This window comes from Candidatus Vallotiella sp. (ex Adelges kitamiensis) (assembly GCF_020342435.1).
In the GTDB taxonomy this organism is placed as follows: Bacteria; Pseudomonadota; Gammaproteobacteria; order Burkholderiales; family Burkholderiaceae; genus Mycetohabitans.
In genome coordinates this window covers 203,040-260,710 of sequence record NZ_CP080504.1, presented here as the reverse complement: position 1 = coordinate 260,710, position 57,671 = coordinate 203,040, and the positions used below count along the sequence as shown (strand labels likewise).

The window sequence follows — 57,671 nt, the reverse complement described above, 5'->3', positions numbered from 1 at the left end:
GCCGGATCCATCTGTCCGATTTAATCGTCATATATACAATTGAAAGGCGGCAAGGCCGCGGGTTAAAAGATTGGATAGAGTTTAGAGCTGCATTGCTTTCTCTTCCTTGAACATTATTTTCAATAATGCTGCAGCCTAAATATAGGCCTACATTACGTCGCAGAAACATACCTATGAATTCGGATGCAATGCTATTCTTTTCTATATGCAGGTCTCCAGATCGACCTCGAGATGATACCTCCATAACTTATAAGATGCCCCCTTAGAGCTAACTCTCTTCCTATGGAAGATGACATTATAACTTCAGCGTTTATAGATCTAGAGAACATGATCGCCATCCAGTAGCATTTGGGCTATAGCTTATTCGAATTTTCTTAGTATGATCACTCAATGTGAGCATACTGTATAGTAAGCAAAATATGCGATCTAGATATTGACGCGTTTTAGTAATTTTTGAAAATTGATACATAAACAACTAACTAGAATATCTCTAGTTATAAACGACGATTGCAGTGTTCAAAAAATTTTATCTCCGTCGCAGTTCTATTAAATTTTAGGATACAAACAAACGGCAATAATATTGCATATAACACATTTATTAAGGATGCTCCTTAATGGGATAAGCATGCGATAAAAGCACATCAAGTGTTCTGAACTATAATGGCCGGGAATTTAGAACTCATATCACGCGATAGCGCCTCAATCCGTATTGCAATCTGTCGAGCAATATCGCGATATAGATTAGAAATACGGCCATGCGGATCAGAGACTACGGTAGGATACCCTGCGTCGGCATGCTCTCGGATATTAAGATCTAGCGGAAGGCTGCCTAGAAACGGAACACTATACTGCTCACAGAGACGCTTCCCCCCGCCGTCACCGAATATTGATTCGGCATAACCGCACTGTGAGCAGATATAGGCACTCATATTTTCAATAATACCTAAGACAGGCACGCCAATATTTGTAAACATTTTTAGGCTTCTTCGTGCATCTATTAAAGCAATGTCCTGCGGTGTTGTAACGATCACCGCACCGGTTAGCGGAATCCGTTTCGATAGCGTGATCTGGATATCACCGGTACCAGGTGGCATATCAATAATTAAATAGTCTAGGTCGCGCCAATTTGTCTGCCGTAGCAACTGTTCTAGGGCAGACGTAGCCATAGGGCCGCGCCACATTATCGGTTGATCCTGTTCAACTAGGAATCCAATTGAATTAGTCTGTACACCATGGCCTTCGAGTGGAATCATTGTCTTTCCATCCTCGGATACTGGACGACCGACAATACCGAGTATTGCTGGCTGAGACGGACCATAGATATCTGCATCTAGTATTCCAACAGACGCACCTTCATCGGTTAGCGCAAGCGCGAGGTTTGCGGCCGTTGTGCTCTTGCCGACCCCGCCTTTTCCTGAGGCGACTGCGATAATATTACGCACATTTGGTAGCAAATGTAGGCCACTTTGTACTACATGCGCTCTAATTTGATGGGATACCTCTACACGTAGGTGTGCCACTCCCTGTACAGCACGCAGAGCTTGTTCGACATGTGCTATAATTGAAGAGTACTGGCTTTGGGCTGGATAGCCCAACACAATCTTGATTGATATGGTATCTCCGTCAATCTCAACATTGCACACCCCTTTACCCACTGTTACCGGCTTTCCTGTGTTCGGGTCGATAACGCTGCTCAGAACAGCATCAACCTGAGCCCTATCGATTATCATCGTTTCCTCATTATTTATAGGTATATTAACGAACACTAAACATCTTCTTTAGGCCTTGAGCACAGAGCTGTGTTCGGGCCGACCAAAGTGAGTATTTCAAATTATTATGTAGTATCGCTATCCAGATTTTCGTGCTACGCGCTATAGTTATCATCTAGCTACAATACTAGTATTGTAGGGGTATGTTACTGTCGCGCTATAGGTGTATTTGTTAGAAAACAATACTTCGATTCTTCGATGTAACCTGTAAACAATGCTCTAGTTAGTAGCTGTACGCGTCACTTAATTTCCCCTTTTCCCCTCTATTGCAATGGTCTGTTTTAGCCCTAGTAAAATCGGGTGCTGTTTAGACGTTAGTAAGTAGGTATTACTAGCGGCGATTCAAATAAACTTTTAGGACTACTACAGTGCCGGGTATCCTAACAGCTTCATCATGTATAACGATAATTGCAGCTTACCAATTTGTCGTCCAGAACGATATTTAGAGCCAATCTAACTGCTATTAATTAAATTTTCGTCTATAGGCAATTAGAAACTATTGCGATGCTTTCCTTAAAAAGGGTTGATCTTAGGTTTAAATTTAAGATTTAATCCTTACATAATAACGGACGCACTTTGCCCATCCGCTAGCGCAAGTCTGTTATCAGAATCATACCCACTAAAATCGGTACTCCACCCCGTTTTTGTCAAATTATGTCATCTTCTGTCCTAGCTAGAATGCCGCGTCGTATGCTTGTTACATCCGCACTACCGTACGCAAACGGCCCGATTCATATTGGCCATCTTGTTGAATATATCCAGACAGATATCTGGGTACGCACAATGCGAATGCATGGTCATGAAGTGTACTATGTCTGTGCGGACGATACACACGGCACACCAATTATGCTACGCGCTCAGCTTGAGGGGATTAATCCACGTCAATTAATCCAGCGTGTCTGGCATGAACATAAGCGCGATTTTGATTATTTTGGTATCTCATTCGACAACTACTATTCGACGGACTCGGATGAAAACCGAGTGTTGTCCGAGAGTATCTTCAACTCACTCCATTCTTGCGGATTGATCGCGGTGCGTGATATTGAGCAAGCGTATGATCCAACTAAGAAAATGTTTCTACCGGACCGCTTTATCAAGGGAAATTGCCCGAGATGCAATGCGAAAGACCAGTATGGCGACAATTGCGAGGTATGTGGATCAACATATCAGACAACTGAACTAGTTAAACCGTATTCAGTATTATCAGGTGTCACACCAGTTAAAAAAGCATCGACACACTATTTTTTTAAGCTGTCTGACCCACGCTGCGAAACTTTTCTACGCGGCTGGGTTAGACGGCTGGCACAACGGGAGGCCACTAATAAGATGCGTGAGTGGCTAGGCGAGGATGATAATACAAAGCTTTCAGACTGGGATATCTCGCGTGATGCACCATACTTTGGCTTCGAAATACCAGGTGCGGCTGGTAAGTACTTCTACGTATGGCTTGACGCGCCGGTCGGCTACTATGCAAGTTTTAAAAATCTATGTGATCAACGCGGCCTAGATTTTGATGAATGGGTTCGCCCTGGATCGACCACTGAGCAATATCACTTCATCGGTAAGGATATTCTATATTTTCATACGCTATTCTGGCTTGCTATGCTGAAATTTTCAGGCTACCGCACACCGACGAATATCTTTGCGCATGGCTTCTTGACTGTAGACGGTAAGAAAATGTCTAAGTCACGTGGCACTTTCATCAATACGAACAGCTATATCACAACCGGGTTAGACCCGCAATGGCTGCGATACTACTTCGCTACGAAGCTCAACAGCACGATGGAGGACATCGATCTGAACTTCGATGACTTCCAAGCGCGCGTTAATAGTGACTTGCTTGGCAAATACGTAAATATTGCGAGCCGTACCGCCTCTTTCTTGGTTAAGAGGTTTAATGCATGCGTGCTAGATAGTGCAATGAACCATCAACTTTTAGTTCAGTTACGCGTTGCGCTCCCAACGATTGCAGCGCATTACGAAAGTCGAGAATATAGCCACGCACTTCGTCAGGTAATGGTGTTAGCGGATGCTATTAACGTATACATAGATGAGGCTAAACCTTGGATACAAGCTAAAGATCCTAATAATTCAGCAGCGTTACATAAGACGTGTAGCATTAGTCTTGAGGGATTCCGGTTACTCACGCTAGCACTCAAACCTGTGTTACCAAAACTTGCTGAATCGGTTGAGACATTTCTCTCTATTGAACCGCTCAAATGGTCTGACATCACTGTGTCTTTGTCATCAATGAAGCCGATTCGGCCATACCAGAATCTAATGCAGCGTGTGAACCAGGGGCAAATTGATACGCTTCTTTCTATTAATCAACAGTCAACATAGGCAAACAAGACTACAGTTACCATCGTAACGAGAACAAGCAAGTTATTTGCTATATCCACATAGTAGAAAGTAATGCGACTTTTATCGCGATTAATAATTTTACAAGGATCAACTGCGCAATGCGCGCATCGTTTACTGTAAAGCTATAGAAGAATCTAATACAACTGATGCTAGACGTGGGCGTGGTGAACCGCACAAATATTCTTAAGAATACAAAGTAACATACACTTAAAAGAATTAATCGAGAAGCTAATCATAATAGTTAAGAACCTGGCGCCATAAGAAATAAGGTTTGGCATGTTTAAAAGTACGCGATTAATCGCGTCAGCGGGCAGGTGAATTATAGATACATACTGTTTAAAATAGCCCAATAGCCCGTTAGAGCCGGCTACATCTCATGCAATCTAGACTTTATCCCATTCGATGAATTGCGTGCTTTATACAGATATCATGGTTCTAAGCAACTATGATATTTTCTATGGTTGTTTATACTGCGTACTCACATCATATTACGCAACCCCACAGCTTCGATTACTTACACGTCAGTCTCAATTTATAATTGAATCACATTTCAAAAAGTTGATCTCTTATATTCTTATCTCTTATCGAAAGTTACGGCGAGAAAATATTTTTTACTTTTTTTACTGACTGAGTAGGATATGTACCCCTGTCCCCTAGTATATCAAATACACCCACTACATGATCTATGCCATACCCTCGATGGTAAGTTTCGGCTAGGATTCTTCTGCAGCTTCTCTTCAATTGTAATAAAACTAATATCATGCGTTCGGCTGCGTGTCATAGTATTTTCTGCTGAAACTGTGCGCAACACAAAAGGGCTTGTTCTATCGTCGCATAATGTGATGTGTATCTAATATCATTAGAGCGTTCTGAAGCGCCAAACCTGAATCTCATACTACAACACATGCGCGATAATGTTCTTACGGGTCACGGAGATTTTTCTAAGCTCGAGCTTACAGCATTTAAGACTTTGATCAAGAGTGGCTGGTAACCTGCCTATATTGCTATTCTAAACGCGTCAATCTGTGCCGGCTACAGCTTATAAAGAGTAACAAACCCCCCTTATTGGGCTTATTGCATCACATCTTAGAGCAGCTCGGCTTATTGATAACATAGAAATTTAATCGTCCATAGCAATCTATTAGTTCCCCCCCGATTTTATACTTCGCCCCGTCTATCACGCATAGCGCAAGGTGAGGTGTATTCAAGGGAGGACGGATAGCGAGGCACGGGAGCTAATATGTGTATGATGCTTAAATCTAAGATGTAGCATGTTATTATGACGTAGGTTATTTATTGAACTGTCTAGTAATAAATAAAATTTTCGAAGCTACTGATTTTAAAAAAATCTACATGCACTGTACCGCGGCTCGAAAATCTGAACATAATATTGTCACTACTATTTTCAGCTAGTAAACGTAGTACCCCTGTGCCTCGGTACAGTCATCTCGGAATATCGTATCTACTTATCATACTGGCGCGCACTCTTAGTGCGCTAAGCATAATAATCTGAAAGCGGATTGCACAGAAACACTAAGAAATACTACCTTTTAGTAAAGGTAATACACTATGTGTATGCTTTATAAGCATGCAAATCAGAAAAAGTACACATACTATAATCCGAGCCTACTCGTAAAGATTAATGAGCGGGTAGTTAGCATTCTGTATATGATCAGGAGCGTATTTTACATGGTTACTTAGGTTCTATTGATAGATCTCAAAATTATTACAAATAGCAGGCATTAGGGCCCCCCTAGTGCAGAATAAAGCCACGCTTTAATAGCGCACTTATGTAGTCTCGTTAAGCCAATTGTTTACATTCGGATGCTTCACTCGAAGCTTATGTGTATCAATCGATGAGAAATTATCGTTTCATGTCTGATGTATTAATACCGAAGGTTAGTGCCTTCTCCAAGTCTAATGTTTTCTTTTAAGCCTACATTTCTGGGCCGGACTAATAGTTTAAATTTCGCTATCTAGCTTAAAGTGTATTGTGCGATTACCGCTATCATGCGTAAATAACTGGGCGCAGTTGCTAACCAGCGTAGGCTACGTATAACATTAATATATTACCGTTGATACCTCGAAAAACTATTGCATGCGCACCACAAGTGTCATAAATGGAGATATTACTATGTGGGAAGCTAATGACTAGTAACACACACTGTTGTATTAAACACGGGTTAGGGTGTCGATTGCCGATAGAGGCGCTCTAAAATGCCTCTTCTGAAGAGAACGCTATAATGCTTACCGAACTTCACAAGTTATCCCAGAACATAGATCTACTTATTGAGATCAGCAATCGGAATCGTCAATCACACTTAGCCGTAGAAGAGCAACTCGAAGATATATGCATACAACGCGACGCGCTTCGGGCGCACCTCGAACAGGTGCAACGCGAGCGTGATGCGTTATCCGCAAAGATCATCAATGCTCAGGTCCGCCTGAATGCGATCCTGGAGAAACTATTACATACAGGACTTTCAGAAACGCCGCCTGACGTAGAACGATCACAAGGTCATAACATACTGTCTCATATCTAGAACAGACACCCCAGGAGAAAAGGCATGACGACGAAACAAATCGAAGTGTCAATACTCGGCCAATCGTATCGACTGGTTACCTCGCCTGAAAACGAGCCTGCGTTACGTGAAGCGGCTGAGCGAGTGGACCGGGAAATGAATAAGGTCCGAGCTACAAGCAGTGTGCGTGGTCATGAGAGAATCGCTGTAATGGCCGCGCTGTCGATTGCTTCCGAACTGCTGCAGTTGCATAAAAGCATGCGACACAGTGAAGCGTGTCCTACAGAGGAAATCCAGCGTACAATAGCTAAAATAAACAATCGACTCGCAATAGTGATTCGTCAGAATAATCTCGTAGCACCGCTTTCGAAGGCATAGATGTGTATCATATCGTGCAACCTACGGCTTAAAAAGCATACAGCTTACATATTCTTTTTGCTTTCTTATCTGGTTCTCTAAAATTTTTTAGTAAAATAAAGCACCCTGTTTATCATACTCCTAGCTCTATATTGTTATGAAGAGTTTCTATGCACCCACAAGGTGCGCAGTATAATGCGTAATAATGTACGGCTTTAAAAGAACTTTTTAAAAACACCACGATCTTAATCGTTTCTGGCCCAGATTATTGTTGCGTTGATTCTAACTTTTATCTAAAGTTTCAATGCTATTTTCTCATCAAACGCATACATAGACAGGAGGTATGTTAATTAAGTTAATACACTATACATAGTGTATTACCCTTATAAATATAAGGGTATTAGCCTGTAACAATATTCCTTTATTAAGCTTGCTCTATAATAAAATGGCTAAGTTTATTTGTAAAACTTTATGTATGCTAAAACAATAAACGGCATCTTCGTGTATCACTATAGAGCCACTGACTTTATTGGGCATTAGGGCACATGCGCATTTAAGTGCACGCTAGTTTTGCTACCATCCAATCATCCAGTCTTTTATAACCAAGTGCAGAGGAAAATTTTAAATCCAAAGAAGATGTCGCGTATATTATGTCTTCTTATAAGAAGAAAAGCTTAGATGCTATTATCCCGACCAGTTTTCTGAATAAACGCGCCGACTATGCACTCCAGAAAGTATAGATAGACGTTCAGATAACTTTAAAAACTCGCCTATGCGAAAGTTACGTGACTTAAGTACGTAGAAAGAATCTGACTAGAGATTCCATCTAAGTCTTCCATGAGAAAGCTCCAACTCAGCCCTAGAGATTAAGGCGGAAAATCATTACAATAGCTAATATATCTAGATTAATACTAGTAACTAACGTTAAACATAGACTACTTATTTTTCTGTACATTAAATATACTTTCCCGTAAGACCCTCCCTAAAGATCACAGGTGCGCGTCAGCCGCACAAGTGGAGACTGCTAGATGTTTTTTAAAAATAGATGAGACAAGCATTAGTAAGCCGACAAAAATCATCGGCAGGGAAAGCCACTGTCCCATCGATAGATGGAAAGCAAGTAATCCGAGAAAGTCATCTGGCTCGCGAGTGAACTCGACTATAAAACGTACTATGCCATAGCCAAGCAGAAAGACTGCAGAGGCAGTGCCAACCGGCCGCTGTTTGCGTGTGAAAAACCAGAGTACGATAAATAGTACACCACCCTCTAAAGTACCCTCGTAAAGCTGTGACGGGTGGCGCGGTAGCATATGATAGCGCTGAAATACTTCAAGCAAGTGCCATTGAACGGCTTCCATAGGATGAGATTTGAGCCACATTAGATCTTCATTTATTGCTCCCTGAAATCCCATGGACCAGGGTATATCTGGCACTGTAACTCTCCCCCACAGCTCGCCATTAATAAAATTTCCAAACCGACCGGCGGCTAGTCCAGCTGGAACTATTGGTGCTATAAAATCAGTGGCTTGAAGCCACATGCGGTTGCGCTGGTACGCAAACGCAATCACTACAAACATTACGCCCAAGAAACCACCGTGAAAGGACATCCCACCTTCCCAAAGCTTAAAGATATCAGCTGGATGGACAAGGTAAAAGTCAGGCCTGTAAAATAACACGTAGCCAAATCGGCCGCCGAAGATTGCGCCTAGCAGGCCATAAGACAGCATATCGTTAATGTCATGCAATTTCCAATCTTGCGCCGCAACATGTGGAAATTGTAATCGTAATCGACTAAAAATAAGTGCTGTAATAAATGCGATCAGGTACATTAGCCCGTACCAGCGCACTGCGACTGCGCCGAATCGAATTGCAATAGGGTCAAAATTTGGATGAATTAGCATACTAGGAGTTTTAGACCAAGTGGTGTTAGAAAAGTGCCGGTAGCACCGTGAAGCACTAGGCAGATAACGGGCATGCTATATAAGTTGTGATGAATAATTTCTGGCTACAATGCAGCGCTTATACCATCATCAACATAATTCTGGCACTCGTCTAAATTTAGACGAGTCTTAGCTGATTCGTGAGAGAATACCCCTGGTTTTATCGAAACCTCTCATAGTGTCGAGAAATCAAACATCGGCATGCTACGAAAATCATCTATAGAACGTTAGAAAACTAAGCCCACTTGATTTCAGGCCTAATCGTATACCGGCTTTAGTAGCCAAACTAGTGTAGACGAAATAATGACAACGAATAAAAAACTTGCGTGGAAGCGGAAGATATATAACAACAGTGCAACCGTATGAGGGCGTGGAATTAGCTGGATCGTGATAATAGAGTTTATAAATCCGAATAGCGTTAGCTGCCTTTGTCATTTGGAACTGACGCTTAGAAAAATCTGAAAATTTTAATTCTTTCTTAAAAATACCATAATTAATGTTAATCCTGGACGGAATATAAAAGGGTACTAATGCATTAGATACAAATCACGGGACATGCGAACGTCGAAATCAGAAACCGATAAAGTTTATAGCTTTATTTTTTACCAAATATATTGGACATTTTATTCATGCCGCCGCATGCTGTTGTCCAAATTAATAGGAGCTTCCCCACTATGCCATACAATCGTCGTTCGAAGAACATCACCCAAGGTGTCGCCCGTGCGCCGAATCGCGCAATGTATTACGCGCTTGGATATAAAAAAGAAGACTTTGATAAGCCAATGATCGGCATTGCCAACGGTCATTCAACAATCACGCCATGCAACGCAGGCTTGCAACGTCTCGCTGATGCAGCAGTCGGCGCTATAACAAACTCCGGCGCTAATGCACAGACGTTTGGAACACCAACCATTTCGGATGGTATGTCAATGGGTACAGAAGGTATGAAATACTCTCTGGTGTCGCGAGAAGTGATATCAGATTGTATCGAGACCTGTGTACAGGGGCAGTGGATGGATGGCGTAGTAGTTATTGGTGGTTGCGATAAAAATATGCCCGGTGGAATAATGGCATTGGCTCGGATGAACGTGCCGGGCATCTATGTCTATGGCGGCACGATTCAGCCTGGTAACTGGAAAGGCAAGGATTTGACGATCGTATCGTCGTTTGAGGCAGTTGGAGAATTTACAGCGGGACGCATGACGCAGGAGGACTTTGATGGGGTCGAGCGTAATGCGTGTCCAAGTACCGGTTCGTGCGGCGGCATGTACACTGCGAACACGATGAGCTCCTCGTTTGAAGCACTGGGCATGTCTCTTCTATACTCGTCGACTATGGCTAATCCAGATGACGAGAAGATTATATCCGCCGCTGATTCGGCGCGCGTACTCGTTGAGGCGGTCAAAAACGACCTGAAACCGCGCGATATTATCACGCGTGAATCTATTGAGAATGCAATATCGCTCATTATGGCAACTGGCGGCTCAACAAATGCGGTTCTGCACTATCTAGCCATCGCGTATGCCGCCGAGGTTGAGTGGACGATTAATGATTTCGAGTGTATCCGAAAACGTGTGCCGGTGATCTGCAATCTAAAACCATCCGGCCAATACGTAGCTACTGATCTGCATCGGTCAGGTGGTGTTCCACAAGTGCTGAAGATACTGCTAGAAGCAGATCTTCTACATGGTAACTGTGTAACAATTACGGGGAAAACAATCGCAGAGGAACTAAAAGACGTACCGAGCAAGCCTTGTTCTCATCAGAAAGTAATTTTCCCGATCGATAAGGCACTGTACAGTGAGGGGCACCTAGCGATTCTAAAAGGTAATTTAGCTAAGTCTGGTGCAGTCGCGAAGATCACTGGCCTTAAAAACCCTATTATCACAGGGCCAGCCCGTGTATTTGATGACGAGCAGAGTGCACTAGAAGCAATTTTATCAGATTGGATAAAGGCTGGTGATATCATAGTTCTGCGCTATCTAGGCCCTAAGGGTGGTCCCGGTATGCCAGAAATGCTCGCTCCAACTTCCGCCCTTATCGGTAAAGGACTCGGTGAAACGGTTGGGCTGATTACTGACGGACGTTTCTCTGGAGGCACCTGGGGTATGGTAGTTGGCCACGTATCGCCAGAGGCCTTCGTGGGCGGCACGATTGCTCTGGTGAAGGAATGTGATTCAATTACTATTGATGCGCGTAAGCTGCTACTTCAATTAAACGTTGATGAGGCCGAGCTGGAACGACGACGCGTTGCATGGATTCAGCCTAAACCCCGCTATAGCCGCGGGGTGCTTGCTAAGTATGCCGAGCTTACAAGCTCAGCCGACAAAGGAGCAAGTACCGATTAGATAGCCACAGAGGGCTCTAGTGGTGCTATGAATAAAATTCATACAACTAGCACACTATCAACTATGGATGCAATAGAAAATAAATGTATTGAGCTGCCTATGTTATTTCTACACGAGCGCATCCAGAATATCGGTGACATATAAAATTCCAGCACAGTCGCTCTTATACAAGTGTTTACCCCACCGGATATCTTATCTGCAGAATAAGATCGCTGACCTCTAATAGAAAACATTAGGTCATACGCAAATGCTTATCTATGATATAGAAATAACTAAAATGAGAGAGATAGTTAAATTTGCCAGATTAATCTTTGAATTTAGGTAATTTAAGACATCTGCTAAGTATAAGTTTATATATTTCTTATATCAGGGTAAAAGATCACGCCGTTCTGTAAAACAGAGCAAGTAGCTATTGATCTCTAACTTAAGTAGCTATTAAAGAAGCTGCAGACTATTTCGGAGCAACTTTACTAACTAGTATATCTAATTATAAAATTATAGTAGAACTATGATAGCGTCAATTACGATTCGTCCTCGGTTATTAATACAAATTTCGATACCGCACGACTGTTACTCAGTTTTCTTGTACATGTTCAACGTATAGCCTCGAGATCGGTAGAAACCGTATCGCTTGCGCCCAGCTTCGAGCTCATGCTTCTTATTACCAATAATCTCGATTAACCGATCTAAATGCATCAATTGCTGTGGCACTTCTCTTCCTAGATTAATCATGATTGGGTAGTATGGCGCTTGATCTAAGTTAGTAGTTAGCACTACTGGTGTCTCGTCGGCTAGTGCCGAACTAGCCATGCAGTGTGGGATAAAATCCAGCGGAGAAAATATCCATAGCCTTTTATCTAAAGCGTGCAGTATAGCGGGTTCGCCTAGCACGATGAGCTGGCGCTCGGCTTGATAAGCCTTGCGCACCAGCCGGCAGGTATAGTCCAGTGGATTTTGAAGACAGGTATGAAAGTCCACGCGAGTCATTAATAGTCCCAGCTATACTGGTTCATTTATACGGCGAGATATTTAGAGGCATCACTTCGCGCGATCGATCAAGAATTGCGTAAGCAGCGGAACAGGGCGTCCGGTGGCACCCTTTTCTCGACCACCCTTCCATGCGGTTCCAGCAATGTCCAGATGCGCCCATGGGTAAGCCTGCGCAAAACGGGAGAGAAAACAAGCAGCTGTTATACTGCCAGCCGAACGCCCACCAGTGTTAGATATATCCGCAAAATTCGACTTTAATTGATCCTGGTACTCCTCATCTAAAGGCAACCGCCACACGGGATCAGACGCATAGAGGCCGGCTGTAAGTAACATGTTGGCTAATGCATCATTCCTCGAGAATAATCCACTATTATGGTGTCCAAGGGCGATCACGCAGGCGCCAGTCAACGATGCAATATCAATTACAGCAGCCGGCTTAAAACGCTCTGCGTATGTTAGCGCATCGCACAAGACTAACCGCCCCTCTGCGTCGGTGTTTAAAACTTCAATCGTCTGACCAGATAGGCTAGTTACAACGTCACCAGGTTTATTCGCGTTGCCGCTTGGCATATTCTCGCAAGTTGGTATCAGCCCTACGACATTAAGCTTTAGGTGCATCTCAACAATCGCTCGGAACGTGCCAAGGACAGCGCTAGCACCACACATGTCGTACTTCATCTCATCCATGTGTTCACTTAGTTTGATTGAGATGCCACCCGAGTCAAATGTAATGCCCTTTCCGACGAGCACCACCGGCGCCTGATTTGAGGAAGTGCCTTGATACTCCAGCACAATAAATTTTGGTGCCTGCGCTGAACCTTTAGCGACCGACAAAAACGACCCCATTTTTAATGTCTCAATTTGCTTTTGATCAAGAACCTCAACTTTCAACTGCCAGTCATTTTCTAGCTGTTTTGCGATACTAGCCAGGTAGGTTGGCGTGCAGATATTGCTGGGCAGATTACCTAGTTCTCGGGTTAAATCTATACCATTAGCAATCGCAACACCCTCACCTAATGCGGTGTTACACGCCTGATTGTATTCGTGATCTACGGCTATAAGCACTTTCTTTATTGCGTTATCATTATCTGCATCAGCTGCTGCTTTAGTCTTAGTTTGTGTATACTGATAGTTTAGTTCACGCAGCGTTAACACGCTTATACGCACATTCCAGCTAATATCGCGGTTGTTAACAGCCACCTGTGCGAGCATCCAAGTCGCACTAGTTGCGCGCGTAGCCGATACAGCGCGCCATGCCGCGCTAGATGCATCGATAAATGTTTTTGGACTTAGAACATTATGCTTTCCAAGACTGACTAGCAGTACACGCGGTGCATTAACACCAGCTACCTCATGCAGCATCAGGGTCGAACCGGCTTTAGCGTTAAGGTCACCGCTCTTAACTAGACGACTAATAAGTCCTTTGGTAGCCACATTCAGCATTTGTGCAACACCGGAGAGCGTCTTCTCATGCAATATGCCGACTACGATGCAATCCGATTTTATATTAAATAAAACACTATCTGCGGCTTTGTTTAAATCAAAGGCTTCTATATTAAATATCATTTTGATATCCTTATTTAGAATATTGGTCTATTGGTTAAAAACAAACTGCAATTATCTGACATTTTTTCTACTACAACATTACTGTTGCTTGATGTTCCACCTTGATATGTTGGTCTACGTATATCATCCATGTCCCTATCGTGAAAGAGCTATTAATCAAGGGACAATCCGCAGTTAATCCAGTAAGCGCAACACAACTATATAATCGAGATGATTCTTGAACGCTCTTTGCAGCGCGAACTCGCTTATACAGGCGCTACGGTTTTTTTTGTGCTGCTTACTCTCGTCCTGACAACGATGATGATTCGTATCGTTGGCTTTGCCGCCTTAGGCGAAATTGATCCTAGTGATGTTATCGTTCTAATTAGCTTGACGATGATTAGCTATGTCGCGGTAATGCTAATTGCATCCTTATTTGCATCGATTCTATTCGTGCTCACGCGCTGGTACCGCGACTCTGAGATGCTTGTTTGGTTTTCATGCGGCGTCAGTCTGACCCGCCTGATTAAGCCAATTTTGACGTTTTCTATACCGATTGTCGCGCTCATTTCTTTTTTTGCATTTGTTGGTTGGCCGTGGGCAAATGCGCAAAGTAAGCTGATTCGAGAACGCTTCCAACAGCGCGACGAGATATCATTACTGGCCCCGGGTCAGTTTCGTGAATCTGCTTCGAAGCATCGGGTATTTTTTATTGAAAAAGCGAGCCCTGATCAAAAGCGTATCGAGAATATATTCGTGACGAGTACAGAAAACGGAAGGGTCAATGTTCTTGTATCTAAGATTGGTTATATGGAGACACACCCAAACGGCGACCGCTTCGTCGTGTTGAAGAATGGACGCCGCTATGATGGCAACTTAGGGCAGATCGATTTCCGAATAATGGAATTCTCTTACTATGGTATAAAAATACAAAGCGAACAACTAGTTAATAGGCCGATGACTACCAGTCTACCCACGACTACACTGCTAAGTGAGCAGAATAATACTAATCTAGCTGAGTTTGTATGGCGCGCTAGTCTACCGTTAACTGCGATAAACCTGATGCTGCTAGCAATTCCACTTGCGTATCAGAACCCGAGGCATGGCTATACGATTAATCTAGTGCTGGCGGTACTTATCTATCTGACGTATTCAAACCTGATGAATCTAGTACAAGCCTGGGTCGAACAAGGTGTAATTTCGTTTGTGCCTGGGCTACTAGGGCTGCACTTGATCATGTTAGCTATTGTTATTTTCGCATTTTGGTTGCGCGTACGAAACCGTTTACCGCTATGGCACTTACTTCTTCGAATCAGGTCTAGAGGCTAACTAATGAGCCTTTACGAGAAGTATATCGCTAAGCAGGTCTATCTGACACTTTCTTTTATCCTATTCGCGTTTTCAGGGTTATTTTTTTTCTTTGATCTAATTAACGAACTAAACTCCATCGGCCACGGAAACTATAAGTTTCTCTATGCGGTTTTTCGCGTGATACTGCAAATACCATCTCGATTCTATGAGACTATTCCTGTCGCTACGCTTATTAGCTCGATCTATGTATTTTCTCAGATGGCAGCTACTTCTGAGTTTACGATTTTTCGCGTCTCCGGATTATCTGTATATTGCGCACTGAGTTCGCTGATAAAAATTAGTTGGCCAATTGTTGTATTGACTTTTATTGTAGGTGAAGTTGTCGGCCCTTATGCTAACCAATTATCTGAACATATGCGACTGGAGGCACTAGGATCCTCAATATCGAGCAATTTTCAATCAGGTGTGTGGGCTAAAGATACGTTGTTATATAATGGTACTATCGCACAAGTCACTCGTTTTATTAACGTAGGAGAGCTAAAACCAGATGAAACTATTGCGAATGTGCGAATCTATGAGTTTGATTCAAAATTTCGTCTTGCTAACGTACGTACAGCTGATAGTGGACTTTATGTTCGACCGGGCCAGTGGCTGCTTAAGGGCGTAACCGAAGTACAGCTACATGAGCTGGTACCTACTGCTACGACAAGTCAGGACCCTCTTAATCCCGTATATAAGTCGGTAAAAATATCAAGGCCGGTGTATCAGATGCGATCTGATCTGACACCACAGATTCTGTCTGTACTACTTATCTCGCCAGAGCGAATGTCAATAACATACTTATTTTCGTATGTTCAACATTTACGTGATAACCATCAAAATGCACAGCGATATATGATCGTACTATGGAGAAAGTTATTTTATCCGTTTGCAGTACTAATAATGCTAGTGCTATCACTCCCTTTTGCCTATTTGCATACGCGCGCTAGCGTTGTTGGCGTAAAGATGTTTGGCGGTATCATGCTTGGTATGAGCTTCCAGCTATTTAACACCCTATTCTCGCACATCGGTACGCTCAACGCATGGCCGGCGCCTTTAACGGCTGTAACACCTAGCGTAATCTACCTTATATTAGGATTATTTGCGCTGCACCGGGTCAATCAACACTGACATTTACATGCTTGCTATCTCAATAATATACTCATGTTGGTTCCATATGTAACCGACTAAAAGAGTGTTGTTATTTCAATATCATCTTCAAGATGAATTATTTGTGGGTAGGACACGTATAAGCTCGAATTTTTAATGCAGATATTGTCAGTTAGCATAGCCGCAAAATATAGAGTCATTCGTATTCTCGGAATAAATACTACTTTTATTTAGAAACTGCTTATAGACTAGTTCATGATAAACTTGATTAGTCACTTGACTAAATACATAGAAAACTATATACAAAATATTATGGTGTTATTTAGCATAAAGATAGCCATTGTAGACTAGTTCTTATCTGCATTGATGCTAGAATTTATGTTAAATACTTATCGTATCATATTGAGTATAATCGCACCCGTGAGCTGCCTAAACACTTTACATAGAGAACGTATCTCTCATAAGATATAAGGTAAGCCCGGATGGTGAAATTGGTAGACGCAGGGGACTCAAAAAATTTGAGCCCTTCGGGAGAAATCCTGGGGGTGAAGCCCGTCAAACTCGGTAAAAGCCCTGAATAAAAGTTCGAGCTAATGCCGATCCAAGCTAAGATATTAAAAGTATCTTAGAAGGTGTAGAGAGCAGACGGCGGGTACCTAAAGCTGAAAAGCTAAGGTAAAGGCGTGCTCCAGACCACGAACGCCCACTCTCGGTAGGGCGGCGGCGAAAGCCGAGGTGGGAAGAAAATCCCCCGCCGAAAGGCATGCCGGTTCGATCCCGGCTCCGGGCACCAATGGATAATAGATCATAGTGCTAGAAAAATTAATATCCTTATTTGATATGCGATATTGCTGTATAAAGACTATTCCTATAGAGTATTTTGAGGCTACGCTAGTTGCTATATAACGGTATAGACATTAGTAAGCTTATGCAAACAAGAAAACAATGCTTCTAAGCTGTTGCGGCTTACGGTATTTTTAACCAGACCTTGACTGTCACAATTCTCGGACCGACTCGTTCGTTTACGGTGATTAAACATGGCCCAAAATCTACACTCTGCCCTTGCTGGGGCAGTTCGCCTAGCTTATCTAAGATCATACCCCCAACCGACTCGGACGATTGCTCACCAAAATCTATACCCAGTAAGTGCTCAAGCGAAACAATCGATAGGCTGCCACGACCGATCACGCTACCATCTAGCTGCCGCTGCCATTCAACGTCAGTCGCGCGGGTATCATCTTGGATTTGGCCAACTAGCGCTGCGAGCAGATCTGGTAATGTAACAAAACCAACTGGCTTCAGCCCAGGACGTCCAATTACCGCAAAGTGAGGCGAACCCGAACGAAAGCGACGCAATAGTTCAGGCGCAGGCATCTCTGGTAATGCTTCAAGTAAAGGACGGGCGAGTTTGCGCAGATTATTAGTTATATGTCCTCCAAGACGACAGAATAGTAAATCTTTCACATCAATCATACCAAGTACTTTATCTCCGCTTTCATCAAATAGCGGATACCGACTATATCGGCTATTTGCTGCCAACGCCAAATTTTCATCAAATGATAGACTCACATTGAGGCTTATTGCCTCACGAAGTGGTCGCATTAAGTCCGATGCGGTTAGTTCGCTAAACTCTAGTGAGTGAGATAGCGTACTTAGTTCGTCGTTTGAAAATTGCCGGTGGCATCGACTTGCACGTACAATTAATTTTAATTCGTCGCGACCATACGGAGCTTCAGCCTGCCCGCCATCCTCTAGTAGTCCAAACCACGCGAGCATACGGTTCGAACTATCATTTAGTAGTGCAATAGCTGGATACATAATCCAGTAGAATAGATACAGAGGAATAGCAGTTAGCAGGCCAGCTCGTTCTGGCATCCGGATGGCAAGCGATTTCGGCGCAAGCTCACCCGCAACAATATGTAGAAATGAAATAATTAAGAACGCTAACGCTAGCGCGATTGCATCTGCAAGCGGTGGCAAGATGTGCAGCATGCCAAACAAAAGGGCTAGTAAATGAGCAAACGCTGGCTCTCCTAACCAGCCTAGGCCTAAGGACGCCAAGGTAATACCGAGTTGGCAGGCTGATAGGTAAGTCTCTAAGTTAGCGTGCACACGTGATAATACACGCCCCCGCCAGCCATATTGGTGCGAAATAGCCGCGATCCGTGTGCCACGGAGCTTAACTAGCGAGAACTCTGAAGCAACAAAAAAACCATTCAGAATAACCAGAAGCAGGACAGCAACAAACGTTAGAAATGTCTGCATCAGAAAAATCGAACTAGTTCTCACCGATGTACGGGAACAAAGCACTGTTATATGTCTACATAGTAGAGTACTGATGCCCGCCGTGTTTAGAATACAAGTGTTACTTAATTGTTCAGTTAATATATGATAGTCCCAGACTGGGACGTACTAGTACATTGTCATATAATACAAAGCGTAGTCCACACTAATTTTGGTATAACGAGCGTATTGTTGGGGTATCTAGGGCATAGCACTCTTTTTATCGGGCCTCAGATCTTAGTAAAAACTCGAAATGCTAATAATTCGAGGTGCAATCATAATTGACGATTATGCCTCGATAATCTAAGCTCTATTTTAATACAGTAGACGATTATTTATATGCGGAGCATACGCTAGTTGTATAGCCCTCAGGGCTTATCCTGTTCTGTAGAATTATTAGGTTCGAGTCTCTGGCCTGCCAATCAAATTATCCTAATGGGCTTTAGTGCAAATCTGTTAAAACATTTATGCTATCTAAAGTACTCGAGCCGAAGCATTAGTGAGTCAAAATCATAGAACGATCTATATTATAAACGGTGCCAGCAAGAAGCATAGAGAATCTCCGCAGCAACAAACTGCGTTATCCATGTATTCATAAGCCTAGACGTACGGATCATTATAAGAGGCATACTTCCCAAGTATATCTTACATTGATAAATAAAAACTTTGACAAGCACTCTCCTAGAAATATCGCTATGCTTAGCGGCGATAGCTGCACGATTGTGTTCATCACGCTTAGCGAATACTTATTGATGTATTTCTCATCTCCTCTTTTTCAAGAAAAGCACTCCTTAAATTGCGCGTGATGAAACGCCCCAGAATTTTTGGGCAATCTTATTTCTCGCGAACCCAAGTAAGCTAAACTTAAATAATTGAACCGCAGTTAATCTTGTTTAAGCTAGCGTAGCTAATCAGAAAAATTTAGTTTAAACACTGAAATAGTGTTTTCAGCATATCGTCAGTCTATTATCAAGAATATAATGCACAATATAAAAGCGTAAACATATAAATAATGTATGGGAAATCTGCACTCGGTTATTAATACAGCGTGTCGACCAACATAAACAAAGCTCCATGAGTGGCTATAATTGAGATATAACATTTAGAGTAATGCTCAGACAGAGCAAAAGCAAATCTAAGTAAAAGCTAGCAAATTACTTTTATCTACCGCATTGTGTCAGGATATCAATCTTTCATACGGCCGCAAGAAAGATGTATGTGGTTCAATAAAGATCGATTAGTAAATAGCCGTGTTGATCAGTGTTAACATTCATTATCGGTTCTATCAAAAGATAGAAAACCGGTGGCATGGTGCTGTTATTCATCATTACTACACAATCGATCTAGATAAGTAAGGTTGGCGATTATAATACAAAGACTAGCGCGTAGAACACGACGCAATAGCGCTCCAGCTGCAACTACTTAAAAATAAAAGACTGTAATATTTAGCGGGTTAGTATATCAGACTCGTCCTTAACGATGGCAAGCGCTGAAGCCATTCAATAGCAAGCGCGCTAGAAGACTATAAGGGACCGCTCAAGGTGTATATTAAGGATATACCGATACCGGGTGTATCTTACTTACAGACTATGTTTTAGTGTTATAAAAGAATATGACATTCTCTCGCTTCGAGAGCCCCGCTGTGCGGCGTTCTGTCTACGTGAGAATTAAATAAGCTAATTGTACTGCTTGCTTCTAGAACAGAAGCCCTACTAAAGCGATTATTGAATAATATTTTAAAGGCGAAAATCGCCCTATGATACCGTGCTGGAGCAGACGACAGAGTCAACATAGATGTTGACCTTTGAACCTGATCTAGCTAATAGTTATAGAAGACGTATAGGTTTCCTACATCGCTCGGGGATCGATAGACTTGTTTAAGTATTAGGTATGTAATATCTAAGGTGCCAGTAATAGATGAGGTTAAGAGACACGATTTTACTATACGTCACGGTTTGCCGGTTGATAAGTTCTATATAGATTCATTCGAAGTGTAGCAGATTTGGGAACCAGTTTTGATTGACTCTTATGTCGAAATATCTATATTTCGCGACACTGTTAAATAAGTACATCGTAACTTCAAGTTTGCACCCGATCTTCACAGCGCGTATTCTTCGGAATAATTTGCGATCAGTGATCACCTCTTATTTCGCGCTAAAATACTATCACATAACTTATAAAGCTAGAGATTCCTATAACTTTTTGCAGATCCCGAGTAATAATTTATTGTAATAATCAGTATTATTAATAATTTTTTATAAACTCTCAGGATTACTTATTTCAGTCTGTGATGTATACAACTAATCGTCCCGCTATTGTTTTCACGTGGAGCGCGGGATTATAGTTATATAACAACTATGGAAAGCGCTATTTAGATTTCATCTAGAGTTCGGTAGTCAATGCGTTCGGGCACTGCAATACTGCAGTAATTGACGCGCTTAATCGACAAGCATAACTATTAATTAATCTTGGTCCGACGTTCTATAATAAACCGATGAGACGGCTGGCGGAGTTGCTTACAGAAAATAGTTGCTTTCATAAAGTGTTTTTCGCTAACAGCGGAGCTGATGCAAACGAGAGCACGATTAAGCTCGCACGTAAATAGAGTCGTAAGTTCAAGAGCGGCGCATATAAAATTATTATGTTTAATCACAGCTTTCACGGCCGTACACTAGAAATGATGCCGGCTAGCGGTAAACCTGGCCGGACACTCTATACGCATCCGCAGACGATTAGCTTTCTAAAAGCCATATTCAACAATATTAGCTCCGTCAAGAGGATTTTAACCGACTTAAGCCGATTCAAGGTGAGGCTAGCGTTATTTCCACATCGTTCGAGTTTATGCAGAAATTACAAGCTCTCACGCGAGAACATGATATACCATTAATCATCGACGAAGTGTAAAGTGGGTGCGGCCGTACCGGTATACTGTTCAGCTATCAACTCAGCGATACTAGGCTAAACATAAGCTGCTGCGTTGCTTGTCGTGACGAAATTGCTTGTTTCGAAGGCTAGTGATCAAGGTGATACATATAACAGCAACTCACTAATTAGTCGCATAAAATACAAAGCATCGTTTAAATCTAAAAACACGGCGCTGCTAGCTTAGTCTTACTAATTCTTTAGGCAATGGGAAAGAAACGTTTTCTCGTACACCATCTAGTGCTCGAATATAGCAAGCGCCTAATTGGTACAGTCGTTCGACGACAGCCTGTGCAAGAGCCTCAGGCGCCGAAGCACCCGCTGTTACCCCAATACGTTGTTTATCAGTTAGCCAGGCTGGATTAATTTGCTCTGGCGCATCTACCATATAGGCTGTCACGCCACGTTTTCTAGCCATCTCACATAGGCGATTCGAGTTGGAACTATTTGGACTTCCAACGACGATTACAACATCGCACTGCGGCGTCATAAATTTTACTGCATCTTGACGATTCTGGGTTGCGTAGCAGATATCTTGCTTTTTAGGCTCGCGAATGGCAGGAAAACGAGCCTTTAGAGCACTAATCACCTCTATTACATCATCAATAGATAATGTAGTCTGTGTTACGTATCCAAGTTGATCTGGATTAATAATATTTAATGCAGCAATATCTGCCGCAGTCTCAACTAGATGCATACCTGCACTAGCTTGTCCCATTGTACCTTGAACCTCTGGGTGGCCGCGATGGCCGATCATCACGATCTCAAAACCCTTGGCATGAAGCCTGGCCACCTCCATATGTACTTTAGTAACTAGTGGACAGGTAGCGTCGAAAACTCGCAATCCTCTATTAAATGCTCTAGTACGTACTGTTTTTGATACCCCATGGGCGCTAAATATTAGCGTTGCACCGCTTGGGACATCGTCAAGTGATTCAACAAAGACCGCGCCTTTACGACGTAATTTATCCACAACATAGACGTTATGTACAATCTCATGATGTACATAAATCTGTGAACCGAACAGCGTTAATGCACGCTCAACAATCTCGATTGCTCGATCCACTCCCGCGCAGAATCCACGAGGTTGTGCTAGCAATACTTCGATTGGATATTTTATTATTGTATTCATAGCGTTTCTTCCTGCAGAAACTCATAGTTGAAATATCAAGAGCTAAAACTAGACCTCCAAGGGAGAAGTCTTCATCTAACATCGATATTTTTCATATAGCTTAACCAAAAAGAACTTTCTTCACTAGTTTTGCATTAGACAAGCCGCGTACTTGATTTAGTACTACATAGTTAGGTGGTATCTAATTTTATATAGGAGAGGATACCCTAAAAAAATTCTATACTCTATTCTATGTTCTGGAATAGCATCCTAGACCTGTCATGCATGTGTTGATGATATTCATTCTAGCCAATCCTATCACGTACATAAGAAGTGGGCTTAACCTCAGAGGCATTAATATATGTATATGTAGTTTTAAACTAATGCATACTGACGAGTGATTATAATTAATCTTCATCAATACACTGCAAAACTAATAATGTGACCGCCGTGCCGATATATACCAATCTAAACATGCTGATAGTCAAAGTACACTCAGCCGCTAAAGCTAGAATTTATTTCTAGCGTTAACAACTAAATTCTCTTGGAACTAGTTAATCAGACTGTACCTGATAGTTCTAAATTAGAAATTACCTATGCGCGTTAGGGCTCCGAACAGAGTTATGCTTCTTATCTAAAAATAAGGCTAATTTAGACATTTAGTATCTGAATTTGAAAAATTTGGATAATCAATCGTTAGAAGAGATTGCACTAACAAATACGTGGGATATCAAAATCTACCAAATAATCTGTGCTACACAATTAACAACTGCCTTTATAAGGCCTTTATAAGCCTATGCTTTAAACACTTTTAATTACATATTCTGCATTTAGGATAAGATATCCTCCACTTATTACCAAATGCCTAATCTACTATATTTAAGTGAAGTAGGTTAGCGTGATAAAGACTAAGATCGCCGTGCTAATTAGATTGTTTAATAAGTAATCTACAATGTTTTTCTGTTACACTAAAAACCTTTTTAAATCGCTCCTTTCAGATCATCTGAATTTTGATGCATACTAGGAATGCTTTAATGACACGTAAATGTCAAGTCACCAAGAAGTTGCCTATGGTCGGCAACAATGTTTCTCACGCAAACAATAAAACTAAGCGCCGTTTCCTTCCAAACTTACAAAGCCGTCGGCTTTGGGTAGAAAGCAAAAATCAGTGGGTGCGGCTGCGTGTTTCTAATGCTGGCTTGCGCCTCATCGATAAGAATGGTATTGACACTGTACTAGAATCTTTACGTTATTAGAAAAGCTTAAGGGAAAGGAGTTGTAATATGTCTAAAAGTGGTCGCGATAAAATCAAGCTAGAATCAACACTCGGAACAGGTCACTTCTACACTACAACAAAGAACAAACGCACGATGCCCGAAAAAATGGCAATCATGAAATTTGACCCACTGGCGCGTAAGCACGGAGAATACAAGGAAACAAAGATTAAGTAATATAACGACGGGGTCGTCACTTAGATGTTAAATCCTAGCGTCTGATTATCTGATCGCCGTCGTAATAAATAGCTGTTTAGACTTAAACTATATACACGTTATTTAAAAAATAAGTCATCTAATTATTTTATCTACACGTAAGCTGCGTACAACTTTTACAGTTAGACTGCTATGCACTAATACACTAAACGTTTCTCTCATCTTAATTAGATAAAATCTATCTATACAAATATAGATTCAACGTCCAGTAATTAGAGTGTCTAATTTTAATTAGACTTTAATTACCTTATTTGAACATAAATTCAACAATTTTTTACTACTTAATATAAGTATACATGCTAATGCCTAAGATTACTTAGGCTTCTGTCTTTATGCATAACGACGCAGGTGATATGCGAACTCTCGAAATGCTTGAATGCCGCTTTGTTCAGCGTGATAGCACCAGCTCTGTAAGAGTGATAGTAACTGCTCACGTGATGCATGTGATCGATCCCATATCTGCATAAGTTCTGTATGCAATTGATAGTAAGTTTTCAGACTTTGGCTACTAGAAAAAATCTGTATTAATTTCTGTTTTTGTGGTTTATCTAGACCTGACTCATCTTTATGAATCCATTTATGTGCGGCTTTAATTAGCGTGTACTTCTCGTATATATTTAATTCCTTTAATTGTGCTATCTCCTGTCGATACGCTCGCTTAACTGTCTTTGCATACCGTGCCATTACCTCGTAACGGTTAGCAAGTACGGCCTGTAATGTATCTAAGTCTGGTACAGATTTACGCGTTAATAGAGTTAGCGTTGGCGCAGTTCTCTTGACTTTCGCAAGTCGGAATACAGACATAATTTGGATATACATCCAGCCAATATCAAACTCATACCACTTATTTGAGAGCTTAGCTGATGTCGCGTAGGTGTGATGATTATTATGTAATTCTTCGCCGCCAATCAAAACGCCCCATGGAAATAGATTTGTGCTTGCATCTATACAATTAAAATTACGGTAACCCCAGAAATGACCTAAACCATTTACCATACCAGCGGCCCAGAATGGAATCCATAACATTTGAATAGACCATACCGAAATTCCGATAATTCCAAATAGTGCTAGGTCGATTAACGCCATAATTGTCACACCAAGTAACGCATACCTCGCATAAATATAACGCTCGAGCCAATCAGATGGAGTACCCTGCCCATACTTTTTTAAAGTATGTTGGTTCTTTGCCTCAGCCCGGTATAGTTCAGCGCCCTCAAGCAGTACCTTCCATATTCCGCGTGTCTGGGGACTATGCGGATCTTCATCAGTCTCACATTTTGCATGATGCTTACGATGGATAGCCGTCCACTGACCAGTAATCATACCGGTGGTTAGCCACAGCCACAATCGGAAGAAATGGCTTGCAATTGGATGCAAGTCCAGCGCGCGATGAGCTTGGTGCCGATGTAGATAGACGGTAACACCAACAATCGTGATATGCGTCATCACGAGCGTATAAAGCATAATCTGACACCAAGACCAGTTTAGCAGGCCATGAGCAACAAAGTTAAGCGCGGAATTCACAAATTATACCCAGAAAATACATTTCGAAAAACAGCCTAGCCTTCACAACTTCACAATAGATGTGACGTACTATAGCAGTAAGCTGTAGTCTAGTTGAAAACTGCATCTTATTACAAAGAAGCGCATGTTATAAAAATATTTTTATATTATCTAGCGCATAATTATAACGTTCTCAGTAATACATTAACTAATATATCTCAACAAAAAGTTAAGCTAGTTTTTCGGCTCTAGCCGTGGTAGCGAGCATCGGTTCAATTATGGAAGGATTCAGGATTCGCACCTCATGTTGTGTAGATGGAATACGAATACCGTTCGCGGCGAAACCTATCCAGATGTTGTAGTTAACAGCCGATCGTACTGAAGCGTTACCGAGTGCTGCTTCGGCGATCCAGAATCCAAGCTCTAAGTTAATTCCATTAGCACCAAACCCGGAAAAATAGGGGCAGGGAGCCGGATCCTGCAACACACGATCTACACCTTGCGTCGCCTGTACAAGCACGCGCATTGCAAGCTGGACGTCAGCACTATACTCTACTTGGACTGACAGTTTAGTCAGGCCACGCGTCAGGAAAGATGACTGGTTTTGTACAATGTCGGTAATTAGCTTCTCATTCGGCACGAGGGTCTCAACGCCATCTAGTCCACGAACTACTGTATAGCGAGTGCGAATCTGCGTGACCCGGCCTTGCAAACCACCTACACAGATTGCATCACCGAGCCGTAGCGAGCGATCTAAAAGAATAATGAACCCAGACACGTAGTTGCTTGCAATTTTCTGCAATCCAAAACCTAGTCCGACACCAAGCGCACCCCCGAATACGCCAAGTACAGTAATATCGATTCCAACGATTGATAGACTTACAAGCACCGCAGATAGGATTAACGATACACGACCGATGCGGGACAATACGACCTGTAAGTTCGCATCAAGTAAGCTGGCTCGTAGCAACCTCTCCTCTAGAGAGCGGCCAGCCCACAACGCTACGATTAACGTGATCATGACCCATAGTAGGCCGCTACACAACGATAGCAGGCTCAAGTGTACAGTAGCTATGCGAAACTCTATACTGGACATCCAGTGTAGTACGTCATCCTCGATGCCCATTACAGTCAACGCCATAGCCACCCATACTAGAACGGTTACGATCTTCTCGATGAGGTATGCTAGTCCGTGCAAGTGCCCATCATGAGAAAACACGCGACGCATTAAGTATAAGGCTACATAAATCAACGCAATACCAAACAGCGGCACACGGGCTAGGTCTAGTAATGACGTTTTCATAACCTGACCCAGCGCAAGCCCCGTGCCGCCAACAATCAACCAGCCGAGAAATGGAAATAACGCTTTGTTCAACCCATCTGCGCCGAATCGTACTGCTGCGTTACGCGCGAGGCAGTACGCATCGAGCCTCTTTCGGATATAACCCGCGAGCCCACATGCCATCACTATTGCGCCAATGAGCGCAGCAATTTGCCAAAGAATCGCTGGCTGGCCAAGGTCTCGTATTAAGTCGCTGAATAAGTGAGGCAGTACTCGGTCTCGCATGTCAGAAAACCCGTTGCATTACTGCTGCGAAGAAACCGTCGGTGCCATGTTGGTGAGGCCAGAGAGTGAGATTGTCACCAGTATTAAGCGCAATCTTTTGGTCGACTAGCACTTGGCTTACCGCTATACGTTTAAACTTTGGATCGGCGGCAATAAATTGTTCAACAATGCTCTCATTCTCATCGCCCAGAAAGCTGCACGTCGCGTAGACAAGCCGCCCGCCTAGCCTGAGCAGTTGCGCAGCGGAGGCGAGAATTGATATCTGCTTTACCGCTAACTCGGAAACTACTTGCGGCGTTTGCCTCCACTTAAGATCCGGATTTCGGCGTAGTGTACCTAGACCACTACACGGCGCATTGACCAGCGCACGATCTATTTTACCCGCCAATCTCTTAATTTTTATATCATGCTCACTATCAATAGCTACTAGGTGTACGTTTGATAAACCACTACGTGCGATTTTACATTTGATCTGGTCTAATCGTTTTTCCGATACATCAAACGCGTACAATCTTCCAGATGAACGCATCATCGCGCCTAACGCGAGCGTTTTATTGCCAACCCCGGCGCAAAAATCTACGACCATCTCGCCATGCTGAGGCGCAACAAGTTCGCACAATAGCTGACTACCCTCATCCTGTACCTCAAACCACCCTTGCTGAAAAGCTGGCATCATATGAACTGCGGGCTTACCAAGCACGCGGATTCCTAGCGGGGCATAAGGCGTTGGTTCTGCCCTCACATAAGACCGTGTTAGAGCAGTGAGAACCTCATTTCGATGAGCGCGAATTGAATTCACGCGTAGATCTAACGGCGCTGGATGGTTTAACGATGAGGTAAGCTGTAACAGTTCTTGTTCCACTGCATTTGGTTTAGCAACAATAGTTGCTAAACGCTGCCTTACTATAGACTCAATCCATAGTGGTAAGTTTGTTCGCACCCGAGTTGGAAGGCTTGTCGGATCAATTTTCGACACATAGTTGAGCCATATCAATTCCTGCTGTGATACATGTAAGCGTAACGCATTTAGACCGGCAACCTGCATTAGGCCAAGCAGCGCTAAACGCCGTGCTAAAGTGCCACTCCCTCTTTCGGCTAAATACTCGTATTCCATCTTACGACGCAGAACTGCAAATATAGCCTCGCTAATTAGACTACGGTCAACCCGACCTAACTTTGGATGTGCGTAAAAAAACTTACTCGTAATTACCTTAGCTAGATTATCAAACTTTAGTACATCACTTAATAGCACTTCGGTCTGTCCAATCAAAAATCTATGCAGCCTCATACAACGTCCAGACAAAATAAAAACCGTGTCTCAGTGACCTCCAGCTCGACTCGGTTATCATACATACGCAACCGATCCTCAACAAACCACCGCACTGCGCGTGGATAGAGTTTATGCTCTAGCTGTAGCACCCGCTTAGAAAGTACAATATTAGTATCGCCCACGAGGACTGGCACTACACCCTGCGCAATAATCGGGCCATAGTCTAATTCAGTGGTCACAAAGTGGACCGTAGCGCCATGCACCACAACTCCCGCATCCAATGCACGCTGATGCGTATGTAAGCCCGTAAAGCTTGGTAGCAATGATGGATGCACATTCATTATACGTGCCGCATAGTGCTTAATAAACGCTGGCGTTAGCACGCGCATGAATCCAGCTAGAATAACTAGATCTGGCTCATACATGTCCACTACCCGCATCAGCGCGGCATCAAATTCATCGCGCTTATTAAACTGCGTATGATCGACGACTGATGTGACCACAGCGTGTGCGGCGGCAAAAGTTAGGCCTGCGGCGTCGGGGCGGTTAGATACAACTGCAGCAACGCGTGCTGGCCAGCGTTGTACAGCGCATGCACGTACAATCGCTTCCATGTTAGAACCGCGTCCAGAAATCAGAATGACGAGTTTTTTCATCTTAGAATTTTACCATTAGGCTTCTCCGATTACTTACATCGTCTATCTGATTCCAGCTGAAATCAAGTTTGAGTGTTTATAATCATAGGCTTTACGGCATCGTGCTCGCGCAGTTCATTAGCGCGCCCATTAAACGCTGCAGGGGCCCGATCTGGCTAATTATCGTGAAAGTCTTTAGGGGTCTTCCAAATTCTGATCATTGCGCACCTTGTGCGCTGACAATCGGCAACTTTGACGGTGTACATCGCGGCCACCAAGCGTTGTTGGCGCGCGTTTGTACAGCTGCTAGAGCTCGCGCACTCCCGGTCTGTGTGATGACATTCGAATCGCACCCCCGCGAGTTTTTCAATCCGGCTACCGCGCCACCGCGTATCGCAATCTTGCGCGATAAGCTTGAGGCATTGCGATGCAATGGTGTGGATCAGGTTGTAGTTGAACATTTTAATTGTAAATTCGCCAGTCAGTCAGCGGAGGCATTCGTCGAGCACATCATTGTTAACGGATTGCGCGCTCGCTGGATAATGATTGGCGATGACTTCCGGTACGGAGCAAGGCGCGCTGGTGACTTCCTATCGCTAAAGTCAGCTGGCATACAGTATGGTTTTGAGGTTGAGCAGATGCCTACCGTGTCAGGCCCATCCGGGATGCGTATTTCAAGCTCTGGCGTGCGTGCTTCGCTTCTTACGGGGGACCTCGCTGCGGCTCGCGCTACCCTTGGTAGAGCAATTGTAATTAGCGGCCACGTCGTGCATGGAATGAAAGTGGGGCGCGACTTAGGCTTTCCAACGCTAAATCTACCAATTTTGAATAAGCGTCCCGCACTGTCCGGTATCTTTATTGTTCAAGTTCGTGGTATTGAGGCAGATCCATTACCTGGCGTGGCCAGTCTAGGCTGGCGCCCGAGCGTAGCTGATTTTGGGCGCTTACTGTTAGAAATACACTTACTAGACTGGCATGGTGATGCATATGGGAAACTGGTGCGAGTCGAATTTCTAGAGAAATTGCGTGACGAACAAAAGTTCGTGGACTTAGAGAGGCTTGTTCAGGCAATAACATGCGATGTCGCCCACGCCCGAAAATACTTCATAGAGCATAGCGCTTTAGCGGTAGCCGAACCTATCACTTAGTCTGAACTTCTGTAGAGACTTACAGCCTGGACAGAGATTTTTATATGTCCGTAAAAACGAATTGGATGAAGCCGGGTTGCTGCGCAAGTAAATTATCAAGAAATCTTATTTGACATAACGCTATGTGCTTAGTGCCTTGTAATATGCCGAACCTTGCTAGTGCAGTCGGCACAAGTAATTAGTGACAGCCAACCTTCTACTATCTCACACATAAGTGATATGAAAACCAATTCTAATCAGCCTTCTAAGTACCCCATTAACCTACTCAAGACGTCATTCCCAATGCGCGGGGATCTGCCTAGGCGCGAACCGCAATGGGTCCGAGAATGGCAACAAAATAAGGTCTACGAGGCCATTCGAGAGGCTAGCCGAGGACGACCGAAATTCGTACTACATGATGGCCCACCCTATGCAAACGGCGATATTCATATCGGACACGCAGTCAATAAAATTCTGAAAGATATAATTGTCAAGGCGCGTAATATGGCTGGCTTTGACGCAGATTATGTACCTGGATGGGATTGTCATGGTATGCCAATTGAAATCCAGATTGAGAAGCGCTTTAGCAAGTTACTACCAGTTGATCAGATGCAACGTAACGCTAGACAGTACGCTATTGAGCAGATTCAGTGCCAAAAAGCCGATTTTCTACGGCTTGGATTGATCGGCAATTGGGACAATCCCTATTACACTATGAACTTTAAGAACGAGGCGAACGAAATCCGGGCGTTCGCAAGTATCTTCAAGAAAGGCTACGTTTTCTGCGGTCTAAAACCGGTAAATTGGTGCTTTGACTGCGGTTCGGCACTGGCAGAGGCAGAAGTCGAATATAAGGACCGCGTCGATATCGCAGTGGACGTCGCATTTCCATTTTTCGAATCGACGAAAATCGCCGAGGCGTTTGGTATGCCATCATTGCGGGACGCTGATGGCGCAATCGTGATCTGGACAACTACGCCGTGGACTATTCCAGCGAATCAAGCGCTGAGTGTGAACCCAAAGCTATCATACAGCCTTGTAGATACATGCCGCGGATTTTTAATCCTTGCTTCTAACCGCGTTGAACTCTGCCTAACCACATATGGCTTGGATGGCACCGTGCTCGCGTCGGCACCGGGTGCTGTACTAGGTGATATCTGCTTTTATCATCCCCTTGCCAATCTTCACCCGGGATATAAGCGTACAGCACCAGTCTATTTTAGCGACCATGTAACTATTAATTCTGGTACCGGTGTCGTACATTTATCGCCAGCCTATGGCATCGAGGATTTCGAGTCGTGTAAAGCATATGGCATTGATGATGCATCTATTCTAGGCCCGGTAATGGGCGATGGCCACTATAATGAATCATTACCATTATTCGGTGGCCTGTCAATTTGGGATGCGAACCTAAAAATCGTTGACGCCCTACGCCATTCCGGTTCTTTAGTCCATACAAACTATTACGCTCATAGCTATATGCACTGCTGGCGGCATAAGACGCCGATTATCTATCGCGCCACGACGCAATGGTTTGCTGGAATGGACCTGACGCCTATTAGTGGGGGTAAGACTCTGCGCGAAACTGCGCTTAATGGTATCGAGTCGACAGAGTTCTATCCAGCTTGGGGTAAGCAGCGACTACATAATATGATCACACATCGACCCGACTGGACGCTATCGCGACAACGCCAATGGGGAGTACCAATAGCTTTCTTTATCCATAAAAAGACTGGTCAGTTACATCCTCGCACGCTGGAATTACTTGAACAAATTGCACAACTTGTTGAGCAACATGGTATTGAGGCATGGCAATCACTCGATGCGCGAGAGTTGCTTGGCGATGATGCTGATCTGTATGCAAAAAATTGTGACACGCTAGATGTGTGGTTCGACTCCGGAACGACGCACTGGCATGTGTTACGAGGCTCGCACGCTGAACAGCTGCAGTGGCCTGCTGATTTATACCTTGAGGGTTCAGATCAGCATCGTGGGTGGTTTCATTCGTCTCTACTTACTAGTTCGATGCTTGATGGCCGTCCCCCCTACAAGGCTTTGTTGACGCACGGCTTTACAGTCGACCGGCAAGGTCGGAAGATGTCAAAATCTGTTGGTAATGTCATTACGCCACAAGAAGTTTCTAATAAACTTGGTGCCGAAATTATTCGTCTTTGGGTAGCATCAACCGACTATTTTAGGGAACTATCAATCTCTGATGAAATTCTAAAGCGTGTGCTTGAAAGCTATCGCCGAATTCGAAACACATTAAGATTCTTGCTGGCAAATTTATCAGATTTTGACTCAAACCGACATGTGGTACTGTCTGAGAACTGGCTTGAAATTGACCGTTATATACTTGCACAAGCCTCAGTACTGCAAGAAGAAGTAATTGATTACTATAACACGTACGAGCTTCACCAAGTGGTGACTAAATTACAGACTTTTTGCTCAGAAGACCTCGGCAGCTTCTATCTTGATATACTCAAAGATCGGTTATATACATCAGCAGTTAACTCGCATGCGCGCCGAAGCGCACAGTCGGCGCTATACCATATTACGCATGGGTTACTAAGGCTAATCGCACCTTTTCTGTCGTTCACTGCAGAGGAAGCATGGAAAATTTTCCAGCCGGGACACACAACAATCTTTACTGAAACGTACTATATTTATCCTACGCTAGTAGATAGCACAGCATTATTAAATAAATGGGCGCTTATCCGTCAATCTCGAAATAATGTCATTAAAGAACTTGAAACCGCGCGGCAGGCCGGCCTAATTGGCTCGTCACTGCAGGCTGAAGTCGAGATTCATGCGCATGGCGCACGCTATAACATCCTCTCAAGCCTTGGTAGTGACTTGAAATTCGTTTTAATAACATCTGCGGCACGTCTAAATAGGGTTAATAGCGAAGCTGATGAGGCAATCAACGTGCTTATGTCCCGGCATCTAAAGTGTGAGCGCTGCTGGCATTACTGTGAGGAAGTAGGAAAAAACACTGAACATCCAACCCTGTGTGAACGTTGCATGGCGAACTTATTTGGAGAGGGAGAACACCGGAGTATGTCATAAATGATGAGAACTTTATCTCGAAAATATACATGCCTGACAACGCTTACGCCATATCTAATCATATCGCTTATTGCAGTTCTGATTGATCAATCATCTAAAATTGTGATGTCGCACCTATTCGCGTACGGTAACCCGTATCCTATTACGTCATGCTTTAATCTTCTACTGATCTACAACAATGGTGGAGCGTTCAGTTTTCTGTCGACAGCTGGTGGATGGCAACGCTGGGTATTCACTGCATTAAGCACTGTCTCTGTGATAGCAATCACCTACTTGCTTAAGAAGCATAGTGAACACAAACTGTTTTGCACAGCCCTAGCCCTAATTCTAGGTGGTGCTCTTGGCAATGTTATTGACCGGATAATATACGGCTATGTAATTGATTTTATTGATTTTCATATTCGAAATTGGCATTGGCCTGTATTCAATATTGCCGACAGTAGCATCACGAATGGTGCTGTACTACTGGTGCTTGATGAACTAAGGCGCGTGCATGCTGCGCCTTGAAAACTCAGACTGAAAGACAATTCAAGCTTGGGCATACGCAATAGTGGGAGGAAAAATATGAATCTTGCGGGCAAACAGCTGTTGCTTGGACTAACAGGCAGCATCGCTTGCTACAAGTCAGCTGAACTTACACGCTTACTAACGCAAGCTGGCGTCACGGTTCAAGTAACAATGACAGAAGCCGCTACGCAATTCATTACGCCGGCTACAATGCAGGCACTCTCTGGCAATCCAGTCTATATTAGACTATGCGACACGCGAATAGATAGCAACATGCTACATATTGATTTGTCTCGCCGCGTGGATGCGATCGTAATCGCGCCCGCATCAGCTGACTTCATCGCTAAGCTAGCCCATGGGCTATGCAACGATCTATTATCTACACTAGTCATAGCTCGCGACTGTCCATTGTTAGTCGTGCCAGCAATGAATAGCCAAATGTGGCAAAACTCAGTAACACAACGCAATATCGCTCAATTGCATGCAGACGGTATTATGGTGCTTGGCCCAGATACTGGCCTGCAAGCATGTGGTGAGATCGGAAATGGCCGTATGATTGAACCCGAAACAGTGTATGAAGAAATTATCGCTCTTTTTCAGCCGAAGAAACTTGCAGGGCAACGGGTATTAATCACAGCGGGCTCTACTTTCGAGCCTATTGATCCGGTCCGAGGTATTACTAATCGTTCTAGCGGAAAAATGGGATTCGCGCTAGCCCGTGCCGCAGCTCAAGCTGGTGCACGGGTACATCTTATTTCTGGCTTGGTTACTCTTTTCAAGACTCCATGGGGCACTAGCCGAGAGAATGTACAGACAGCACAGCAAATGTATGACGCGGTCATGGAGTCCGTTTATGATACCGATATTTTTATCTCTGTTGCTGCGGTTGCTGATTGGCGTGCTGTCCAGGTATCTGAGCATAAAATAAAGAAAACTGCTGGTCAACTTCCACCACCGATGTACTTTATCGAGAACCCGGATATTCTTGCCAGTGTTGCTGCATTGCCTGCGCCCCCCTACTGTGTTGGTTTCGCGGCGGAAAGTAGTGAGCTTAGGATGAACGGTGAAGCGAAGAGGCGGCGCAAAAACGTTCCACTGCTTATCGGTAACCTAGGACCAAAAACATTTGGAAAGGATGGAAATGAAGTCGTACTATTCGACGCAGACGGTTCCACACCTTTACCTCGGGCTGACAAACAATCACTCGCACGTACCTTGGTCGATGAGATTGCCCGGCGCGTACTAGGCAGTTCTACGCCTCTCAGCTCGTCCGGCCTATAATAAGGTCATCTAATCTTATAGACTCGACTATCTTCTCAATATCAATACAATGTCGGTGACAACTACTTTCCTTGATATGTAACCCGCCCTAAAGAGCAGGTTACATATCAAGCGGAACATTGCGTCTAGCTTGTAATCTTATATATCTGAGGTGGGTCTCTCTTGAAGGAATTAAGTAAATAATGATGCGATAATAGCGCACTGTAGTTCTATTTAGTTACATAAGACGCCTCAGATTATCTGCAATTTTCAATATATACAAAACTGAAAAAAATTTTTAAAGCTGTTTTGATAGTTCAGCCCCGCTTCGGAAACCGATTTTTAATACATATAGCACTGCCTGTATAATCATCTATTGCACGACAGAAAATATTGAGAAAACCTAGGTCTGATTTAAGAACAGACCACCTCAATGCAAGCTATAAATAATCAGGTTATAGCTGAATTGCATACATGAATCGTAGCTAAGCGAGTAGCATGCGCACGCTGGTCTAGCGCTTGCGTTACTGCGAGTATACGTGTTTTACGTCTAGTCTGGCTAGGTATCGAGGTTTTATTGATATAAATACTAATAATGCTGATTTTTCACATAAAAGCTAATGCTAATAATTAGCGCTACAAACAACCGATAGCACTGTACCCGGCCTGATAAAATATAAAACATATCGCCTATAATATAGGCGCACTACGCCTTAATATGAAACGCTGGTTCGTTCAAAGTTTCGTTACATATTTTCAATTAATACCTGCCCGAAACCAGAGCATGAGACCTGCATCGCACCTTTCATTAAACGCGCGAAGTCATATGTAACGCGCTTTTGTATGATCGATTTTTCCATCGCGGAAATAATTATGTCAGCCGCATCGATCCAACCTAGATGGCGCAGCATCATTTCGGCTGACAAGATTTCTGAACTCGGATTCACGTAGTTCTTTCTAGCATATTTCGGGGCTGTCCCGTGAGTCGCCTCAAACATCGCGATCGAATCTGATAGGTTCGCGCCTGGCGCACTACCAATACCCCCGACCTGCGCTGCTAATGCATCCGAGATATAATCTCCGTTCAAATTCAGTGTTGCGATTACATCGTATTCGGATGGACGTAGTAGTATCTGCTGTAGAAACGCATCAGCGATTACATCTTTAATCTGGATCTCAGAACCACTCTTTAGGTTTTTGATCTTCATCCATGGACCATCTCCAATGAGCACCGCGCCGAACTCCTTTTTAGCAAGCGCATAGCCATAATTTCGGAACGCGCCCTCAGTAAACTTCATGATATTGCCTTTATGTACAAACGTAAGCGACTTTCGATTATTGTCTAGTACATATTGAATAGCCTTGCGCACCAGTCTCTCCGTGCCTTCTCGCGACACTGGCTTGATGCCAATCCCTGATGTTTCTGGAAAACGGATCTTCTGGACACCCATTTCCTCACGAAGAAATTGGATCACTTTCTTCGCCTGCTCGGACTCTCCAGCCCATTCTATACCTGCATAGATATCTTCTGAGTTCTCCCGAAAAATTACCATATTAATTTTTTCGGGTTCACATACTGGTGAAGGCGCGCCCCGAAAGTACCGCACTGGACGCAGGCACACATATAAATCTAATTTCTGACGCAGCGCTACGTTTAGAGAGCGGATGCCGCCGCTAACCGGCGTAGTTAATGGCCCCTTGATCGAGACGACATACTCTCTTAGGATCTGCAGTGTTTCTTCCGGTAACCATATATCAGGTCCGTAGACCTTAGTTGCTTTTTCACCAGCGAAGACTTCCATCCAGGAGATCTTTTTCCGTTTGCTATAAGCTTTCTTAACCGCTGCATCGACTACCTGAATCATTACTGGCGTAATATCAAAACCAATACCATCGCCTTCAATGTACGGAATTACTAGTTGATCTGGGACGTTAAGTGAGAAGTCTTGATTAACGATAATTTTCTCACCAGCTGGAACCTTGATATGCTGATATAGCATGTTCGACTCTTATAATATGTGCAGACTAAAGTGTACTACGCATTAACATACCTATCCCTGCGTTGACTCCTAGGCTAGGATGGCTTACGGTGGCTTCACTAAAGATTCACGGCCCCTCCCTCTAAATCGAAGAGTTACTTCAGCACACAGACAGCTACAACTTATATACAACATAAAACTAGATTTAATACTATGCGCTCGCATTTCTCTATTTTCATCAGGATAAATTCAATGTCTACGTAACCCTGTTGATATAAATCGACAATGCCTAATCTTTCTTGGGAGAATATAATAAAGATAGAAAGAGACTACTGTTGCTTACTTATAACGGTGAGCTGCGTCTAATGTTCCCCAGCCTATAAGCTATTTATAGCTAAGCTCTCCCGCCTATAACAAACTATCGCTGAAACAAGTTCAACCCTAGCTTTTTATGGACGCAGACCTATGACTACGCAGACTAGCTCGGCCTAGCGTTTAGTTGGGGTGCGTACTGTCGTGCCCAACGCAACAAAATAGCACTTACCCGCTTCTGGCGGGGTTTTTTAGGTTAGTCTCTTCTAAATATTGCTTGCCAGTGTCTGGTTTATTTACACTTAAAAAACCAAATTAACCAAACCGTTTAGTACCCTATTTTTTCTCTAAATGCTGCTCGATATATACTCCAGTACTATCAAAAATAAAGATATGCTTCTACTCTTAATAATTTATATATCTTAGTATCGACTAGGATGGTGTATAGCTTTGTAAGAGCGACGTTGATAGCACCCCTGGGCGGCAATATTATAAGAGAGCGTCACACGCTAAAGTTCTTGGTAGCAAAATTCCAATTAACAACTTCCCAGAATACCTCGATAAACTTCGGGCGCGCATTACGATAGTCAATGTAATACGCATGTTCCCAGACATCTAGTGTCAGTAACGGTGTTATATTATCCGTCAACGGTGTAGCAGCATTACTAGTTGAGATAATGTCAAGCGAGCAATCAAGCTTCTTTACAAGCCAGGTCCATCCGGATCCAAACGTACTGACTGCTATCTTTGTGAAAGCTTTTTTAAATGCATCATATGAACCCCACTGCGCGTTAATAGCGTTACCAAGCTTTCCAATCGGCGCTCCACCACCCTGCGGAGAAAGACTATTCCAGAAGAATGTATGGTTCCAAACTTGCGCTGCATTATTAAAAATACTGCCCGTTGATTTCTGAACAATTTCTTCTAAGGACAGGCTTTCAAACTCTGTACCCGGGATCAGATTGTTAAGGTTCGTCACATAGGCCCGATGGTGTTTGCCATAGTGAAATTCTAGCGTCTCCTCTGAGATATGCGGAGTCAGAGCGTTCTTTTGGAACGGCAGGGGAGGTAGCGTATGTTGTGCCATAGTGAAAATTTCCTTGGTAAGAGATTATGAATAGATATGTTTCTACTAATTATCGGTTTAGATGAGCTCGAATAATCTCACAAATCATTGTCTTTTTATATGCAGTATTTCTTTTCTTGTATCTATAAACGAGTGTTAATTGCAAGTAATTAACACTAATATTGACGTCGATGCAAAAAAACGATGCTTGTATGCTGCTGATCTTCTAATTATATTACCCACGTATCACTCTAGAATTCATCATTCAGACGAAGCTGCATGTGCGTGACACTAAGATCGAGACTACCCTGCGCAAGATACACTGTCACTCGTTGACCTGGCTTAAGCGCGTTCGGCGTGCGCACCGCCGAGCCACTATGTAGATCAATTAACGCTGCATAACCCCGCTCTAGAGTGCGTCGCGGACTGAGTAACTCGGTACGAGCGGCCAGTTCATATACTTGCGCACTTCGACGATCATTCTGCCTGCGCAGTGCGACGCTTAAGCTCTGCTTAAGCCACTGTATACGTTCGGATGCTCGGTCTATATCTGGACGACCGAACTGCCATCGCAATAGAATCATTGTTAGTCGCGCGCGAGCATCGCGCGCTGGCCGTGCTCCAGCTAAACATAAGCGCAGAGATACTTGCCTCAGGTGCTGAAGCTGCCTAGCAATCCTCTCAGCAGGACTCACGAGACGGTATACAAGTGAGTCTAAGTATTGAGCGCGGCGCTCCATCATTCGCCCGAACTCGCGCACCAGAGCCGCGTGTCGATTAACTAATTCATGCAGCAATGTAGTACGTTGTGCACTAACTAGCTCCGCCGCTGCTGTCGGCGTTGGCGCACGGATATCAGCCGCGAAGTCTGCAATTGTGAAATCGGTTTCGTGCCCGACTCCAGACACGATCGGTAATGCACTAGAAGAAATTGCCCGCGCGAGCGATTCGTCATTAAAAGCCCATAAATCCTCAATCGAACCTCCACCGCGGCACAAGATTAGCACATCAACTTCAGAGCGGCGGTTAGCTATGCTAATTATTTCCGCGATACACGAAGACGCCTCAGCGCCTTGTACCTGTGTTGGGTAGATGATGATCGGCACATGAGGCGCACGCCGTTTAAGCGTAATTAATACGTCGTGTAGCGATGCCGCCTGCGGCGACGTGACAATTCCAATAGTCCGTGGGTGCGACGGTAGCGCACGTTTCCCCTCATCGGTGAATAGACCTTCCGACTCAAGCTGAGTTTTCAGTTTCAGAAAAGCTTCGTATAGCTGACCCTGCCCAGTGTGTCGAACCGATTCGACATTTAGTTGTAACTCGCCTCGTGGCTCGTAGATCGCGATTATGGCACGAACTTCAATCTGATCTCCTTCGCGAGGTATCAGCTGTACATATTGAGCGCGTCCGCGGAACATTACACAACGTATCTGTGCATAATCGTCTTTAATAGAGAAATACCAATGGCCGCTAGCTGCTCGCGTAAAGTTTGAGACTTCGCCTGAGATCCAGGTAAGCGAAAACGTACGCCCTAGTATATTACCGATCGCGTGGTTCAAAGCAGACACAGGAATCACCGTATCACGGTTAACAAAAGGAATTGAGGAGGAAAGTTCTACTGTCATAAGAATAATAAAGAGTTCCCTACTTCGCTTGACACGAGAGAGCGGCGCTATCCGTGCGTCCGCTTCATCGGTTTTTTTAAACTTTTCGCATATTCCAGTCTGCTGAAAGTCGCCGAAAACTTTTTCGCGTGATAATCCCCACCAACACAGCCCTTGATTTTCCTGGGGAATTATCCATGTAAATGGAGATGGTATATCAGCATTTATCTCATTTTAGAAAAATAGGATCTAGGGTCTCTTAACAGTATGGTGCCTGATACGGTTAGGCTGTTATTACACTATCTAAGCTATTATAAAGAGTTGAGGCCAGCTATGCTGGCGCTCGACACCCGCACTCTATCTTCGCTCTATTGTTATGTCTATGCTACTGCATCGCGTTATTATTGCTCATATCAGGTATATGTTCTCGCGCGAATGGCAGCGCCGTGGCGTGCTTGCTTACATGCTATGGCCCTTTTCTAAATTGTTTTACGGCGTCTCTGCACTTCGCCGGCTTATGTATACTCACAGCTGGCGCAAGTCGCATCATATCAGCGTGCCAATTTTGGTGGTAGGCAATGTAACGGTTGGGGGCACTGGCAAGACGCCAACCGTAATTGCACTTATTGATGCATTACGCAATGCGGCGTTTACGCCGGGTGTAGTATCGCGAGGTTATGGTGCACGAATCGTGCAGCCTATCGAGGTCAGCCCTACGTCGACACCTGCGTTGACAGGCGATGAATCTCTATTAATTTTCCGACGAACTGGTGTGCCTGTGTGGGTCTGCCCCGATCGCGTTGCGGCAGCTCGTGCATTGGTGCAAGCTCATCGTGAAGTGGATGTCATCATCAGCGATGACGGCTTGCAGCATTATCAGCTAGCGCGTGACATCGAACTGGTAGTCTTCGACTACCGGCTAGCTGGCAATGGGTTTTTATTGCCAGCTGGACCCCTACGAGAACCGTTGAGTCGTACCCGAGATGCGACGCTGATCAATAACTCTCATCAGCTTAGTTTACCACCATGGCCATCGACCTTTACACTGACGTTGCAGCCTACCGACGCATGGCATTTGGATAATCCGAATCTACGCCGACCGCTAGCTCAGTTTGCTGGCAAGCGCGTTCTAGCTGCCGCTGGAATCGGCGCACCAGAGCGTTTTTTTAAAACACTTCGTTCAAGCGGCCTCGCGCCTGAAACACGCGCGCTACCTGACCATTATGCTTTTAATGAGAATCCATTCATAACTGATATAGCTGACGCAATCCTCATTACTGAAAAGGATGCGGTAAAATGCAAATATTGGCGTGATCCACGCCTATGGGCAGTACCTGTCAACGCCATACTTGATCCTCGTCTAATTACACTTGTTGTGGAGAAACTTCGTGGATGCTCGCCTGCTTGAAATACTTGTCTGCCCGCTATGTAAGGGATTTTTATACCATAATCGTAGCGCCCAGGAACTAATTTGTCATACTGATAAGCTTGCATACCCGATCCGAAACGGCATTCCAGTAATGCTAATTGATGAAGCACGTCATATAGTTGAAGGTGCACCAGTTAATCCTGACAGCGATTGAGATGATGCATACCGAAGTTCCATTTATTGTTATCGTTCCGGCTCGTCTCGCATCTACTCGTTTGCCTCAAAAACCGCTAGCCGAGCTAGCTCGTAAGCCTATGGTAGTGCACGTAGCCGAGCGAGCCCTCGCCTCAGGCGCAAGCCGCGTACTAATTGCCACCGACGCTGAAGTTGTAATTCATGCGTGTCGGGCCCACGGTATTGAGGCACTGCTCACTCGAACTGATCATCTGACCGGCACTGATCGACTAGCTGAAGTGGTTGAAGCCTGTAGATTTCCAGACGATACGCTAATAGTTAATGTGCAGGGCGATGAACCTCTAATCGAACCACATCTGATCGCGAGTGTTGCTGCGCACCTAGCTGCTCATCAGGATTGTGCAATTGCTACTGCGGCTCATCCTATTGTTGAGCTAGCAGAGGTTTTTAATCCAAATATTGTAAAGGTGGTCCTTGACGCCCGCGGCATCGCATTATATTTTTCTCGTGCGCCAATTCCATGGTCACATGATGTGTATCGGCAGAGATGGAATTCAGAGAGCAATACTTCACCCGAGATTAACAGCACTCGGTCACTTGCGCTAAACACTACGGTAATATACCGCCATATCGGCTTATATGCATATCGCGCTAACTTCCTGAGAGGCTATCCTAAGCTTACACAGGCGCCTATCGAAATTACTGAGGCCCTCGAGCAACTACGAGCGATATGGCATGGAGAAAGGATCGCGGTGTTGATTACATCACAAGCGTCTGCCCCCGGGGTCGACACGCCAGCAGACTTAGAGCGAGTTCGCGCGATGCTCGATATATAAATAAAGGGTTATATCCACATGGCATAGTTGAAAGTTTATACTGCGCACTCTAATAGAAATAAATAGAATGGGCAGTATGTATAATATTTATTAGCGACAAATCGTCTAAAGCGAATGTTAAATTATAGCAAGTTAGATTAGCGTTCAATATTAATAAGTCGCCCGCGAATTTACAAGCCATCTCGGAGATAATTACTATGCGTTTAATCCTGTTAGGCGCCCCCGGGGCGGGCAAGGGCACCCAGGCAAACTTCATCAAGGACGAGTTTTCCATTCCAAAAATCTCAACCGGCGATATGTTACGCGAAGCCGTAAAATCCGGAACAGCGCTTGGCATCGAAGCCAAGCGCTATATGGACGCAGGTGATCTTGTTCCAGATGCGCTAACTATCGAACTTGTTAAAGAAAGGCTAGAGCAAGAAGATTGTAAGAATGGCTATCTATTCGACGGCTTTCCGAGAACGATCCCTCAGGCTGATGCAATGAAGAAAGCTGGCGTAGAGATTAACTATGTACTGGAAATTAACGTACCATTCAACGAGATTATTGAACGCATGAGTGGGCGGCGCACGCATCCAGCATCTGGACGCACCTATCATATTAAATTTAACCCACCAGAGTTTGACTGGATCGATGATGTAACCGGCGAACCTCTTATTCAACGCAATGACGATAAAAAAGAAACAGTCTGTAAGCGCCTAGAAGTCTATCTTATACAAACGTACCCATTAATTAACTACTATATGCAATGGGCGCAGCGAGGTGCTGAGAATGGGCTAAGTCCCCCAAGGTACAGAAAAATATCTGGGCGCGGCTCAGTTTATGAGATCCGAAAAAATGTGTTTGACGTTCTAAAGTCATTAGCATAGAGCGTGTGTTACCCAACACACAACGAATCCGAGATTACCATAATCTTTTAGCCATGCAGCGGAAACTCATAAAAGGTTAAAAAAAGTAGCGATGTTAGAAGAAAACAATTGCAGATTCATATACAGATCCACTAAACTTTTATCGTAAAAAGTAGTGCCATAGGTTTCTCGAAGGCAAGAAAAACTCCAGAGTAACGTGCAATAAAAAACCAATATCTCCAAATAAAGTTCTGATTCAGGCGCAAAGTGAAGCGCAAAATAATGCTCAGCACTACAATCACCCAGTTATTTTCCAGCTCTATCAGTGAAATGCTGAATTGCAGCTAAATAGATACTAACTCTCGCTATCATTTAATGAGCTGCCGAAATAGCTTCAACTTATACAAAATTCACACGACTACTTTTCTACTACGCTTTCCAAGCATAGTAACTCGTTCTATAGCGTGTTAGCGATTTATCGATCTAATTCTTGCCTAAAGATAAATTGATCAGCTCGCTTATTCGCAGCTCTAGTATCAAATAAAATCAAGCCTCAAGAAAGCATCATAAATCCGTTATTTCACGTAGCGATAAAAGTATGCATACTTAAAGCCCGTCAGAAATAATATCGCAAAATATAGTATTGCAAGTATAACTAGCGTCACCCCTAATGCAGCAATACGCATGCCCGGATAATGCCCTAATGCCACCCAATCAACCAACCCGGTAAACCAGTACATCGCGCCAGCAAGCATTAGGCACGCGCTAATTAATTGCAGAAAAAACACGCCCCATCCAGCTGATGGTATATAGATTGAACGCCGACGCAAGCCCGTAAACAGTAGTAGTGCATTTACGCATGCACCAATACTAATACTCAGTGATAGGCCCGCATGTGCAAAATAGGGCACAAATACGATATTACACAATTGTGTGATGCCTGCTACTATTAATGCAATTTTTACCGGTGTTTTGATGTCCTGTTTAGCATAGAAACCGGGCGCAAGGATCTTAGTCAGGATCAACCCAAGCAACCCTACCCCATAAGCAGCTAAAGCACGCGATACCATTACAACGTCATAGCCAGAAAACCGTCCGTAATTAAACAATGTAGCCGTTAAAGGTTTTGCATAGACAAATAATGCAACAGCACTAGGAGCGGCTAGTAGAAACGTAAGCCGTAAACCCCAATCGAGCAGCGCTGAGTACTCTTCTGCGTTGGCATCTACATGTGCTTTAGATAAATTAGGTAATAAAATTGTTCCGATCGCACCACCTAGCAACGCTGTTGGGAACTCCATTAGTCGATCTGCGTAAGATAACCACGATACGCTACCTGGCAATAGGTGCGAAGCAATATTGGTATTAACAATCAGAGATAGCTGGGCGACCGATACCGCGAAACTGGCTGGCATCATTTTTAACAAAACACGCTTAATTCCGGGGTGGGCTAATGCTTGGGCCAGATTAGGCCTAATCTGCGGCATCATTTCAACTCGTTTTAGACCCAGAAGTTGAATGAGTAGCTGCAGAACACCGCCAGCTAACACCGCAAGAGCAAGCGCATAGATTGGAGTCTCCAAGCGCGGTGCGATAACTAACGTTCCAAAAATGAAGCTAACATTAAGAAGGACAGGCGAAAATGCCGGAAGCGAAAAATTCTGATAAGTATTTAAGACGCTAGATGCTAGCGAAGTCAGCGAGATCAATAAGATGTACGGAAACATAATCCGAGTCATCGTTACCGAAAGTGCAAATATCTGATCATTATGATTCAACCCTGATGCAACCACCCATACAACAAATCCAGAGCCAACAATTCCTAGAGTCGAAAAGACGACTAAAACCCAAGCCAATACAATGCCGGTCGCATTAACTAATGCGCGCGTCGCATCATGCCCCTTCTGACTCTTAAACTCCGCTAGAATCGGCACAAATGCCTGCGAAAACGCGCCCTCAGCAGAAAGCCGGCGCAGTAGATTCGGAATACGGAACGCGACATTGAACGCATCAGTATACAAGCTAGCGCCAAAAATGCGGGCAATCAATACTTCGCGCGCTAATCCGGTAATCCTGGAAAGCAGAGTAAAGGTGGTAACAGTAAAAAGAGTGCGGAGTAGATTCATACAGCAACATTATAACGGGGGAGATCTTGTGTTAACAGAAACGATTAGGCTATGCTGCAGTAGCCTTTTTTGATAAGGGGAGCAAGCATAGTACTTATCCCAGAGGCGGGGCGGTTCTCTATTAATAGAGTTCTGTAGCGATAGCAAATAACCGTTGTCTTACCTATTACTACTGCAGCCGAGAAGCTGACTATATTTTTCTACCTTACGAAAAAAAGAAGTGTCGATTGCGACTTTTTTATTTTAATGATATGATGATTTTTAATCAAAAATACAATGAGTGTGCGTTTTATGCTCAAATTTCGTTGTAAACAGGATAAAAACCGTCATGGCTAACTCCACGCAAGCGCGCAAGCGTGCTCGTCAGGCCGCGAAAGCCAATTCACACAATTCTGCGCTGCGCTCAAAAATGCGTACTGCAATTAAGGTTGTGCGTAAAGCAATTCACTCTGGCGACAAGGCAAGAGCTGCCGAGGTATTAAGGCAATCATCTAAGACACTAGATATCATAGCCGATAAGAAGATCATCCATAAAAACAAGGCCGCTCGCCACAAGAGCCGCCTAACCGCTGCTATAAAAGGTTTAGCGCAATCTACAGCGTAATCATTTAATTAGTCACATTAAAAGCATAAAGTAAGAAAATACAGTTAAGTAAAACTCAATGGTTAAATTAACGTAATACCAACACTCTCTAATCTAGCTAAGCAACAAGCTAGTCCCCTAAAATTGCTCAGCAGTATAGAGCCCTAATCCCCTCTTCGTATAGGTAAGGCTTGATGCGCTGGATGTTCTGTCGGCAGTTCACAAGCTTCAGTCATCAATAGATCGTTGTCTCGCGCGAATTTCATAACGAAATCGAAAGCCATAGGCTCAATGTCACGCAGTCGAGAATCGACAATCACCGTCTTAATATCACCGAGCATAACAGGTCGGACATATAGCGAATACTTTAACTTTGCGTTGGGTCCTGTTGCGCCTGGGCCAAACGAAGATAGCACACCACATAGCCGCTCTGACCAGTCACTCGGCCGAAACTTTTTTCCACTCTTAGTAATTCCTTGAATGAAATACTCGGTTGAGGATAATGAGTCGCCCATGTGGAACACCCCGAAAGACAACCCCGACGATACCCGGAGATTTTACAGCACACGGGCGTGTTCCCCACGACCCACTGCCGGGCGACACCTTAATGGTGAACTCGCCGAGAAACTTACTTATTATAGCTGATACGTTTCCTCACTGTGGTGCGCTACGACGCGTGAGATGCTTAATCTAAAGTTTTTATAATTCTCATATCATATCTTTGATATCTAATAATAGACTAAACAATTATCGTACCAAACTAGCAGTTATAGTGGCATACAGACAGGTGACTCGTCAAAGACAACAAAATCCTTTATGCTGCGTGATGTTTATTAACATAGCAAATGGCAGCGCTTTATGATCGACTAGCGCTAGTCAGCTATATTTGTTTTTATGACCTCTACTAAGACAATTCGCCACTACCTGCGGTTCCAAGATTTTTCTGCTGAAGATTATGACTACGTACTAGAGCGTAGTCGAATTCTGAAACAGAAGTTTAAAAACTACGAAACTTACCACCCGTTACACGATCGTACGCTAGCTATGATCTTTGAGAAAAACTCGACGCGTACGCGACTCTCGTTCGAGGCTGGTATTTTCCAACTGGGTGGTCACGCCGTTTTTATGAACACGCGCGATACTCAATTAGGTCGGGGTGAACCAATCGAGGACGCTGCACAGGTTATATCAAGAATGGTTGATATCATTATGATTCGAACATTCGGGCAGGACATATTACGTCGCTTTGCAGAGAATTCACGAGTTCCAGTTATCAATGGACTGACTAATGAGTACCATCCGTGCCAGGTTCTAGCTGACGTCTTTACATTCCATGAGCATCGAGGGCCGATTCGTGGAAAAACTGTCGCCTGGGTAGGTGATGCGAATAATATGGCCTACACATGGATTGAAGCAGCACATATCCTCGGTTTTAAACTTCGTGTGTCAACACCGCCTGGATATAGACTTAATCATGCATCGATTGACCCCAAACATTTAACCTCAGTTGAGGAAACGGATGATCCGTGCGCTACTTGCGAGGGTGCTCACTTAATTACGACCGATGTCTGGACTAGTATGGGTTTCGAACAAGAAAATGATATACGTAAAGTTGCATTTTCAGATTGGTGTGTCGATGCGAAACTAATGGCACTTGCGCAGCCCGACGCGCTATTTATGCATTGTCTACCTACACATCGTGGAGAGGAAGTAAGTGCTGATGTTATTGATGGTCAACAGAGCGTGGTATGGGATGAAGCTGAAAACCGACTGCATGTACAAAAAGCGTTAATAGAATTTTTAATGCTTGGTCGCCTGAATTATTAAATTTTAATATTGACTGAGTGTCATAACGGCAAATAAGTAGTTAAACTGCACTGTTTCAGTGCGTTGTATGCATAAATTTACTGTGCAAATATATACAGCGTCGCATAGCTTACGCTAATATTGTAGGCATATTAGAATCGGTTTTTGAATTCAAGATTCAGACGACAAGCGGTTCTATGTCTAGTTCCACACCGAAGCGCTGTCTAACATCGGCTCGAATTACTTGCGCTAGTTCTAACACTTGTTCTCCGGTTGCGCCGCCACGATTGACTAGCACAAGAGCCTGGCTTTTATGTACAGCAGCTCCGCCGATTGAGCGCTCTTTCCATCCGCATTGATCAATCATCCAGCCGGCAGATAACTTTACACGACTATCGCATTGTGCATAGAAGACGATATCCGGTTCTTTTGCCTGCAGAGCTGCAAAATACTCAGCACTGACAATTGGATTTTTAAAAAAGCTTCCCACGTTCCCTAAGACTGCAGGATCAGGTAGCTTTTCACGGCGGATCGCAGTAACCACATCAAAAATTTGTTGTGCTGTCGGCTCGCTAATCTTATTCATAGCAAGCCGACTTGTAATATCCGCATATGAATCGCGTGCATACCACCGCTTTGGCAAACGAAATATAACAGACAAAATAATCAGCTGTCCGCGGGCCGCATTCTTAAATATGCTATCACGATATCCGAATGCGCATTCTTGCACATTAAGCTCTACGATACGCCCATCGATCATATCAAATGCACGCAAGCGTTCAAAGCGCTCAACAAGTTCGAGGCCGTATGCACCAATATTTTGTACTGGAGCAGCACCAACAGTACCAGGGATCAATGCAAGATTTTCTAATCCAGGCATACCTTGTTGCAGCGTCCAGTATACAAAGTCGTGCCATCGTTCACCTGCAGCGCCCTCGACGATATAAGCGTCGTCAGTCTGCGAGACAATACGCTTTCCACGCAAATCAATAACAAGAGCCAAACCATCAAAGTCGCGAGTAAATACGATATTGCTACCCGCGCCAAGCACTATACGCGGCATACTAGCTATACATTTATCAGTGCGTAGCTTAGCAAGAGCAGTTTCTGAGCGAATTAGACCACCTATTCTTGCGTGCACGTCAAAGCCAAATGCATTGTAATTTCGCAGGGCATAATCCGCCTGCAGCATATTAGACTCTAGGTTAGAGTTAATTAGTTTAGAATATCGTAAAGCGTATTGTAATATAGGAGCTTTAATCTCAGCTAGTACGAACTAATGTTTTTCTAAATTTCAGGCAATCAATAAATTAAGAGAATTTACCACGGAGTTCTCTATAATTATCTAGTATAGCTTAATAGGCATCACAGTACGTGTGTATCTTAGTGCTTAAACTAATAAAAAATTTTTTACTATAACTATTTTATATAGGTACTATATTAACGTGGTTAATTTCTAGAATTTAGTAAAGCAGCTGAATAATAAAATATTAACCAATATTAGCTCGATTCTAAAAAATCGGTAGACAGCGCGCTTGATTTCAATAGCTTCTAGGATTAAGAGCGTGCTGCTTAATAGCCTTAGCTATTACTACTTCCATGGAACATGCCTTCCTTATTGCCAATCCGGCTTTCCCGTCTGGCTAATAGGTTACTAATATTCATGCGGTGCCGCCATACCAGCAATATGCCCATTAAAATAATGGCTACGGCGATCGGGTTGCAGCCAAATATAAATAGGTAAAACAATGGCGTGAACAACGCCGAAATGAGTGCGGATAATGATGAGTAGCGAAACAAAACAGTAATAATGATCCATATAGAGACAGTCGCTATGCCGAGCACTGGTTCAATCCCGAACAGTACGCCAGCTGCAGTAGCCGCACCCTTACCGCCTTTGAAACAGAAAAACACAGGATACAAATGGCCGAGGAATACAGAGATTGATGCTAATGCTACCGAGAATGCGTCAAGCCGGCATGCGGCGCTGATATGCTTTACAAGCCATACGGTGAGCCACCCTTTACAAGCATCACCCAATAGAGTCAAAAGTGCTGCTATCTTTTTGCCGCTTCGTAGCACATTAGTTGCACCCGGGTTTTTCGATCCATAGGTACGGGGGTCAGATAGCCCCATTGTCGTGCTGACTACCAATGCGAACGGTATTGAACCAATTAGGTACGCAATAATAGTAAAAAGTGAATTAGCCATAGAGAAGATATGAAGCTTGTTTAGAGTACATTTTTACTCAAAATTAGCTGAACTTAGATCCTTGTCAACTTACCACGCTAACATATCAAAATATTTTACTGAAGATATCGCGTTACTTACTATATATTAGGATATTTATCCTAAACCTACCACTATACTGGGATAGTAAACATCATTGTAATAAAAATTACGAGATACTTTTGTTATTCAACTGATAGCTAATAATTCATAGTTGCTATATTTTTAGCACTAGCTAGTGCTAGCGAAAACAAAAAAGACTGAATCTCGACTTCAACAGGTTAAGTTATATGTCTTAAAAACTTGAATTCTAATAGCTAGATTTTTCTAATAAAATAGTCTACAAATAGTAAGTATCACTTCTATACTCCACTGCTTTTAAAACAGCAAAGGCGTGCAGATAAACGTAGAATTAATTAAGCCTGTCTTTCTGTTTTAGCTTCTAGTGAGTAGTTCAAGACTTTTAAGATATTTTGAATATTTGACTTCAATATGGTTTCTCCAATGAAATTTGGAGACATGCAATTACTCAACACTTTAATCACTAGTTGATGCATATTTTACGATATAGCGAAATATCAGACCTCTAAATCTCAATAGAGTATCTTGATATAACGTCAATTAAGCAAAATTTTAACTTGTTGGTATTATAAACCCATGTATTCCGCGTATATAGGCAGTACAAAGCTCATCGTGAACAGAGCTTTCATTATGGCACTCATCTACGCGGATGATGTATTTCATGCAGTGCTTTAAGATACTCGCGTGCGACATGGGTATAGATCTGAGTCGTTGAAATATCACTGTGTCCGAGCAATATTTGTACTACGCGCAGATCCGCGCCATGATTGAGAAGATGCGTGGCAAACGCATGCCGCAAAGTGTGCGGCGATAGTGGTATATAAATATTAGCGCGTAACGTATATCGTTTAATAATATTCCAGAATTGCTGACGGGTCATTCCACTTCCGCGCGCTGTTACAAAAAAAACCTCGGTACTACGAGTACCAAGAAGCACTGCACGCACTTCGCATAGATATCGCTCTATCCAACATTGGGCTTCGTCGCCAAAAGGAACCAAACGCTCTTTTGCGCCCTTACCCATCACACGTACTATACCCTCGTTCAACCCGACTTCAACTGTCTTGAGCATAACTAACTCCGATACACGTAACCCACTCGCGTACATCAGCTCCAACATCGCACGATCACGCAATCCAAGTAACGTATTAAGATCTGGTGTAGCTAACAAAGATTCAACTTGCGCTTCATTAAGGACGGACGGAAAATAGGGTGGCTGTTGAGCTGAACGGATATGCAATGTCGGATTAACCGCGATATGCTGCTCACGCAGCACCCATGCGAAGTATCGCCGAAATACTGATAAGCGTCGATTCGCAGAACTGGCCTTACTATTGCTGCGTGCCGCCATATATTCACGCAAATCAGACTCGCGCGTCGTATCGAGTACGCGCTTATGCGTTACCGAGAGCCAATTGCAATACAGCGACAAGTCGCGTCGATATGCATCTAGCGTATTACTGGACAACCCATACTCAAGCCATTGCGCGTCGCAGAACGCATCGATTGCTTGCTCGCTTATATTGCGATGTGTGTTTAGTGCGCTGTTTTTTATGTTATTCATGCCTATAACTCACTTCTGTGGTAGCAGATGCTATGCTTCACAAGCAGAAAACGCTTAATGTTACAAAACCGTTGCGCGCATGATATACAAAGCTAGCGAAACTGCTAAGGAGGTGTCTAGATCTCGCTTGCTCTAATTAAATATTACGTGCGGTCTAAGATATTGTACATATCGAAGACCATGAAGACTTTACCCAGGGTATGCGATCCCGAAATTTCTATGTTCATGTACATACGCAAGCATTCGTGATAGTTAGCTTTGCGCATTAGCAAGAAAAAATGTTTACGAAAACTCAATCAAAAAATAACAAACTAGACTTGTTTTAGAGAAGACATATATTTTTTATCTTTCATATCTAATTGTCTATACTAGGGTAACCCCTAGTACTCTCACTAAGTTGGTAGGGTCCACTAACCTAGCTGGATTCATCAGAGTCGATTTATCCGGCTAATTGTTGTAGATACTAACTGTATCGCCTTATAGTAGCTTATTATTAATAACAATAAATTGAGAACAGTGCACCGTCTTGAATTGACTTAAAATGCTCACGCATGATACATGCGTAGGTCTGCTGGCAAGTAATTACAGTAATTTATGCCTTAATATATTTAGAGTCTAAATTGGACGGTGGAACACGCTTAATGCGATTTATAACAAAATAATTTACCTCTCTACGAGAGAGACACTCCTTCACTGAGAAGGCACCATAATTCAGAATAAGATAAATCAGTATTATGGCTGCTAATTGGTACTAAAACGCGCTTTGTTCATCTATTCAAGCACACGATGTGCTTGCACCGAGAGTGCATCTTTGTTAAAGGTCACACAGTAAATCCTAATATCTTGCTTCTCGCAGCATAACAATGCGACATATAAAAGTCTTACCTTGTATATTGATGGAACGCGTATTCGTGCTAGCGGATGAGCGTGCGACCCATACTTTCGGATCAAAGCTTGCTATAGCACTTATAACGGCAATGCGTGCTGTGACAACGCATGGTATTCAGGTACACTTATCTGGTGACCTCGGTTCCGGTAAGACGACTCTAGTACGTGCGATACTGTGGGCATTAGGGTACACGCAATACGTGCGTAGCCCAACTTATACACTTGTTGAACCCTACATTATAGGGAATGTCGATGGTGTACCTCTATTAGTTTATCATTTCGACCTATACCGTTTTGTGTATCCGTCAGAATGGGAAGACATGGGTTTTCGTGAATACTACGATACCCAAGCACTGCACCTAATCGAATGGCCGGAGCGGGCTAGCGGTATGCTAGGCCTACCAGACTTACAGTTTGTTCTAGAGGTTCAAGGAGAAAGCCGAAAGCTGACTGCGCGAGCTTACAGCGAAACTGGGAAAGCATGTCTTGCACCATGCTAACTAAATCGGTCTACTCGTTGCATCCGTTTTTACGGTATCCCGAAACCTCGAGATTTTGAGCATAGGTAGATTAGTGCGTTTCCTAGCGCTCATACTAGGTACATCAATTTCAATGCTGTGAATATACACACTTCTAGCAGAAGTGTATCAGTACTATTAACTTACTCACATAGCACCCGTAGAGTTGACGTTTTTCTGTTAGGAAAGCTCGATCTATAAAGATTGCTCTACATTTTCTGTTCGCATTCAAAACACACAATCTAATATAGTCCAAGACTAGAGTTCTAGATACTGTAAATATAACGAGCAGAGTAGGGAGTAGCGTTAGAACGGGTATGTCAGATAGATCCAGCAGTATGTCATCGGCTTTGTTATTCGGTATGGTTATTTCTGATGCACACAATCTAGTATATCGTCTTCCAACAAAGTTTGCCTCCTACGATAATATACCTATAGTAGTAGCACAAGCGCCTGGCGCGTATCTAGTAGGATTTGAGATCTTATTATAGGGCATCTATATACTAGTGAAGAAGACGCGCGGATTGTTTGATCGGATATGCACGCTGCTTATGAGCGCATCTGTACGCGTGACTTAAGAACGTGATTACTCAGTAGAGTATCGCGGTTTAACCTCTCCTTATCTCCGTAATATTGTAAACCAGTGTAGGCGATCTCGGTATAGTTCACGAGGAACATAAAATACTGAATGCATTGGGCTTTTACATTATTATCTGAAACTACTTAGGCTGTCTGGACTATATCAGTGCTAATTAAATGCCGACCTAGTTTCTCTAGCGTACGACTCTAATAGACCTATAATATGCAGGGGCATCTTAGATGCCAACCAAATATGAGAATAAGCTTCTCAATATATTAGCCTATCACTATGCGATGCCTGCTCATAAGCGCCTAAATATCAACTAAAAAATGCAATGCAGCCCAAATAGAAGATACCAAGCACGCCGAGCAGTACAACTATGATCGTCTAACGTGGTTTCGGCTTATGCTCAGCCAAGCTGAACAATTCTTCATGCTAAACCAATATCTACGCTATGTCGTCTACTCATATTATCGCATGCTTGCTCGGGCCAACAGCGTCTGGTAAGAGCGCCGCTGCGCTGGCATTAGCACGCCATGCACCGATCGAGATAATCAGTATCGATTCAGCACTCGTCTATAGACAAATGGATATCGGAACTGCTAAGCCTAATGCAGATGAGCTTAATATAGTGTCTCATCATCTGATTAATATCATTGACCCGCTTGATACTTATTCTTCCGCCCAATTCTGTATTGACGCACTGAACCTATGCTCACAAATTATTGCTCGCGGAAAACTACCATTACTCGTGGGTGGAACAATGTTGTACTACAAATCGCTAGTCGCAGGTTTGAACGAATTGCCTAGAGCTAACGCATCTGTCAGATCCGCACTTGACCAATATGCCGCATGTGAGGGCTGGCCTGCGCTGCATGCAAAATTGGCGAAGATTGATCCAGTATCGGCGACACGAATATCGCCTAACGATTCACAGCGGATTCAACGTGCTTTAGAAGTGTGGCAATTAACTGGTCAGCCCATGTCTACTTTACTTAGACGCCCTTCTCTCTCAGCCGTTGATCTGAGAGTAGGCGGGTGCCGGGCTATGGGAGCCGGCGCGGATATTTTTCCTCGTTTTTTTGCTGTTTCGCTGGAACCCTCAGACCGATCTGTACTGCATGCACGCATCGCACGTCGCTTCGACGCTATGCTAGATTCTGGATTAATCGATGAAGTGCAGCAATTACGCGCACGTAGCGACCTACACTCTAGATTGCCATCAATGCGCTGTGTTGGATACCGACAGGTATGGGCATACCTAGACGGTAAATATACCTATACAACGATGCGTGATAAGAGTGTATTTGCGACACAACAACTCTGCAAGCGGCAATTAACATGGTTGCGCGCAACGCCTGATCGGATAGTTATTGACTGTGTTAGAACCGACGCTGTGCCACAGGCCGTAGACACTGTATGCCGAATATGGGCACCTATACAATAGACTGTATGATTTATCTGAGAGAGCTTTTAAAGAAAAGGGCATCGAATGTACTCTTTCAATTTCTTTCTGAAAGAGCGTGTATGAGTAGTGCTACGTTCCTATATAAGTAGTGTCATACTATAATCACCTGTGTTTCCCCGGTGTTGCACTCACATACAGTACCGAGTGTCCATACTTGTTCACCATCTTCTAACAGCATAGAAGTTGCTGCTTTCGCGTGCTCGTTGGCGATAATGACCACCATCCCGATCCCGCAGTTAAATACGCGATACATCTCTGCATCAGCTATACCCCCAAGCTCCTGTAGCCAGGTGAATAGTCCTGGCAATGGCCATGCACAACGGTTTATTTTCGCGCACAGCTTCTGAGGTATCACACGAGGTATGTTTCCGACGAGCCCTCCACCTGTAATATGGGCAATACCCTTGACTGGGAGTTGCCTTATCAACTTGCGTATAGACTTTACATAGATGCGCGTAGGCGTCATTAGTACATCAGACAGCGACTGCCCCCCGAAATGAGTTTGCGGGTCCAGCTGAGCATGCTCGATAATTTTGCGAACTAGCGAATAACCATTTGAATGGATTCCGCTCGAGGCCAGACCTAGAATAATATCGCCAGCACGAATCGCTCTACCATCGATAATCTTTCTTTTTTCGACTACCCCGACTGCAAACCCAGCAAGGTCATATTCACCCTCTGGATACATCCCCGGCATTTCAGATGTTTCGCCACCGATCAGCGAGCAGCCTGCTAATTCGCATCCGACTGCAATACCCTTGAGTACGCTTGATGCTATCTCGACGTTAAGCGTACCGCAGGCAAAATAATCAAGGAAAAAAAGTGGTTCAGCCCCTTGAACGAGAATATCGTTAACACTCATCGCTACTAAATCCTGACCGACTGTATCATGCCGATTCAAATGAAATGCAAGCTTAAGTTTCGTACCTACCCCGTCAGCTCCAGAAACTAGCACTGGCTCATGATATTTATTTGGCACCTCGAAGAGCGCGCTGAATCCACCAATACCGGCTAGTACGCCATCGCGCATTGTTTTTTTTGCGAAGGGCTGAATACGCTTAATAAGCGCGTCCCCTGCGTCAATGTTGACGCCCGCGTCACGGTAAGATAGGTCTAGTAGCTGAATACTAGAAGCGGATTTCCGTTTATCCATAGAGAAAGTGCGAGAATATCGCATAAAGATCCGTAAAATCGGCATTTTACCTGATGTGGGCTTCCACCCGCATGAACTCTTAAACTGCATTCTAGGACCCTTGCTACCCTTGCCGACCTCGTTTGCTTCCCACCGTCAACTTATACTGGACCTAGGCGCACCGCCACAGAAGACGTTTGAGAATTTCTTCGCCGGAACTCATACCGAATTGGTCTCTCGTCTCATTAACCTAGATGCCGCCCTGTCGGCTACACCTAACACGGACTGTACGTTCTATGTATGGGGAGGCACGGGTAGCGGTCGCAGCCATCTGCTCCAAGCTCTAGTTTCTAGCACATCCAGGAATCGGGCACGCTTTATTGCGCCACCTAGCCCACTTTCTGTGTTCGGATACGATCCGCGTGTCGCAATTTATGCGGTCGATGATGTTGATCAACTTGCTGATGCGCAACAAATTGCGCTATTTAACCTGTTCAACGAAGTGCGCACTAGCTTGGGTAGTGGCCTGGTAGCTACCGGCAACGCTGCGCCGCTCCATCTAGCTGTACGCGAGGATGTTCGAACACGCCTTGGCTGGGGCTTGGTATTTCACCTTAGCGAGCTAGCAGATGAAAATAAGGCGATTGTACTTAAGCACGCGGCGCGTGAACGTGGCCTTATGTTCACCGATGATGTGCCAACATGGCTGCTTACACACTACCGGCGCGATATGCCTAGTTTGATGCTTGTTCTAGATAAGCTCGACCGCTTTGCTCTTGAGCACAAGCGCGCGATCACCCTGCCGCTCCTGCGCACGATGTTAACGGACGGCTTCAAGTAAAATACTTTATGAATAAAACTAAATGCAACCTTGCTTTATTTGATCTAGACCATACGCTGATCCCTATCGATAGCGACTACGAGTGGGGACGCTTTATGATTAGGCTTGGAATTGTAGATATCGATAGCTTTTCGCTTGAGAATGATCGCTTTCATTCCGATTATCAGGCGGGGACTCTAGATATCCATATGTACTTGCGTGCGATGCTTACTCCACTAGCCAAATACTCACGTCAGCAACTAGATAACTGGCACAATTTATTTATGAACGAGGTTATTAATCCACAGATACAGCCTGCTGCTCGCGCATTGGTGGACAAGCATCAGAAAGCAGATAATCTATGCTGCATTGTGACAGCGACTAACTCGTTTATCACCGCACCGATCGCAAAAGCATTCGGTATTAAGACATTGATAGCATGTGAGGCTGAGACAACGGACGGGCATCCTGATAGCCCATACACGGGTAATCCGATAGGTGTACCAAGCTACCGCGAGGGAAAGATCAAGCGAGTACAGGCATGGTTAGATTCTCTTGACTGCGACTGGACTTGTTTTGAACATACCTACTTCTATAGCGACTCACACAACGATATTCCATTACT

43 protein-coding genes and 1 pseudogene (2 of these 44 cut by a window edge) are annotated in these 57,671 nt (G+C 43.8%); 24 read left to right on the top strand and 20 right to left on the bottom strand.

From position 1 onward, the window contains the following. Nucleotides 1–31: the 5' end (the start) of a dCTP deaminase gene (dcd, locus tag K0T93_RS01045; RefSeq protein WP_225721751.1), read on the bottom strand. The gene continues 539 nt to the left of window position 1, outside the view; only the first 31 of its 570 coding nucleotides appear in the window; its start codon is at nt 29–31; its stop codon lies beyond the left edge, outside the window. A gap of 610 nt (nt 32–641) precedes the next feature. Beyond that, nucleotides 642–1,730, bottom strand: a complete 1,089-nt coding sequence (gene apbC / locus K0T93_RS01040) for an iron-sulfur cluster carrier protein ApbC (protein WP_225721561.1) — start codon at nt 1,728–1,730, stop codon at nt 642–644. Nucleotides 1,731–2,367: 637 nt separating this feature from the next. Between apbC and metG the strand changes: the two are divergent. The 3 genes and pseudogenes from metG to K0T93_RS01025 all read left to right on the top strand — a co-directional run. Continuing rightward, nucleotides 2,368–4,391 (top strand): annotated as a pseudogene (gene metG / locus K0T93_RS01035) (methionine--tRNA ligase); the annotation flags it as partial. A 1,985-nt stretch (nt 4,392–6,376) separates the two neighbouring features. After that, nucleotides 6,377–6,676, top strand: a complete 300-nt coding sequence (locus tag K0T93_RS01030; RefSeq protein ID WP_225721560.1) for an ATPase — start codon at nt 6,377–6,379, stop codon at nt 6,674–6,676. 24 nt (nt 6,677–6,700) lie between these two features. Next, nucleotides 6,701–7,033: a cell division protein ZapA gene (locus tag K0T93_RS01025; protein ID WP_225721559.1), complete on the top strand. Its 333-nt coding sequence runs from the start codon at nt 6,701–6,703 to the stop codon at nt 7,031–7,033. 968 nt (nt 7,034–8,001) lie between these two features. On the opposite strand, the gene lgt is transcribed toward K0T93_RS01025, so the two are convergent. Beyond that, nucleotides 8,002–8,913, bottom strand: a complete 912-nt coding sequence (lgt, locus tag K0T93_RS01020) for a prolipoprotein diacylglyceryl transferase (protein WP_225721558.1) — start codon at nt 8,911–8,913, stop codon at nt 8,002–8,004. Nucleotides 8,914–9,626: 713 nt separating this feature from the next. On the opposite strand from lgt, the gene ilvD reads away from it, so the two are divergent. Continuing rightward, the gene (gene ilvD, locus K0T93_RS01015) at nt 9,627–11,300 is read left to right on the top strand and encodes a dihydroxy-acid dehydratase (RefSeq protein WP_225721557.1); all 1,674 of its coding nucleotides are present in this window, start codon (nt 9,627–9,629) and stop codon (nt 11,298–11,300) included. Nucleotides 11,301–11,870: 570 nt separating this feature from the next. On the opposite strand, the gene K0T93_RS01010 is transcribed toward ilvD, so the two are convergent. After that, the gene (locus tag K0T93_RS01010) at nt 11,871–12,287 is read right to left on the bottom strand and encodes a DNA polymerase III subunit chi (protein ID WP_225721556.1); all 417 of its coding nucleotides are present in this window, start codon (nt 12,285–12,287) and stop codon (nt 11,871–11,873) included. Nucleotides 12,288–12,338: 51 nt separating this feature from the next. Next, nucleotides 12,339–13,856 (bottom strand): leucyl aminopeptidase, encoded by a 1,518-nt coding sequence (locus K0T93_RS01005; RefSeq protein ID WP_225721555.1) that lies wholly within the window; start codon nt 13,854–13,856, stop codon nt 12,339–12,341. Between the two features lie 210 nt (nt 13,857–14,066). On the opposite strand from K0T93_RS01005, the gene lptF reads away from it, so the two are divergent. Together lptF and lptG are read left to right on the top strand one after the other, a co-directional pair. Next, nucleotides 14,067–15,164: an LPS export ABC transporter permease LptF gene (gene lptF, locus K0T93_RS01000; RefSeq protein ID WP_225721554.1), complete on the top strand. Its 1,098-nt coding sequence runs from the start codon at nt 14,067–14,069 to the stop codon at nt 15,162–15,164. Nucleotides 15,165–15,167: 3 nt separating this feature from the next. Beyond that, nucleotides 15,168–16,316 carry an LPS export ABC transporter permease LptG gene (gene lptG / locus K0T93_RS00995; RefSeq protein ID WP_225721553.1) on the top strand — a complete coding sequence of 383 codons (1,149 nt, stop codon included), beginning with the start codon at nt 15,168–15,170 and terminating at the stop codon, nt 16,314–16,316. Between the two features lie 945 nt (nt 16,317–17,261). On the opposite strand, the gene K0T93_RS00990 is transcribed toward lptG, so the two are convergent. Further along, nucleotides 17,262–18,560: a hemolysin family protein gene (locus K0T93_RS00990; RefSeq protein ID WP_225721750.1), complete on the bottom strand. Its 1,299-nt coding sequence runs from the start codon at nt 18,558–18,560 to the stop codon at nt 17,262–17,264. Nucleotides 18,561–21,419: 2,859 nt separating this feature from the next. Here K0T93_RS00990 and K0T93_RS04500 point away from each other — a divergent pair. Continuing rightward, nucleotides 21,420–21,482, top strand: coding sequence for a hypothetical protein (locus tag K0T93_RS04500; protein ID WP_445082801.1), 63 nt, complete (start codon nt 21,420–21,422; stop codon nt 21,480–21,482). A 196-nt stretch (nt 21,483–21,678) separates the two neighbouring features. Here the strand turns inward: K0T93_RS04500 and ispH are convergent, their stop codons facing one another. After that, nucleotides 21,679–22,632, bottom strand: a complete 954-nt coding sequence (gene ispH / locus K0T93_RS00980) for a 4-hydroxy-3-methylbut-2-enyl diphosphate reductase (RefSeq protein WP_225721552.1) — start codon at nt 22,630–22,632, stop codon at nt 21,679–21,681. Between the two features lie 1,013 nt (nt 22,633–23,645). Between ispH and rpmB the strand changes: the two genes are divergently transcribed. Both rpmB and rpmG read left to right on the top strand, forming a co-directional pair. Beyond that, a complete protein-coding gene (gene rpmB, locus K0T93_RS00975; RefSeq protein ID WP_225721551.1) occupies nt 23,646–23,867 on the top strand; it encodes a 50S ribosomal protein L28 in 222 nt (73 codons plus the stop codon). Between the two features lie 27 nt (nt 23,868–23,894). Then, a complete protein-coding gene (gene rpmG / locus K0T93_RS00970) occupies nt 23,895–24,062 on the top strand; it encodes a 50S ribosomal protein L33 (protein ID WP_225721550.1) in 168 nt (55 codons plus the stop codon). Nucleotides 24,063–24,431: 369 nt separating this feature from the next. Here the strand turns inward: rpmG and K0T93_RS00965 are convergent, their stop codons facing one another. The 4 genes from K0T93_RS00965 to purN all read right to left on the bottom strand — a co-directional run bounded on the left by K0T93_RS00965 (nt 24,432) and on the right by purN (nt 29,097). Then, a complete protein-coding gene (locus tag K0T93_RS00965) occupies nt 24,432–25,625 on the bottom strand; it encodes a DesA family fatty acid desaturase (RefSeq protein ID WP_445082795.1) in 1,194 nt (397 codons plus the stop codon). A 208-nt stretch (nt 25,626–25,833) separates the two neighbouring features. After that, nucleotides 25,834–27,171, bottom strand: coding sequence for a mechanosensitive ion channel family protein (locus K0T93_RS00960; protein ID WP_225721549.1), 1,338 nt, complete (start codon nt 27,169–27,171; stop codon nt 25,834–25,836). Nucleotide 27,172: 1 nt separating this feature from the next. Then, the gene (locus K0T93_RS00955; protein ID WP_225721548.1) at nt 27,173–28,459 is read right to left on the bottom strand and encodes an RsmB/NOP family class I SAM-dependent RNA methyltransferase; all 1,287 of its coding nucleotides are present in this window, start codon (nt 28,457–28,459) and stop codon (nt 27,173–27,175) included. Next, nucleotides 28,456–29,097: a phosphoribosylglycinamide formyltransferase gene (purN, locus tag K0T93_RS00950; RefSeq protein WP_225721547.1), complete on the bottom strand. Its 642-nt coding sequence runs from the start codon at nt 29,095–29,097 to the stop codon at nt 28,456–28,458. The genes K0T93_RS00955 and purN overlap by 4 nt, the downstream gene beginning before the upstream one ends. A 164-nt stretch (nt 29,098–29,261) precedes the next feature. Here purN and K0T93_RS00945 point away from each other — a divergent pair, with 164 nt between their 5' ends. The 4 genes from K0T93_RS00945 to coaBC all read left to right on the top strand — a co-directional run bounded on the left by K0T93_RS00945 (nt 29,262) and on the right by coaBC (nt 35,060). Next, nucleotides 29,262–30,224 (top strand): bifunctional riboflavin kinase/FAD synthetase, encoded by a 963-nt coding sequence (locus K0T93_RS00945; protein WP_225721546.1) that lies wholly within the window; start codon nt 29,262–29,264, stop codon nt 30,222–30,224. A gap of 210 nt (nt 30,225–30,434) precedes the next feature. Beyond that, nucleotides 30,435–33,272, top strand: coding sequence for an isoleucine--tRNA ligase (ileS, locus tag K0T93_RS00940; protein WP_225721747.1), 2,838 nt, complete (start codon nt 30,435–30,437; stop codon nt 33,270–33,272). Beyond that, nucleotides 33,273–33,779, top strand: a complete 507-nt coding sequence (gene lspA / locus K0T93_RS00935) for a signal peptidase II (protein ID WP_225721545.1) — start codon at nt 33,273–33,275, stop codon at nt 33,777–33,779. 57 nt (nt 33,780–33,836) lie between these two features. Then, complete coding sequence (gene coaBC, locus K0T93_RS00930) at nt 33,837–35,060, top strand: bifunctional phosphopantothenoylcysteine decarboxylase/phosphopantothenate--cysteine ligase CoaBC (protein ID WP_225721544.1); 1,224 nt, start codon at nt 33,837–33,839, stop codon at nt 35,058–35,060. A 725-nt stretch (nt 35,061–35,785) separates the two neighbouring features. Here coaBC and icd read toward each other — a convergent pair. From icd to xseA, 3 genes are all read right to left on the bottom strand, one after another. Next, nucleotides 35,786–37,039, bottom strand: a complete 1,254-nt coding sequence (gene icd, locus K0T93_RS00925) for an NADP-dependent isocitrate dehydrogenase (protein ID WP_225721543.1) — start codon at nt 37,037–37,039, stop codon at nt 35,786–35,788. Between the two features lie 793 nt (nt 37,040–37,832). Further along, nucleotides 37,833–38,417, bottom strand: coding sequence for a superoxide dismutase (locus K0T93_RS00920; RefSeq protein ID WP_225721542.1), 585 nt, complete (start codon nt 38,415–38,417; stop codon nt 37,833–37,835). 230 nt (nt 38,418–38,647) lie between these two features. Next, nucleotides 38,648–40,024, bottom strand: coding sequence for an exodeoxyribonuclease VII large subunit (gene xseA, locus K0T93_RS00915; protein WP_225721541.1), 1,377 nt, complete (start codon nt 40,022–40,024; stop codon nt 38,648–38,650). Nucleotides 40,025–40,379: 355 nt separating this feature from the next. Here xseA and lpxK point away from each other — a divergent pair, with 355 nt between their 5' ends. The 4 genes from lpxK to adk all read left to right on the top strand — a co-directional run bounded on the left by lpxK (nt 40,380) and on the right by adk (nt 43,272). Next, on the top strand, nt 40,380–41,411 hold the full coding sequence (gene lpxK, locus K0T93_RS00910; RefSeq protein ID WP_225721540.1) for a tetraacyldisaccharide 4'-kinase: 1,032 nt from the start codon (nt 40,380–40,382) through the stop codon (nt 41,409–41,411). Then, a complete protein-coding gene (locus tag K0T93_RS00905; RefSeq protein WP_225721539.1) occupies nt 41,392–41,586 on the top strand; it encodes a Trm112 family protein in 195 nt (64 codons plus the stop codon). Before lpxK ends, K0T93_RS00905 begins: the two co-directional genes overlap by 20 nt. Nucleotides 41,587–41,590: 4 nt before the next feature. Next, complete coding sequence (gene kdsB / locus K0T93_RS00900; RefSeq protein WP_225721746.1) at nt 41,591–42,403, top strand: 3-deoxy-manno-octulosonate cytidylyltransferase; 813 nt, start codon at nt 41,591–41,593, stop codon at nt 42,401–42,403. Between the two features lie 197 nt (nt 42,404–42,600). Continuing rightward, nucleotides 42,601–43,272: an adenylate kinase gene (gene adk, locus K0T93_RS00895; protein WP_225721538.1), complete on the top strand. Its 672-nt coding sequence runs from the start codon at nt 42,601–42,603 to the stop codon at nt 43,270–43,272. A gap of 554 nt (nt 43,273–43,826) precedes the next feature. On the opposite strand, the gene murJ is transcribed toward adk, so the two are convergent. Beyond that, nucleotides 43,827–45,377: a murein biosynthesis integral membrane protein MurJ gene (murJ, locus tag K0T93_RS00890; protein ID WP_225721537.1), complete on the bottom strand. Its 1,551-nt coding sequence runs from the start codon at nt 45,375–45,377 to the stop codon at nt 43,827–43,829. A gap of 328 nt (nt 45,378–45,705) precedes the next feature. Here murJ and rpsT point away from each other — a divergent pair, with 328 nt between their 5' ends. Further along, nucleotides 45,706–45,981 carry a 30S ribosomal protein S20 gene (rpsT, locus tag K0T93_RS00885; RefSeq protein WP_225721536.1) on the top strand — a complete coding sequence of 92 codons (276 nt, stop codon included), beginning with the start codon at nt 45,706–45,708 and terminating at the stop codon, nt 45,979–45,981. Nucleotides 45,982–46,124: 143 nt separating this feature from the next. On the opposite strand, the gene K0T93_RS00880 is transcribed toward rpsT, so the two are convergent. Continuing rightward, complete coding sequence (locus K0T93_RS00880; RefSeq protein WP_225721535.1) at nt 46,125–46,475, bottom strand: DUF3579 domain-containing protein; 351 nt, start codon at nt 46,473–46,475, stop codon at nt 46,125–46,127. A 379-nt stretch (nt 46,476–46,854) separates the two neighbouring features. Here K0T93_RS00880 and argF point away from each other — a divergent pair, with 379 nt between their 5' ends. Beyond that, entirely contained in the window at nt 46,855–47,787 is a 933-nt protein-coding gene (gene argF, locus K0T93_RS00875) for an ornithine carbamoyltransferase (protein WP_225721534.1), read from the top strand. Nucleotides 47,788–47,944: 157 nt separating this feature from the next. Here argF and murB read toward each other — a convergent pair whose 3' ends face one another. From murB to xerD, 3 genes are all read right to left on the bottom strand, one after another. Further along, a complete protein-coding gene (gene murB / locus K0T93_RS00870; RefSeq protein WP_225721533.1) occupies nt 47,945–48,958 on the bottom strand; it encodes a UDP-N-acetylmuramate dehydrogenase in 1,014 nt (337 codons plus the stop codon). A gap of 389 nt (nt 48,959–49,347) precedes the next feature. Next, nucleotides 49,348–49,977, bottom strand: a complete 630-nt coding sequence (gene plsY / locus K0T93_RS00865) for a glycerol-3-phosphate 1-O-acyltransferase PlsY (protein WP_225721532.1) — start codon at nt 49,975–49,977, stop codon at nt 49,348–49,350. A 736-nt stretch (nt 49,978–50,713) separates the two neighbouring features. Then, a complete protein-coding gene (gene xerD / locus K0T93_RS00860; protein ID WP_225721531.1) occupies nt 50,714–51,640 on the bottom strand; it encodes a site-specific tyrosine recombinase XerD in 927 nt (308 codons plus the stop codon). Nucleotides 51,641–52,503: 863 nt separating this feature from the next. Here xerD and tsaE point away from each other — a divergent pair. The 3 genes from tsaE to miaA all read left to right on the top strand — a co-directional run bounded on the left by tsaE (nt 52,504) and on the right by miaA (nt 55,073). Further along, nucleotides 52,504–53,028 (top strand): tRNA (adenosine(37)-N6)-threonylcarbamoyltransferase complex ATPase subunit type 1 TsaE, encoded by a 525-nt coding sequence (gene tsaE, locus K0T93_RS00855; RefSeq protein ID WP_320412665.1) that lies wholly within the window; start codon nt 52,504–52,506, stop codon nt 53,026–53,028. A 356-nt stretch (nt 53,029–53,384) separates the two neighbouring features. Continuing rightward, nucleotides 53,385–53,537, top strand: coding sequence for a hypothetical protein (locus K0T93_RS00850; RefSeq protein ID WP_225721529.1), 153 nt, complete (start codon nt 53,385–53,387; stop codon nt 53,535–53,537). A gap of 543 nt (nt 53,538–54,080) precedes the next feature. Further along, a complete protein-coding gene (miaA, locus tag K0T93_RS00845) occupies nt 54,081–55,073 on the top strand; it encodes a tRNA (adenosine(37)-N6)-dimethylallyltransferase MiaA (protein ID WP_225721528.1) in 993 nt (330 codons plus the stop codon). A gap of 112 nt (nt 55,074–55,185) precedes the next feature. Here miaA and purM read toward each other — a convergent pair whose 3' ends face one another. After that, nucleotides 55,186–56,247, bottom strand: coding sequence for a phosphoribosylformylglycinamidine cyclo-ligase (gene purM / locus K0T93_RS00840; RefSeq protein WP_225721527.1), 1,062 nt, complete (start codon nt 56,245–56,247; stop codon nt 55,186–55,188). A gap of 109 nt (nt 56,248–56,356) precedes the next feature. Here purM and hda point away from each other — a divergent pair, with 109 nt between their 5' ends. Together hda and K0T93_RS00830 are read left to right on the top strand one after the other, a co-directional pair. Next, nucleotides 56,357–57,067 carry a DnaA regulatory inactivator Hda gene (hda, locus tag K0T93_RS00835; RefSeq protein ID WP_225721526.1) on the top strand — a complete coding sequence of 237 codons (711 nt, stop codon included), beginning with the start codon at nt 56,357–56,359 and terminating at the stop codon, nt 57,065–57,067. A gap of 8 nt (nt 57,068–57,075) precedes the next feature. Next, nucleotides 57,076–57,671 carry the 5' portion of an HAD family hydrolase gene (locus K0T93_RS00830; protein ID WP_225721525.1) on the top strand. 103 nt of this gene lie beyond the right edge of the window, so 596 of the gene's 699 nt are visible here — the first part of the coding sequence; its start codon is at nt 57,076–57,078; the stop codon falls past the right edge of the window.

Coding starts and splice junctions, on each gene's coding strand:
- apbC (WP_225721561.1), bottom strand. CDS start 1,730: ATGATAATCGATAGGGCTCAGGTTGATGCTGTTCTGAGCAGCGTTATC.
- K0T93_RS01030 (WP_225721560.1), top strand. CDS start 6,377: ATGCTTACCGAACTTCACAAGTTATCCCAGAACATAGATCTACTTATT.
- K0T93_RS01025 (WP_225721559.1), top strand. CDS start 6,701: ATGACGACGAAACAAATCGAAGTGTCAATACTCGGCCAATCGTATCGA.
- lgt (WP_225721558.1), bottom strand. CDS start 8,913: ATGCTAATTCATCCAAATTTTGACCCTATTGCAATTCGATTCGGCGCA.
- ilvD (WP_225721557.1), top strand. CDS start 9,627: ATGCCATACAATCGTCGTTCGAAGAACATCACCCAAGGTGTCGCCCGT.
- K0T93_RS01010 (WP_225721556.1), bottom strand. CDS start 12,287: ATGACTCGCGTGGACTTTCATACCTGTCTTCAAAATCCACTGGACTAT.
- K0T93_RS01005 (WP_225721555.1), bottom strand. CDS start 13,856: ATGATATTTAATATAGAAGCCTTTGATTTAAACAAAGCCGCAGATAGT.
- lptF (WP_225721554.1), top strand. CDS start 14,067: ATGATTCTTGAACGCTCTTTGCAGCGCGAACTCGCTTATACAGGCGCT.
- lptG (WP_225721553.1), top strand. CDS start 15,168: ATGAGCCTTTACGAGAAGTATATCGCTAAGCAGGTCTATCTGACACTT.
- K0T93_RS00990 (WP_225721750.1), bottom strand. CDS start 18,560: ATGCAGACATTTCTAACGTTTGTTGCTGTCCTGCTTCTGGTTATTCTG.
- ispH (WP_225721552.1), bottom strand. CDS start 22,632: ATGAATACAATAATAAAATATCCAATCGAAGTATTGCTAGCACAACCT.
- rpmB (WP_225721551.1), top strand. CDS start 23,646: ATGACACGTAAATGTCAAGTCACCAAGAAGTTGCCTATGGTCGGCAAC.
- rpmG (WP_225721550.1), top strand. CDS start 23,895: ATGTCTAAAAGTGGTCGCGATAAAATCAAGCTAGAATCAACACTCGGA.
- K0T93_RS00960 (WP_225721549.1), bottom strand. CDS start 27,171: ATGCGAGACCGAGTACTGCCTCACTTATTCAGCGACTTAATACGAGAC.
- K0T93_RS00955 (WP_225721548.1), bottom strand. CDS start 28,459: ATGAGGCTGCATAGATTTTTGATTGGACAGACCGAAGTGCTATTAAGT.
- purN (WP_225721547.1), bottom strand. CDS start 29,097: ATGAAAAAACTCGTCATTCTGATTTCTGGACGCGGTTCTAACATGGAA.
- lspA (WP_225721545.1), top strand. CDS start 33,273: ATGATGAGAACTTTATCTCGAAAATATACATGCCTGACAACGCTTACG.
- coaBC (WP_225721544.1), top strand. CDS start 33,837: ATGAATCTTGCGGGCAAACAGCTGTTGCTTGGACTAACAGGCAGCATC.
- icd (WP_225721543.1), bottom strand. CDS start 37,039: ATGCTATATCAGCATATCAAGGTTCCAGCTGGTGAGAAAATTATCGTT.
- K0T93_RS00920 (WP_225721542.1), bottom strand. CDS start 38,417: ATGGCACAACATACGCTACCTCCCCTGCCGTTCCAAAAGAACGCTCTG.
- xseA (WP_225721541.1), bottom strand. CDS start 40,024: ATGACAGTAGAACTTTCCTCCTCAATTCCTTTTGTTAACCGTGATACG.
- lpxK (WP_225721540.1), top strand. CDS start 40,380: ATGTCTATGCTACTGCATCGCGTTATTATTGCTCATATCAGGTATATG.
- kdsB (WP_225721746.1), top strand. CDS start 41,591: ATGCATACCGAAGTTCCATTTATTGTTATCGTTCCGGCTCGTCTCGCA.
- adk (WP_225721538.1), top strand. CDS start 42,601: ATGCGTTTAATCCTGTTAGGCGCCCCCGGGGCGGGCAAGGGCACCCAG.
- murJ (WP_225721537.1), bottom strand. CDS start 45,377: ATGAATCTACTCCGCACTCTTTTTACTGTTACCACCTTTACTCTGCTT.
- rpsT (WP_225721536.1), top strand. CDS start 45,706: ATGGCTAACTCCACGCAAGCGCGCAAGCGTGCTCGTCAGGCCGCGAAA.
- K0T93_RS00880 (WP_225721535.1), bottom strand. CDS start 46,475: ATGGGCGACTCATTATCCTCAACCGAGTATTTCATTCAAGGAATTACT.
- argF (WP_225721534.1), top strand. CDS start 46,855: ATGACCTCTACTAAGACAATTCGCCACTACCTGCGGTTCCAAGATTTT.
- murB (WP_225721533.1), bottom strand. CDS start 48,958: ATGCTGCAGGCGGATTATGCCCTGCGAAATTACAATGCATTTGGCTTT.
- plsY (WP_225721532.1), bottom strand. CDS start 49,977: ATGGCTAATTCACTTTTTACTATTATTGCGTACCTAATTGGTTCAATA.
- xerD (WP_225721531.1), bottom strand. CDS start 51,640: ATGAATAACATAAAAAACAGCGCACTAAACACACATCGCAATATAAGC.
- tsaE (WP_320412665.1), top strand. CDS start 52,504: ATGCGACATATAAAAGTCTTACCTTGTATATTGATGGAACGCGTATTC.
- K0T93_RS00850 (WP_225721529.1), top strand. CDS start 53,385: ATGTCATCGGCTTTGTTATTCGGTATGGTTATTTCTGATGCACACAAT.
- miaA (WP_225721528.1), top strand. CDS start 54,081: ATGTCGTCTACTCATATTATCGCATGCTTGCTCGGGCCAACAGCGTCT.
- purM (WP_225721527.1), bottom strand. CDS start 56,247: ATGGATAAACGGAAATCCGCTTCTAGTATTCAGCTACTAGACCTATCT.